This is a genomic window from Acidiluteibacter sp., from assembly GCF_055129545.1.
Genome location: NZ_JBSRUB010000035.1, coordinates 1 through 57,671, shown reverse-complemented (window position 1 = coordinate 57,671; position 57,671 = coordinate 1). Strand labels below are relative to the sequence as shown.

The 57,671-nt window shown below is 36.1% G+C and carries 34 protein-coding genes and 1 pseudogene (1 of these 35 running past the window's edge); 26 read left to right on the top strand and 9 right to left on the bottom strand.

Features of this window, described 5'->3' with window-relative positions; all coding sequences use genetic code 11:
- Nucleotides 1-9,208, top strand: the 3' portion of a protein-coding gene (locus ACTB0X_RS16725) for an RHS repeat domain-containing protein (RefSeq protein WP_463026181.1). 404 nt of this gene lie to the left of the window's left edge; only the last 9,208 of its 9,612 coding nucleotides appear in the window; the start codon falls outside the window, past its left edge; its stop codon occupies nucleotides 9,206-9,208.
- Between the two features lie 9 nt (nucleotides 9,209-9,217).
- Nucleotides 9,218-9,709, top strand: a complete 492-nt coding sequence (locus tag ACTB0X_RS16720; RefSeq protein ID WP_463026180.1) for a hypothetical protein — start codon at nucleotides 9,218-9,220, stop codon at nucleotides 9,707-9,709.
- Nucleotides 9,710-9,800: 91 nt separating this feature from the next.
- Here ACTB0X_RS16720 and ACTB0X_RS16715 read toward each other — a convergent pair whose 3' ends face one another.
- Nucleotides 9,801-10,028: a hypothetical protein gene (locus tag ACTB0X_RS16715; protein ID WP_463026179.1), complete on the bottom strand. Its 228-nt coding sequence runs from the start codon at nucleotides 10,026-10,028 to the stop codon at nucleotides 9,801-9,803.
- Between the two features lie 951 nt (nucleotides 10,029-10,979).
- Between ACTB0X_RS16715 and ACTB0X_RS16710 the strand changes: the two genes are divergently transcribed.
- From ACTB0X_RS16710 to ACTB0X_RS16695, 4 genes are all read left to right on the top strand, one after another.
- The gene (locus tag ACTB0X_RS16710) at nucleotides 10,980-13,154 is read left to right on the top strand and encodes a hypothetical protein (protein ID WP_463026178.1); all 2,175 of its coding nucleotides are present in this window, start codon (nucleotides 10,980-10,982) and stop codon (nucleotides 13,152-13,154) included.
- A gap of 59 nt (nucleotides 13,155-13,213) precedes the next feature.
- Nucleotides 13,214-14,185 carry a tyrosine-type recombinase/integrase gene (locus ACTB0X_RS16705; RefSeq protein WP_463026177.1) on the top strand — a complete coding sequence of 324 codons (972 nt, stop codon included), beginning with the start codon at nucleotides 13,214-13,216 and terminating at the stop codon, nucleotides 14,183-14,185.
- A 1-nt stretch (nucleotide 14,186) separates the two neighbouring features.
- Entirely contained in the window at nucleotides 14,187-15,095 is a 909-nt protein-coding gene (locus ACTB0X_RS16700) for a tyrosine-type recombinase/integrase (protein WP_463026176.1), read from the top strand.
- 72 nt (nucleotides 15,096-15,167) lie between these two features.
- Nucleotides 15,168-16,133: an RHS repeat-associated core domain-containing protein gene (locus ACTB0X_RS16695; protein ID WP_463026175.1), complete on the top strand. Its 966-nt coding sequence runs from the start codon at nucleotides 15,168-15,170 to the stop codon at nucleotides 16,131-16,133.
- Nucleotides 16,134-16,141: 8 nt separating this feature from the next.
- Here the strand turns inward: ACTB0X_RS16695 and ACTB0X_RS16690 are convergent, their stop codons facing one another.
- Together ACTB0X_RS16690 and ACTB0X_RS16685 are read right to left on the bottom strand one after the other, a co-directional pair.
- On the bottom strand, nucleotides 16,142-16,681 hold the full coding sequence (locus tag ACTB0X_RS16690; RefSeq protein WP_463026174.1) for a hypothetical protein: 540 nt from the start codon (nucleotides 16,679-16,681) through the stop codon (nucleotides 16,142-16,144).
- A gap of 307 nt (nucleotides 16,682-16,988) precedes the next feature.
- Entirely contained in the window at nucleotides 16,989-17,321 is a 333-nt protein-coding gene (locus tag ACTB0X_RS16685) for a helix-turn-helix domain-containing protein (protein ID WP_463026173.1), read from the bottom strand.
- 148 nt (nucleotides 17,322-17,469) lie between these two features.
- On the opposite strand from ACTB0X_RS16685, the gene ACTB0X_RS16680 reads away from it, so the two are divergent.
- From ACTB0X_RS16680 to ACTB0X_RS16645, 8 genes are all read left to right on the top strand, one after another.
- On the top strand, nucleotides 17,470-19,083 hold the full coding sequence (locus tag ACTB0X_RS16680; protein WP_463026172.1) for a hypothetical protein: 1,614 nt from the start codon (nucleotides 17,470-17,472) through the stop codon (nucleotides 19,081-19,083).
- Nucleotides 19,084-19,113: 30 nt separating this feature from the next.
- On the top strand, nucleotides 19,114-20,058 hold the full coding sequence (locus ACTB0X_RS16675; protein WP_463026171.1) for a tyrosine-type recombinase/integrase: 945 nt from the start codon (nucleotides 19,114-19,116) through the stop codon (nucleotides 20,056-20,058).
- On the top strand, nucleotides 20,042-20,980 hold the full coding sequence (locus ACTB0X_RS16670; protein WP_463026170.1) for a tyrosine-type recombinase/integrase: 939 nt from the start codon (nucleotides 20,042-20,044) through the stop codon (nucleotides 20,978-20,980). Before ACTB0X_RS16675 ends, ACTB0X_RS16670 begins: the two co-directional genes overlap by 17 nt.
- A 93-nt stretch (nucleotides 20,981-21,073) precedes the next feature.
- Nucleotides 21,074-21,325: a type II toxin-antitoxin system Phd/YefM family antitoxin gene (locus ACTB0X_RS16665; protein ID WP_463026169.1), complete on the top strand. Its 252-nt coding sequence runs from the start codon at nucleotides 21,074-21,076 to the stop codon at nucleotides 21,323-21,325.
- Entirely contained in the window at nucleotides 21,325-21,579 is a 255-nt protein-coding gene (locus ACTB0X_RS16660; RefSeq protein WP_463026168.1) for a Txe/YoeB family addiction module toxin, read from the top strand. The genes ACTB0X_RS16665 and ACTB0X_RS16660 overlap by 1 nt, the downstream gene beginning before the upstream one ends.
- Before the next feature lie 1,011 nt (nucleotides 21,580-22,590).
- Nucleotides 22,591-23,499 carry an RHS repeat-associated core domain-containing protein gene (locus tag ACTB0X_RS16655; protein ID WP_463026167.1) on the top strand — a complete coding sequence of 303 codons (909 nt, stop codon included), beginning with the start codon at nucleotides 22,591-22,593 and terminating at the stop codon, nucleotides 23,497-23,499.
- A 4-nt stretch (nucleotides 23,500-23,503) separates the two neighbouring features.
- Nucleotides 23,504-24,361, top strand: a complete 858-nt coding sequence (locus ACTB0X_RS16650; protein WP_463026166.1) for a toxin-antitoxin system YwqK family antitoxin — start codon at nucleotides 23,504-23,506, stop codon at nucleotides 24,359-24,361.
- A 222-nt stretch (nucleotides 24,362-24,583) separates the two neighbouring features.
- Nucleotides 24,584-24,847: a hypothetical protein gene (locus tag ACTB0X_RS16645; RefSeq protein WP_463026165.1), complete on the top strand. Its 264-nt coding sequence runs from the start codon at nucleotides 24,584-24,586 to the stop codon at nucleotides 24,845-24,847.
- A gap of 344 nt (nucleotides 24,848-25,191) precedes the next feature.
- On the opposite strand, the gene ACTB0X_RS16640 is transcribed toward ACTB0X_RS16645, so the two are convergent.
- The gene (locus ACTB0X_RS16640) at nucleotides 25,192-26,958 is read right to left on the bottom strand and encodes a T9SS type A sorting domain-containing protein (RefSeq protein WP_463026164.1); all 1,767 of its coding nucleotides are present in this window, start codon (nucleotides 26,956-26,958) and stop codon (nucleotides 25,192-25,194) included.
- A 51-nt stretch (nucleotides 26,959-27,009) separates the two neighbouring features.
- Here ACTB0X_RS16640 and ACTB0X_RS16635 point away from each other — a divergent pair, with 51 nt between their 5' ends.
- Nucleotides 27,010-28,113: a serine hydrolase domain-containing protein gene (locus ACTB0X_RS16635; RefSeq protein WP_463026163.1), complete on the top strand. Its 1,104-nt coding sequence runs from the start codon at nucleotides 27,010-27,012 to the stop codon at nucleotides 28,111-28,113.
- A 35-nt stretch (nucleotides 28,114-28,148) separates the two neighbouring features.
- On the opposite strand, the gene ACTB0X_RS16630 is transcribed toward ACTB0X_RS16635, so the two are convergent.
- The gene (locus ACTB0X_RS16630; RefSeq protein WP_463026162.1) at nucleotides 28,149-28,703 is read right to left on the bottom strand and encodes a hypothetical protein; all 555 of its coding nucleotides are present in this window, start codon (nucleotides 28,701-28,703) and stop codon (nucleotides 28,149-28,151) included.
- Between the two features lie 399 nt (nucleotides 28,704-29,102).
- Here ACTB0X_RS16630 and ACTB0X_RS16625 point away from each other — a divergent pair, with 399 nt between their 5' ends.
- The 4 genes from ACTB0X_RS16625 (at nucleotide 29,103) to lhgO (ending at nucleotide 34,926) form a co-directional block, all read left to right on the top strand.
- Nucleotides 29,103-30,326, top strand: coding sequence for a T9SS type A sorting domain-containing protein (locus ACTB0X_RS16625; RefSeq protein ID WP_463026161.1), 1,224 nt, complete (start codon nucleotides 29,103-29,105; stop codon nucleotides 30,324-30,326).
- A 146-nt stretch (nucleotides 30,327-30,472) separates the two neighbouring features.
- Complete coding sequence (locus ACTB0X_RS16620; RefSeq protein ID WP_463026160.1) at nucleotides 30,473-32,296, top strand: DNA polymerase III subunit gamma/tau; 1,824 nt, start codon at nucleotides 30,473-30,475, stop codon at nucleotides 32,294-32,296.
- Between the two features lie 59 nt (nucleotides 32,297-32,355).
- The gene (locus ACTB0X_RS16615) at nucleotides 32,356-33,654 is read left to right on the top strand and encodes an MFS transporter (RefSeq protein WP_463026159.1); all 1,299 of its coding nucleotides are present in this window, start codon (nucleotides 32,356-32,358) and stop codon (nucleotides 33,652-33,654) included.
- 45 nt (nucleotides 33,655-33,699) lie between these two features.
- Nucleotides 33,700-34,926 (top strand): L-2-hydroxyglutarate oxidase, encoded by a 1,227-nt coding sequence (gene lhgO, locus ACTB0X_RS16610; protein WP_463026158.1) that lies wholly within the window; start codon nucleotides 33,700-33,702, stop codon nucleotides 34,924-34,926.
- A 43-nt stretch (nucleotides 34,927-34,969) separates the two neighbouring features.
- Here the strand turns inward: lhgO and ACTB0X_RS16605 are convergent, their stop codons facing one another.
- The 4 genes from ACTB0X_RS16605 to ACTB0X_RS16590 are packed head-to-tail and all read right to left on the bottom strand — an operon-like array spanning nucleotide 34,970 to nucleotide 41,538.
- On the bottom strand, nucleotides 34,970-35,683 hold the full coding sequence (locus tag ACTB0X_RS16605) for a metallophosphoesterase family protein (protein ID WP_463026157.1): 714 nt from the start codon (nucleotides 35,681-35,683) through the stop codon (nucleotides 34,970-34,972).
- A gap of 11 nt (nucleotides 35,684-35,694) precedes the next feature.
- Nucleotides 35,695-38,460: a S8 family serine peptidase gene (locus ACTB0X_RS16600; RefSeq protein WP_463026156.1), complete on the bottom strand. Its 2,766-nt coding sequence runs from the start codon at nucleotides 38,458-38,460 to the stop codon at nucleotides 35,695-35,697.
- Nucleotides 38,461-41,055 carry a S8 family peptidase gene (locus ACTB0X_RS16595; protein ID WP_463026155.1) on the bottom strand — a complete coding sequence of 865 codons (2,595 nt, stop codon included), beginning with the start codon at nucleotides 41,053-41,055 and terminating at the stop codon, nucleotides 38,461-38,463.
- A 21-nt stretch (nucleotides 41,056-41,076) separates the two neighbouring features.
- Nucleotides 41,077-41,538 (bottom strand): type I restriction enzyme HsdR N-terminal domain-containing protein, encoded by a 462-nt coding sequence (locus ACTB0X_RS16590; protein ID WP_463026154.1) that lies wholly within the window; start codon nucleotides 41,536-41,538, stop codon nucleotides 41,077-41,079.
- A 32-nt stretch (nucleotides 41,539-41,570) separates the two neighbouring features.
- On the opposite strand from ACTB0X_RS16590, the gene holA reads away from it, so the two are divergent.
- The 7 genes and pseudogenes from holA to ACTB0X_RS16555 form a co-directional block, all read left to right on the top strand.
- Entirely contained in the window at nucleotides 41,571-42,569 is a 999-nt protein-coding gene (gene holA, locus ACTB0X_RS16585; RefSeq protein ID WP_463026153.1) for a DNA polymerase III subunit delta, read from the top strand.
- 90 nt (nucleotides 42,570-42,659) lie between these two features.
- On the top strand, nucleotides 42,660-45,008 hold the full coding sequence (locus tag ACTB0X_RS16580) for a TonB-dependent receptor (RefSeq protein WP_463026152.1): 2,349 nt from the start codon (nucleotides 42,660-42,662) through the stop codon (nucleotides 45,006-45,008).
- Between the two features lie 101 nt (nucleotides 45,009-45,109).
- Nucleotides 45,110-46,720 carry a CTP synthase gene (locus ACTB0X_RS16575; RefSeq protein ID WP_463026151.1) on the top strand — a complete coding sequence of 537 codons (1,611 nt, stop codon included), beginning with the start codon at nucleotides 45,110-45,112 and terminating at the stop codon, nucleotides 46,718-46,720.
- Nucleotides 46,721-46,727: 7 nt separating this feature from the next.
- Entirely contained in the window at nucleotides 46,728-48,647 is a 1,920-nt protein-coding gene (gene yidC, locus ACTB0X_RS16570) for a membrane protein insertase YidC (RefSeq protein WP_463026150.1), read from the top strand.
- 73 nt (nucleotides 48,648-48,720) lie between these two features.
- Nucleotides 48,721-49,314, top strand: a complete 594-nt coding sequence (locus ACTB0X_RS16565) for a DUF6438 domain-containing protein (RefSeq protein WP_463026149.1) — start codon at nucleotides 48,721-48,723, stop codon at nucleotides 49,312-49,314.
- A gap of 152 nt (nucleotides 49,315-49,466) precedes the next feature.
- On the top strand, nucleotides 49,467-52,265 hold the full coding sequence (locus ACTB0X_RS16560; RefSeq protein WP_463026148.1) for a T9SS type A sorting domain-containing protein: 2,799 nt from the start codon (nucleotides 49,467-49,469) through the stop codon (nucleotides 52,263-52,265).
- A 221-nt stretch (nucleotides 52,266-52,486) separates the two neighbouring features.
- A pseudogene (locus tag ACTB0X_RS16555) lies at nucleotides 52,487-57,671 on the top strand (hypothetical protein); the annotation flags it as partial.

Below are 57,671 nucleotides of genomic sequence, written 5' to 3'. Positions count from 1 at the left end.
TGAAGCGACCTATTTTTATTCTACTAAAGCATCAGCAGATAAAATTTTTGAATTTGTGAGTTTGGCGGAATTAAAGATTAATGTATCAGACTTTGCTCATCTAGATGATGAGATAGTAAAAGCTTTAAAAGTAGAGCTTTATGTTGAGGTAGGTAGGTATTCCTATGAATTGCCCAATTCTAACGGAGTCATTCCACCTCCTGAAATAATAATCTTTGATCATTCCCAAACTGGCAGTGAGTTAAAGGATAATCAGATTGCTGTTACTTGGACAAATAAACGAAATCCTATTTCCTACGAGTTGGAATGGTTGTATATAGAGAAAGCGAAACAAGATGGTAGTCTCGATTATGATTTTTCTAAGCAAGCGGTAAGGGTTTTAACAACAAATAATTTTTATACTTTAAACAATATATACGAGTCCGGATATTTAGTTTTTAGGGTACGGACTGTTAAACCTCAAATACATTCAGATAGTAATGCATTGGCAGAGCGAAAAATATATGGTCAATGGAGTTTGCCTATCCGATCAAGTGTACAAATTCCTGCTTCCTATATTTATGCATTGGGAAATGATTTATTGTTAGAAAAATTGAATTGGCAATATTCTCGTAGTTTTTCCTCAGAAGGAAAAAATAAAGAAGTAGCAAAGTTTTATGACGGGAGTAATAAAGAGAGGCAAGCCATTACTGTTTTAAACAATGGTAAGGAGGAAACCTTGTTGGATGGAAACAATTATAAAAAAGTAGCCAATAAAACGAGTTTAATTGCCCAAGAAACGTATTACGATTTCAGTGGGAAGCCGGTTATTCAAATGCTGCCAGCACCAATTTTTGGAAACGCAAAGAATTCTTTCCAATCAAATTTAAACTTTACAAATAATGGCGTTAAGCTATTGAAGGACAGTTATGACGATGAGGATTTTGTGACAGCGGATTTGATGGAATTTGACAATCAAACCTCAGGGTCTTCTAAATACTATTCTAGCTTTAGTGATTTGTTAGGTGTTAAAGGAGAAATTCCTGATGCCGAAAAATATCCTTACAGCTTTACTCAGTATAATGTTGATGGATCAGGGCGAGTTACGGCAAATTTTTCTCCTGGAAAAGAATTCATAACAAACAAAAAGAACAATACCAAGTATGTATATGTAAAGCCCTTTCCATCTGACTTAGAAAAATTGTTTGGGACAGATGTTGGGGAATATACTTTTTACAAAAAGAATTTTGCTGTAGATCCTAATGGTCAGGTTTCAGTTTCATACCAAGATATAAAAGATAGAACTGTAGCAACGTCCATTGCAGGAAAGCCTAGGGATGAGGCGAAAATGGATACCATGACGACTACCCCAGTTTATTTTACCGATGACTTAATGAATGGAAACGCTGACTATTTTTTTGAGGCGGGTAACAGTTGGATAATGAGTTTCCCATTTTTTGTTGCACAAGGAACTACTTATAAATTTGCTTATAGCTTTAATTCAAATCCATTCGAGGCCAATTGTGTGAGTAATTTACAAATATGCTACGATTGCAGATACGATTTCATTTTTCAATTGACAGATGAGGATAAAAATACAATCATCCGAATAGAAAAGAAGGGAATTTCTTTTTCCGAGGTTTGTTCATCTAATGGATATTTTGATTTTTCAAATACGGGGACTAACGATATTCTAACTAAATCTGGTGTTACTGCCAATGTGGTGAATGATACGTTGGAGGTAGGTTTATATTCCCAAACTAGTTACACCATCCAAAAAATATTGAAGTTAAATACAGATGAGGTAATTATTGATGCTATTGATGCATTTGAAACTTTAAATTGTTCAACGCCTTACGTTCAATTTGAACAAGAGGAGTTAAATCGGAACGCTTATAATGAGTGTACAACAGACTTCTCAGATAAAGATATGTGTGGTGATATGTTAAATGAAATGATTTCTGATTTTTCTCGGGGGGGGTATTTTATCAAAAAAGGAGCTCATAATCCAACCAATAATGTGAAGATTCTGGGCATTATAAACCCAATATTACAAAATGCGGCCTTTAATTCTCCTTATCTATTACATAGAATTTACTACAGGCTAGCATCGACCTACGGGGCTAAGATTTTTACAGATGAATACAGTACGTTTAATCAATTTAACCGTGCATTTATGAATGAATTTGGGATTGCCTCAAGTCCATTGGTGTCTGATTTTGAGCCTCGATTTGCTGAGTTTTTTGTAAAATTCCACCCTAACTATTGCTCTTATTTGACCTGTCAAGAACTGAATACATACAAAAGTAAAAAGTTCATGGCCATATTAGATCAAAGTGAAACAGTTGAAGATTTTAATAGTGCAATCCAATTGATGGGCGGTATTAGTGGGCATGAAATTGTATTGACTACGACAGATATCACGACAACCAAAGCAATTAATAATGGAGTGTTTGACAATACAGATGATGCAAGTATTATGATGCCTTTTGATCCGATTATTTCGAAAGTTTTTGAAGGACAAACATTATATAATCATGGTAATTATTCTGTAGTATTGAGAGACCAATCCTTGGATTGTTTTAGTAATACTCAATTTCCTTTACCTGCAGTAGGTTCTGCAAATGGCTTGCAAGAATGGTTGTTGGATCAAAAGAAGTTGTATTTCTCTAGAATGTATGATTGTAGCAGTAGTGATACCCTTAAGCCATATGGAATTAAACAATTTGCTTTAACTTTTCATCTATCTGGTAGAAAAGAAATTTGGCAGCAATTTAAAGCACGGTATAAAACGCAGCGAGCCCGATATATCGACGAGATATTAGCAACGAATGCTTGTGAAAAATTATTTTTATCAGATTCAGAGCCTTACACTGTTTCGCAAACCATTGAAACCAATACCAGCGGTGGGCCTGTTACATTTACAGAAACATACTATCTACCATTTTACAATACATTATACAATCCTTATGTGAATAAGGATAACTATCACTCGTTGCCATTTTATAAATATAAAAGACTTAGGAAAAATGCTAAAGTTCCAAATATTGGTAATCAAATAACTAATAAACAAGACTCAGCAAGAGACTTTTCTTCATCTGCTAAGGCTGTTGCTTATTTATTATACAATAGAGGGCTTATTGGACACTTAGATACTGCTAATATTGCTATATTCTTGTCTGATACTATTAATTTTAAACTTTTTGCTTGTGATCCCACTTATCTTGTTGGGCAAGCTGGATTAAGCGCTACAGATATATTCAAAGTTAATTACTCCCCAATTCTTACATCGTTCAGGAAGTATTATACTACAACTCAAAATAGTTCTTACTTTAACTGTGGTTTGACTTTGCAGACAGACTTCAATTGTTTTGATTTTAATCAAGCGATTTTAGATTTTATCAACGCTGGTTTTTCTTCAATCCCATCGTTAAGCTCAACTTCAGATGTTGATATCGACAATGCTTCTCAGGCAATTTTTGCAAACTATTTGAATTACAAATTGGGTTTGAATATTGGATTTTTAGACTATTTTAATTTTTCATTGTCATGTAATTATAACGGATCCAATGTTTTTGGTGCTAATGTGCTTACAAATCCAGCTTTTAGTTCTAAAATAACAGATATCCAAAATAGTATGAGAACATTGATTGACCAAAATGGAGTGTATGTCAATCAAATGGATGAGGCCACTATGGCTTCTACGATTAATGGAAACATGACTAACGGGACAGCTATCAATTTAGCTTCAGATATGATAGGTGTCGGATTTAATGGAATGGAGGGGAAGCAATTAAAGGTCTATTTTTCTGAAAATAGAACAGGAATGAATCTTTTGAGAGATAGTTTAGAGCTTGTTTTTCAAACGATATTGCAGGATTTGAATAATTTGCCTGATTTTGAAACTTCAAACCATGCAGGAGTAAAACAGATCGGTACTGTTGGTCAATCGATACCCGGTTGGAGTGATATCTACATTGATCGGGCATATCGATATTCAAATGGTACGATTTGGGTGCGTTTGGTTCATTTGGATCAATCCTTTTATAATGATTACTATTTTGATTATGAGCCCTATAATTATGCTTATGAATTGAACCAAGTAACCGGAATTGAAACTATAAAGCCAGTTTTTTACTCTGATCGTTTGGATCACTTTACTGCTAATGTATTAATTAATGGCAGCGGTTCCTCTATGAAAATGAGAGTAAGAACAGCAAAGTCTATCGGTACAGTTTATGATTTAGGAATGGCAGCAATAGCTGATATTACTAATAATGGATTAATTCCTCAACCATCTACCTGTGAAGATTTAAAATACGAACGAGCCATTATTAATGCCAAGTATAGGTATAAATTGTATCGAGAAGAATTCATTAAACAATTCAAAAATGAATATGCTACTTTTTGTTTGAATAGGACCAATGGAACAGTTAAAGGGTTTTACAACCAATCGTTAAAGGTGAGGTATCCCAATTCGGAGCATCAGTTTACACTCTATTATTATGACCAAGCCGATAACCTTATCAAAACAGTGCCACCTAAAGGAGTTGCTACTTTAAATTTAAATGCTACTAATAAACAGGGAATTATTGACTACAGGTCAGGTAGTAATACAGCCCCCGTTCGCCCTACTCATTTATTGTATACGACTTATAAATACAATGCAGACAACCAAATTATACAGCAAGTAACACCCAATGGCGGAACCTCCTACTTTTGGTATGATAAGGTTGGCCGTTTAGTGCTAAGTCAGAATGAAGAGCAGCGAAAAACGCATGAATTTTCATATACGTTATATGATCAATTGTCTCGTATCATGGAAACTGGGGTAACAGTAATAACACAAATAGCTGGAGTCAATTCTTTTTGGGACAGTGGACATGGATTTGTTTTTCAGCATCCCATTCCTAATTCGGGTGCTCACCACGTCATAGAGACTACTTATGACGATGGTCCATCGATTTTTGATGTGCCTACTACTTTCAACCCAGAAAATTTACGCTCGAGAGTGGCTACTCAAGCTTTTTATTACAATAGATCTGACTCGAAGTGGTCATATGCCACACATTACAGTTATGATCCAGTTGGGAATGTGAAAACGGTGTTACACGATTATGGGCAGAATGGAAAAATTACAGATGAGGAAGATCGGTTCAAGCGTTTGGATTATTACTACGATAATATTAGCGGTAATGTAATTCGAGTCTATTATCAATTGAGCAAAGAAGATCAATTCGTGCATGAATATGAATATGATGCAGAAAATAGAATTACTAACGTTAAAACTTCTGAAGATGGCATAATTTGGGATAATGATGCTAGATATGAGTATTTTCTTCATGGCCCACTTTCAAGGACCGAGCTTGGGGAACATCGAGTGCAAGGAATAGATTACGCCTATACCCTGCAAGGTTGGTTAAAGATGATAAACAGTGCACATATTGGAGCCGATTTAGGCAATGACATCGCTTCAGGTGGAATTTCAGCAAAAGATGAGTTTGGATTTGCATTGAATTATTTTGATGGGGATTATAAACCAATTTCATCTGCTATCAGTAGTAATTTGTTTGCATCGGTAGACCGACCAATTTCTAGTCAGTTATACAATGGAAATATAAGCTCGATAGAACTTTTTAATGGAGACTTGAATATTGGTAAACATTATAATTATGATCAGCTCAATAGAATTACCCAATCCAAAGAGTTTGACTTAGATTTTAATGCCATTAATGGGGGACCAAATCAAAATTATATCTACCAAACCAGTTTAACCAATAATACAACACAGTATTCTTATGATCGGAATGGAAACATAACTGATCTCAAACGCATGGATGGCGAGTCTAACCAAATGATGGATGATCTTGATTATTCCTACAAATTGGGAACTGACCAACTGGACTATGTAAAAGATTTTGTGTCGAATAATAACTTGTTTCCGAATGATGTTGATAACCAGTCTGTAGGGAATTACGAATACGATGACATTGGAAATCTAACAAAAGATGTTGCCGAAGGTATTAGCAATATTACTTGGACTCCTTCTGGCAAAGTAGCCAGCATAGTACGTGGAAATTATCCTTCAAAAGCGCGTCCGAACCTCTCTTTTGAGTACGATGCCATGGGGAATAGAGTGAAAAAAACAGTAGAATTTGTGGAAGGCGGTCGAAACTTCTTTAAGACGACCTATTACGTACGAGATGCTCAAGGCAATTTAATGGCCACTTATGATGAAAGAGACTGCAATTCAAATAGCGACGAAGACAATTACTATCGTTATTCACTATCGTTTGGAAGTTACTCGAATCAAGCTCGTTTGAATGGTCTTTATATCCCTAATTTATTAAACTATTTAATAAGTACAGATTTTGATCGAAGTACAGATTTATTAAACAGCGCGGCTAATTGTTTATTAAATTCTCCTACTATTCGCTCCACTATTTTTCAGCAAATGGTATTGAGTGATTATTTTGCGATGCAGCCGCTCGCATATCAAAGAGTGCTTAACTATTCACCATACTTTTATGCCAATGATGCATTTGTAAATTCTCATACTGCATTTTACAATGCGGTTAATGACAAACACGAAGTTTGGCTTCAATATTTGAAGCAGAATACAAACTTGATTCCATCTTTTTATAATAGTTTAGAAAGTAGTTTCAATAATTTAAGTGCTCAAGACAGGAATAATTATGTGTGGGATATTTATAACCAACATAAAGTTATTCTCAATGAATTATTAGATTCTGACCCTAATCTATTTATAGATCTGCTTCAAATAGATCCTTCGGAACTGCAAACAATGGTAGATGCAAAAAATGATATGAATACTGCTCAAAATATTTTGAGTGACTTATTGGGTGATTTGTTAAACAACCATTTTGACCCGCAGGTGGATGATGTTGATTTAGAAACAAAGTTGAAAAAGCTGAATGCCTTGCTTTATGTTGCAAATTTAAATGCCAATGAATTGTGGCAAGTGTTTGACCCATATGTATCATTACTGCAGCTAATGGAAGACAGTTATCAATCAGGATGGATTGCAAACCCTTCGGTTTCTTATGATTTGTTAAGCGTCATTTTGAGGCATCTCGAAACCTACGATTTTGGAGTCGTTAATTTAAATAATATACCTGACTATAATCCAATGTATGCAGTGAAATGGAATGAAGATGTGAATGGTCAATTTCTAACCTACTTTATTGTTACGGATATTGCAGCAGAAAGTGTTTCTGCAGCATCAGCGAGTTACTTCTTTGGATTTAATAGTAATGTGTACACACTTTATTTTGCTCAGTCGTCAACTGTTAGAAGCTATGTGCTAGATGCCATTAATAGAAATTGGAATAGTGCGGTGTTTAAAAATACAGTGTTAGCTCATGTAAATGATACCAAAACGAATTTGGAACAAACAGAAACGACAGCTCAATTACTCAACTATTTCAAAATCAAGTTTCCATTTATGCTGTTAAGTCAAAATTCGTCAGATGCGTTAAATTGTGCATTTATGGGATTGGAAAATTACTCTCCATTTGAATACGTAGCAGACCTGAATGCTAAGTTTGGCTTGAATATAATACCTCCTTGCCCTACTAGCGATGTGTATCTCACACCTGTTTCTTATGATGTGTATGGAAGTTCTAGGTTAGGTACAATAGATGCCAAGATTAGACGAAAGGACAACTCGAATACCTTTTCGAGAAAACTTAGGGCAAAGACCTATGAACTAACCGACCATTTAGGAAACGTAATGGTGACCATTTCTGATAAAAAATTGCACCCACTAGAATATCAAGATTCCTCTAGTAATTATGCCAGTTATTACAACGAAGGATTTAAAGCTGACGTAACAGGACGATATGACAGGTATCCGTTTGGGATGGAAATTGCCTCTCGTTCAGGTGATTTTAGGTTAGAAGATTACACCAAGGATAGATACAAAACCATATTCTATGGCTTGTTAAACGATTGTGACGATTATAGCTATCACTCATTCTTAGCGGAAGCATATGAAACCTGTGAAACAGCGTTGAATCCATTTAACCAACCGGTAGTATCAGGGTACACCATCGAATGTGATCAACAATTTTATATCAATTTAAGTATGTCGTTGAGCGAAATAATTCCTAATTTAGATGCCAATGCACTCTATGAATTTACGATTATGGTGACGCAAAACGCAGGACGAGTAATAACAGCAGTAATGGATACCGCCCAAATGACAGTGACAGCGCCTGGGGCTTCTACTGTAGCTGCCGTGAATGCTTCTGCCACCAAATACGTGAAGTTTTATTACCTAGGCAGCCACCTCACCACACTAGCAGGTAGTAACAATAGAGTAGATTTAAGAATTAATGTAGCCGCTGGCTCAGGTTTTTCAACCTCTACAGCCACCATTTCTGATATTAGTATCAACGAAGTAACGTTTGGAGCAAATGCTCCAATAGCCCTGAGAAATGGTGCGGCGTATCGCTATTCTTGGAATACTCAAGAACGCATGGACGAGGTGGCAGGCTCGGGAAATCACTTAACTGCACCATTTTGGGAATATGATACAAGAACAGTTCACAGATGGAATTTAGACCCCCGTCCTGTAACTTCAATGAGTCCGTATGTAATCAATCAAGGAAACCCGATTTGGTTTAGCGACCCTTTCGGAGATACTGTAAGAGTTGAGGGATTTAAGGAAAGAAAAATAGAAAGAGACCTTAAAAAAGGATTAGATGTAAAGAAAAAGGAAAATCCATTTAGTTTTAGTGAAGAAGGAGATTTAACTATGGATCAAACCAAATACGACGCACTATCAAAAGACCAAAAAGGGATAGCCGATAACATTAATGAAACTATTAATAGTGACATTACTTTTACCATAAAGAAAGGGAGCAATGACCAAGTAATAGGACAAGATGCAAACGGAAATAATGTAGACTTATGGAGCGTAGGAGGTTTTGCAACGGTTGGATATGCTAACGACCCTAAAAATGTTACGATTTGGAGTAATAATACTCAGCTTACGGGAATAAACAGAGCTACTGATAAAAATGGAACATATCTTAAGCAGCCAACTTGGCTTTCTTTATTCCATGAATTAGGAGGGCATGGATATAATAGATATGTTAATAAAGACCCAAAGCAATCAGGTAAATCAATTGACTATGAAAATAGGGTAAGGGCTTTGCATGGTTTAGGAGTGAGAGATTATGACCAAGAACACCCAAAACCATAATTTAGAAAAATGAATAGGAAATTAATCTTTTTAATAGGAATTCTTCTTTTATGTTTTCAATATGGGAACAGTCAATCAACAACATCTATTATAGTTGATATAGAAAAAATTGATAATAATGTTTATAGTGCAGCATTATTTAACAAAGGCGATAGTGTTTTATGTCTTTTGCTTTCTCCCTTTTATTCGATGAAGAATGATAGTATTCCCACTTCACTTGTTCCATACAACGAAAAGGGAGAAAAAACAATTTACAATATCTTCTATTCAAAGGAATACTCAATGATTGATGGTGCAATCGGAGCTTATCAAGGAGTATGTATTTTACCTTATCAAGCAGTCATTCTGAATTTCGAGATTGAACCAACTGAAAAATCAAAAAAACTAAGGATTGATTATTTCCTAAAAGAAGACTACTGTCATAGTAAATTCAAGAAAGAAATAAAAAAGAGAGGTTGGTATAATAGGTATAACCTAAGAAAGCAATATGTAGAATTTTGATAATTAAAGCCCAAGTTTACCGCTTGGGCTTCTTTTTTGTCCTGTTCGCTCCGCTCAAAGCTGCTGAAACAGAAAACTTATTAACAAAACTCTAAATCTTCCGCCTTCCCTTTGCTGCTCTGCTTTTCCGTGTGTTTTTCCTTCCTGTCCTTTCCTTCCCCAATTCGCTTGGGTTTAGGCGTGTTTTAAGGGTGTTTTTTTGCTGTTTTTGGTTTAGTTTTTTAGGGTTTTGGTTTTGTGGTTTATCGGCTTGGTTTCTGTTCTTGTTTTTTCTCTTTTTGGGGCTTTTTCTTTTAAATTCTTCTCTTTTTCTTGCCATCGGCAAGAGAGGACTTTTTTTGGTTTTTAATTGCTCTAATCATCTGTTTTAGTCGCTAAATTTTTGGGCTTTTTTCTTAGTCGCTTTTTGAGTTCTTCCGTTTTGCGGAATTACATTTTTTTGGGGCTTTTTTTCTTCTCTTTTTGCTCTGCTTCGCAGGGCATTTTTTGGGGCTTTTTTGGCGGTTATTCCGCCATTTGACTTTTTACTTTTAAAAACTATTTTTGGACGGTTTCAGCTTCGATTTAATCATTTTTTAGCTTCTAATTTTAAGCTGACTAAATTTTATCTTTTCGGCTCGGTTTGACTTGTTCTTGAACGCTTTTACTTGATTCACTTATTAACAATTCCGCCATTCTGTCGGCTTTTTGATTTGGTTGTTTTGGTCGGCTTTTGACGGCTTAATTTTGGCGATTATTTGCCTTAATTCATCATTTTGTTAGTCCAATATTGGACTAATTTTTTTGAGGCTTTTTTAATTCCGACTTGTCGGAATTTGGGATTTTTTTTAGTTCGTTTATAAGTCTGACTTTCAGACTGATTTTTGGGGCTTTTTTTCTTTTCTTTTGCCTTGCTTCGCAGGGCATTTTTTTGGGCTTTTTTTCGGACTTCCGTCCGTTCGATTTTTATTTTTAGAAGTGTTGTTTTCGCTTTTTGGTCGGCTCGGTTTCAGTTCTCCGTTTTTGGACTTTTAAAGTCAATTTGGGGGCTTTTTTTGATTTTTGGGAGTTTTGTTTTTAATGGTTTATTTTCGGGCTTATTTTCTCTCTTTTTTTCTTTTTGGGGCTTTTATTTTCTCTTTTTTTGGGGCTTTTTTCTCCACCCTTAAAACACGCCTAAACCCAAGCGAATTGGGGATTTCCTCTTTTTCTCCCTGTTGATTTCTTTATTTGTTTTCTTCCTCTGTTCCTTCGTTTTTTTATGCTTTAAAGTAGCACTAAAGCAATAAAAATGATGAAGGATTTACAAATTTTGAACCCTCGATTTATTACCTATTCAGATAAGATTTTGACCGTTGACCTTTTGGGCGGAGTGGACACACAGCAAATTGAAAGAATGATTTGCACTTTAAGAATAAGTTTTGAGAATTACCCACCATTTAGAACTACGCTTGATTTATACAACGACCATCAAACCGATAAACTAATCAGAACCCTTTGCGATAAATGGAATTTGCAACTTACCGACTGTTCAGGCTCGGTTCATTCGATGATAACACAGCTTGAAAGCTACAAATTAGAAAAACTTAAATATCCACAACGAAAAGAAGCAGCCCAATTTGAACAAAGCGAAGAAGAAGAACAAGAAGCCAAAAAGTATTTGGCTCATAAAAACTTAGTTCAGAACCTACAAAGCGACCTTGAAAAAATTGGAATACTCGGAGAAGATGAAAACGCTTTAATTCTCTTTTTGTCGATGGCTTCCCATAAGTTCAGTAATCCGTTTTCTGTTCTCTGTTTGGCAAAAGGTGGAATTGGTAAAAGCTACCTCATTAAAAAGCTCTCGGAATGTATGCCAAAAAACCAAATTAGCTACCACACTCAAATAAGTAAAAACGCTCTTTTTTACTTCGATAGCCATCAAATTGACGGTAAAGTAATGTTTATTGAAGATTTAGAATGGACACACCAAATGTTAAACCCTTTAGCCACTTTACAAACTCAACAACAATTGATAAAAACAAGAGCCACCAAAGACAAAGACGGAATGTTACACACCACCTCTTTTGAAATTATTGGAAAACTCTGTTTAATTGCTTGTGCCTACACCGAAAAGAATTACGACCAATTAAGTCTGCCTTTTTTGTGCTTGCATCTGAACCACAGCCAAGCCCAAGATCAAAATATAATGAACTACCAAAAACGAATAAGAGCAGGATTAATAAACCCTTTAGACATCTCACAAACTCAACGAAAATTAAAATGTGTATTGGCAAACCTTCACAATGTTAGCATTATCAACTCTTTTGCTATGCTTATTGAATTGCCTGACGATTTACCACACCCAAGAAAAACCTTTTTATTGTTGCTCAACTTTATTGATGTTATTACTTACTTCTTCCAATATCAACGAGAAACAGTAACAGACGAAAGCACAGGAGAAATTTTTATTAAAACTCATCCTGATGATATAGCTTTAGCCTTCTCTTTGCTTAAAAATTGCCTGTTCCGTAGAGCGGATGAACTCTCTACTACCTCAAGGGGATTTTACAATTGGCTGCAAAAGTTCTTAACCGATGCAAAAGCCAATGAATTTACCGCTTTAGACATTAGAAAAGTCAAGCGAATACATCCCCGAACCTTAAACCGCTATTTACAGGAACTAACCACCTACCACTATTTACAAATTGTTGGGGGCAACAAGCATCGAGAAGGTTATCGCTATAAAATCTCAAACCTAAATGAACTTAACGAACTACAAAGCGGAATAGAAACAAGCCTAAAAAATACCCTTGAAAAAATACAGTCTGAACACCAAAAGCAAACCAAAATAAAAGAAGAACCAAAACAGGAAACTGCGAAAGCTGAACCGAAGGAAGAACCAAAAAGGGAAGAGAAAAAAGAACCAAAACAAAAGCCCAAATCAAAGCGAGTAAGAATAACAGACAACTACAAACACACTTTAAAACTACTCTTAGAACTTGAAGCTAAAGAACCAAAAAGGGAATATCAACCCAACGATTTTACAGAGTTAACAGGCAGAAGCTACGGACTTGAAGCCGTTTATTTAAAAACCTTGTGGGAAAAGAAAATATTAGAACGTGAAATGATAGATAGCCAATACATCTACCGACTTGCAGAAAACTATGAGCAGAGCAAAACCGACCCTGACAAAATCAAAAAAGCACCTGAACGAATTAAGAAAGTAAATCGCATTGATGAAAAGGAAAAACACACCTTAAAACTACTCTTAGAACTCGAAACCAAAGAACCAAAAAGAGAATATCAACCGCACCACTTTACAACGATTACAGGCAGAAGCAAATGCACCGAAGCAAGGCACTTAAAAACCTTATGGGAACAAGGAACGCTAAACCGAAAAAAGAGAAACCGACAACTTTATTACACACTCAAAAATGATAGTAAGACAGTAGGACAAAACCCCTTGTCCAACTCTCAAACCTAAGCCACCACAAAGAAAAACAGTAGGACGACAACAAAATAAATCATTAAAAGCCTAAAAAGATGAAATTTAAAACAACTATGAGCGAAAGCGAACTAAAAGCCTTTACTGAATATCTGCAAAAGAAAAACCTTGCAATAAGTTCAATCATTCGCTACCGAACCGATGTAGAAAAGTTCTTTCTGCGAATCAAAAAAGAAGCTATCCAAATAACCAAAGCCGATATATTAAACCATTTAGAATACTTGAAAAAGAGAAAGAAACAGCAAAACACAACCCGAAAAATGCACTTAATCTCTTTAAATCATTACTTCACTTTTTTATATGAAAGAGAAGAAATAACGGAAAACCCTTGCTTGTTTTTAAAAATGAGAGGAACGAAAAAAAAGACACTTCATAGAACCTTTAACGCTGAACAGCTCGAACAGCTTTACGATAACTATTACCACATTTTTGTAAAGAACTTTGATAATAGCCACTTACCCAAGAATCAACGAAAACGAACAGCATTAAGCAAAGAACGGAACACAGCAATTTTAAGCCTTTTACTGAATCAAGGAACGACCACCAAAGAAATTGACGGCATTTTATTACAAGATATTGACCTACAAAAAGCAACAGTAAAAATAAGAGGTGGAAGAAAAAGCAATGACAGAAATCTACCATTAAAAGCCGAGCAAATAGGCTTATTGATACACTACCAAAACGAAATAAGACCTCAAATTTTAGAACACTTTACAGACGAAACCGAAAAACTGTTTTTACCGCTTCCCGATTACAGCAAGCAGAAAACCAATAATAACAGCTTAATGAATGTATTTAAACCATTGACCAAGCAAGTAAAGAGCATAGAACCAACCTTTTTAAACTTCAAACAAACAAGAGCTTCGGTAATTACAATTTGGCTTAAAACGGTTGGACTTAGAAAAACTCAATACTTCGCAGGGCATAGATATATAAGCAGTACAGAAAATTATTTATCGAATAATGTAGAAGGCTTAACTAATGATATTGCTAAACTTCATCCGTATTAAAATGAATGAAAATTACAGGGAAATTATTAGAGCGTATCAAAATTGGTTAGATACTTTAGGCTTCTCCGATGGAGTTGTAAACGAATACCCGAATCGAATTAGAGATTTTATAGAATGGCTCTTAACTCAAAATATTAACCGAATAACCGACCTAAACCGAAGCCACATAAAAACCTATTTTGCTCATTTAGAACACCGACCAAACAAAAGAAAAAAGGGGCTGATTGGAGTAGCCCACATGAACCACAATTTTATTGCAGTCGACAAGCTGTTGGAGTTCTTACACCAAAACGGAATGAAAACCGCACCAATCCCAACCCATCACAGAATAACACCCGATAAGCAACAAAGAATTGATGATATTGAAATACTGACCCAAGAAGAAGTAAAAGAACTTTACAACGATATAGAAAACACTTACCCAAACTTAAAATTTACGCAAAGGGAAATTATACACTATCAATTGAAATTAGTCTTTGCCATTTATTACGCTTGTGGACTTAGACGAAGCGAAGGACACCGACTAAAATTAGATGATATAAACTTCGATAACAGAACCGTTTTTGTAGAAAAAGGAAAGAACTACAAAGACAGAATAATCCCAATGAGCGAAGGAGTTTACAAAGATTTACAAGATTATATTTACAACTTCCGAAACCGCTTAAAAACACCTCATAAACGCTTATTTATCTATCGGGCAGGCTCATTACTTAGAAACTTCAACTACTTGCAGAACCAAAGCGAAAACGAACAAATAAGAGCCAAAAAAATAACCTTGCACAGCTTACGCCACTCCATCGCAACGCATCTACTTCAAAACGGTATGGAAATGGAAAATATAAAACTGTTTTTAGGTCATAGCAGCTTAGAGAGCACTCAAATTTATACCCACATCGTAGAGCGGAACTAAGCCCAAAACTGCAAAAATCTCATTACATCTTACTGAACAATATTTAATATTAAGTATCTTGCAACCTACAAAATGGGAGCATTAAAACTATCATATTATAACTATGACCAAGAAACTGAACGCTATGAGTTCAGCAAATACCCCAATGTAAATAAACTGACCTTAATAAATACCACTCAAAAAGCACAAGGGGAATACCTTTATGGCTTTAACGGTATGGAAAGGGATGATGAAGTGAGTGGAAGTGGAAACTCTTACACAACGACCTTTAGGCAGTACGACCCAAGGTTAGGACGTTGGCTCAGCGTTGATCCTAAAACTAAAGCCCTTCCATGGCAGAGTCCTTATCTGTCTATGAATAATAATCCCGTTTTATTAAATGATCCAGACGGCGATTGCCCTCCTGATACCCCTTGTGATGATCCTGATGTAATTGATAAATCTCTACAGACTCTAGATGATGTTGTAGCAGGGGCAATTGAAGTATATGATGATGTTTCAAATTATATATCATCATTCAATCCAACCGTTAAATTTAATGCAAAAATAACGGCAGGAAGTCAATTGAAGGCAAGTGCAAAGTTTGCAGGAGGTAAAATTGGATATGAAAGTGGAACTGATGTAGAAACTGTGGCAGAATTTAATGTTGAGGCTCAATATACGGGAGAAGACTTTTCTGAAAGTAACCCCACAGGTCCAACACGACTTAATTTTAGTCCTTATGCTGCGAGTAAAGACAAAACTGTTTCTAAATTAAGTTCTACGGAGTCTCTCTCTTTATTTGTTGGAGGTACAGAAAGTGTTTCATATGAAAGAAATAAAGCAACTAACCAAAAAAGTAAGATTCAAGTTCAAAGATCGAGTCATATTCTTGCAACTACTTACACAGAAACTACAAGTATGGGAGATAATGGGACGCCGACTTCAAGCGATGGGTATTATTGGAGTTTTGGATTTAGTGGTGCTTTTGGATTAGGTATATCCGTAAGTCTTGATATAGGTTTTGACCAGAGCTATATCGAAGATACGGGGCATTAATTAATGTTTTAATTTATTATTAAGCTATTGCTTACTTGTTTAAATAGGTTCGCATATTTTGGGAATGAACTAGATACTGATATGCAGGTTATGGAGTAGTTTGATAAATTGGAAAGATAATTTACTGATGTTCCATGTAAAGCGACTTCTTTGACCTTCATCTTGTAGGAAATAGATACCTTATTACCATTTATTCCTGTTGTGATTACTTCTAAATCTTTGTATCTAGAATTTAAACTATTTAATAATGACTCCTGAAATTGTTCAGGAGTTATTTCGGGGAGAGGTGTTTTGATTACAGTTATATTAGGATTGAATTGTGCTTTTGTTTTTTCATTAGAAATAGCAATAACTCCTCTTTCTTTCTTTTCTCTTATTATATTCCATTCAATAGGCAGTTGGACTTCAAATGAGTTAATAGTATCTGTGTAATTATACAGAGTGTTATCTAATAAATTACTTGATTTACCTCCTTGTGCGCTATGGTTGCTCATACTTATCGTACTAGTGAATAATGTAATGAGAGTTATTAGTGTTCCTGTTTTCATGCTAAGTTGTAATGATGCCTAGAATTATAAATAGATATGCTAAAGTTAGTGTTCTGTTGATGCTTTTACGCAAGTTAATATATACTTCTGTTTTCGCTTCTGGGAGCAGAGCAAATAGACAAGCTTTTATGTAGGACTTAATAAAAACATGAAACTTGTGTTCTCCTACATTTAAATTAGTAGATATTTTATAATAGAATGTTATTTGTAAACCTACTTTTAAACAAAAGGTCAAGATTGATAATAGGAAGAAAAAATATGATGTGGTGAATATCAAAATAAAGCTCTAGCGTTTTTTATTTAGTTTTTAAGATATGTAAGCTAATTTAGCCTTATAATCTCTAACTAAAGCATCCATTACTTTAAAAATTTGTGATTGTTCTTCAGGAGGTAGTTGAGTCACTTCTCTTATTCTGCTTAAAGTGCTTTCATTTAATTCAATTGAAGTTTTGCCTGCCAAGTAATCCAAAGAAACTTCAAAGGCCTCAGCCATCTTCCCAGCGGCTTCAATAGAAGGGCTAGCCTCATTGCGTTCGTACTTCCCAATCATTACTCTAGAAATACCACTTTTATCAGCCAAATCGGTCTGCGACCAATTCTTCTGTTTTCTTAAGTCTGTAATAATACTTCCTGTTTCCATATATCTAAAAGGCGATTAAAAGTCACTAAAATGTAATGATAAAGCGAATTTACGTAATTATTGGAGATAATTAAATCCAATAGGAGTTGCGTAAATGAAAATAATCAGATAGATTTGTATCTAATAGTTACAGAATCTTTTTTTCAACATGGCAGCAAAAAACTTCAACTACACGAATCCAGAATCACTGATTTACCAAAATGATCTTTTAAAACTAACCGTTTTGGGCGGAATAAAATTAGATGGCTTGGACAGAATGCGAACGACATTGAAAATTGAGCTGAACGGAAGTGCTGTTCCACCAGTTCGCCACAATTTGGATTTATACAATGATTTAGCCTGTGAGAAACTAATCAGAAGAACCGCTGAAAAGTTGGAGATTGGAACGAGTGTAATCGCTGCAAGTATTGCCGAACTAACCGGAACATTAGAAGAATACAGAATCAACCAAATAAAGCAGGCAGAGAATAAACAATACGAAAGTCCAAAACTAACAGCAGATCAGCAGCGAGTTGCTGCAGACTTTTTAAAGCAACCTAATCTACTTGAAAAGACCAATGAAATGATTGGAAAAGCAGGAATGATCGGCGAAGAAAACAACAGGCTGATGATGTACTTGATTTTTACCAGTAGAAAACAGAATCAACCGCTACACATTGTAAGCCTTGGAGCAAGTGGCACAGGAAAAACCCATTTACAAGAAAAAGTAAGCGAGTTGATACCAGAAGAAGATAAAATAGAAATTACCACCTTATCCGAAAACGCCTTTTACTATTTTGGACAACGAGAGTTAAAAAACAAACTCATACTCATAGAAGATCTCGACGGAGCAGAAAACTCTTTTTATCCACTGAGAGAATTACAGAGTAAAAAACGCATCTCCAAAACCATTGCACATAAAAACACCAAAGGAGAAACCAAAACCATTCATTTGGTGGTAGAAGGTCCAGTAAGTGTGAGTGGCTGCACCACCAAAGAGCAGATTTATGAAGACAATTCCAATCGGTCTTTTTTGATTTACTTGGATGAATCAGAAGAACAAGATCAGCGAATCATGGATTATCAACGTGCCGAGTCGGCGGGACAAATTAATCATGTGCAGCAAGAAGAAGCTGCTGATTTACTGCGCAACTGTCAGCGCATTTTATCGCCTATAAAAGTGATTAATCCGTTTGCTCAATTATTAAAAATCCCGAAAGAAGTATTTAAACCTAGAAGAACGAACAATCACTATTTGCAATTCATTGAAGCCATCACTTTTTACCACCAACACCAGAGAGAACAAAAAGTAGATGAAGAAACAGGAGAACTTTATATAGAAACAACACTGGAAGACATAGAAGCAGCCAACCAATTGTTAAAGGAAACCCTGCTCCGCAAATCAGACGAATTAAATGGAGCTTGCCGAAACTACCTGGAACAAATCAAAGCTTATTTAGAAGTAGAAAACAAGAGATCCTTTAGCAATATAGAAATCAGAAAGAAGCTGAGAATTAACCAGAGCAATCAAAAAAGATGGACAATCAATTTAGTCAGTAATTACTTTTTGAAACGAGTAAAGGGAAACAAAAATCAAGGTTATCAATACGAAATAACGAGTTACGAAGAATACCGACAATTAAAAGAAAAAGTCAATAATGCCTTAGAAGAGAGCTTGGAAAAGTTGAAAAATCTGCTTCAAGAAAAGACTGAACGTTCAAAAGCGGTTCAAAGCAAGAATGAACCATCTAAAGCAAAGAAAATCAAAGCGGTAAAAGAGTAGTTCAAGAAGTTCACCAAAAGGTATATGACCATGAAATTTTTAGTCCTAAAAAGTGCGAGCTACGAACATTTACAAATTGCTTTTAAAGAGTGGTTGGACATTCTGGGGTATAATCCAATGACGGTTTACAACATGCCGCACAACATTAGAGAATTCTTGTATTTTCTAGAGCAGCAGGGCTGCAATCAGATTAACCAAATCCAAACCCAAGACTATAAAAATTACTTCAATCACATCAGTTCGAGACCCAATCAACGAAGAGGCGGAGGACTTGGAAATGTGTATATCAATCAGCAAATACAAGCCATCCAAAAGTTCTACGAATTTTTGATTCACAAAGGAACACGAGGAATACCACCCGTAACATTAAAGCAACTAAAACTAGACAGAGGAAACATTACCGTATTAACACAAGAAGAAATCAAACAGCTTTTTGAAGTGACCAACCAAGAAACTTTGCACCCCAAACAAGAAGCGTTTAATGCTAGAGATAAAGCGATGTTGGTAGTTTTTTACGCTTGTGGTCTTAGAAGAAGAGAAGGGGCAAGTTTAGCCTTAGATGACATCAATTTTGATCGAAGAATTTTGCATGTACGAAAAGGGAAGAATTACAAAGAACGGTTAGTTCCATTTAGCAAATCGAGTTCTAAAATCTTACAAGAATATGTCTATGATCACCGACCAAGTTTGATAAAAACCAATAAAAGCAGTTCATTATTTATTGGAATGTTTGGCAAAGTAATGACGGGCGGCAGCTTGTATGGTAGGTTAAAAAAGTTGGTTGTATTGGTTGAAAATACAGGATTGCAGCAAAAAGAGGTTGGATTACACACGTTAAGACATTCCATTGCTACACACCTTTTACAGAATGGAATGGATCTGCACAAAATTCAACGCTTCTTAGGTCATGCAACATTGGAATCAACTCAAATATATACTCATCTAATTGAAACCCAAAATGGCGCGGAGCTTTAAAGAACACTTGCAAAGTCATGGGAAAAGTAAGTCAACAGTAGATCATTACAATACGTATGCACTGGACTTTTTAGCTTGGTTGGATGAAGATGGAACTGCAATCGAAACCGCCACAGCAAAAGAGGTTTTAAGTTATTTAAGCCACTTGCAAAAAAGAGGTCAGGAGAATAAAACGAGAAGTATTCGATTGAATGTAATCAAGCAGTTTTTTAACTATCAAATAGACGATGGCCATCGAACAGAAAATCCCATACAGCACTTAAAAATAAGAGGCACGAAATCTAGAAAGCTCTATCCAATTTTAGACAAACAACAATTGGATAAACTTTACAACGATTATAAAATTCCTGATGAAAAAGATGAACGAGCTAATCGAAATTGGTTTAAAAGTTATCGACTAAGTAAAGCTAGAAATAAAGCCATTTTGAGCTTGATGATCAATCAAGGATTAACCACTCCAGAAGTAAATAATTTGCAACTAAATGATTTGAAACTGAAGGAAGGAAAAGTATTTATTGGTGGAGGAAGAAAGAGCAACGAACGGACTTTAGAGCTGAAATCAAACCAGATTATTGAGTTGATGGAATACCAATATACCACCAGAAAAGAGCTGTTAAAGTTTTGCAACACGGACAATAAAAACTTATTTATCAGTACACCACCAATTGGAAAAGCTGAAAATACAAGAACAAATTGCAAAGAGATTTGGAAACGATTGAGTCAAGAAATTAAAGAGCAAAACAAAGAATTCATCAACTTTAAACAAGTTCGGACTTCTGTGATTACGCATTGGTTGAAGCAGTTTAATTTAAGACAAGTTCAATACATGGCAGGACACCGATTTGTAAGTTCAACCGAAGGATATTTAGTAAATCACACAGAAGATTTACAGAAAGATATTGATGAGTTTTATCCGTTTTGATAAAAAGGCAGAAAAATATAAAACTCAAAAACGTACAGGTATCTGTACATTTATGCTTACCTTTGCAAGAACCGAGTTTTTAGGATTTTAATTATGGAAATAACAACACTAACCGACTTTAGGCAAAATATGAAAGCCTACTTTGAGCAAGTATTTAGTATGAGAAAACCTTTATTTATCAAAAGACCAAAAGGAAACGATATGGTATTGATAAGTAAAAGTGAATACAATAGCATGCAAGAAACCTTTCATTTATTGAGTAGTCCAAAAAATGCAGAACGCTTATTAAAAGCCATAGAAATGGATAAAGCAGGCAAAGGAGAGGTCAAAGACTTATTAAATTAATGGAAGTAGTATTTTTAGATCAAGCATGGGATGATTATTTATATTGGCAAAGTCACGACAAGAAAATTTTAAAGAAGATTAATGGTTTGTTGAAAGACATTGATCGCGACCCTTTCAAGGGAACAGGTTCTCCAGAACCACTGAAACACCAATTATCAGGTTATTGGTCAAGAAGAATTACATTAGAACACCGTTTAGTTTATCGAATGGAAGAGGGGCAAATAAGGGTTCTTCAATGCAGATATCATTATTAAATAGAACAGGAAAAGCGGTGTTCCGCCTTCAATCGTCAGCAAACAATCTCGCCAAGCCAGTACAGCACATTTTTTAGGAATGATGATTTTTAAAGGATAAAAAAAGAGCTGTTCTGCCCTTCGGGTGTTCCGCTAAAGCTCCACAGCTTGTCATGCTTGTTGCGTTCCTCAATCAGTCTTCACAGCAGGCTACTTTGTCTTGTCTTGCCGCTTCTCTCCACTTCGCTAAAGCTCCGTTTTGTTCAGCCGCAAGAACAATCCACCGCCTGCAATTATTTTGCTCGCCTGCGGGTCACTACAGGCTGCGGCTTGACCTTATTGATTAGCCTACCGGCAGTAAGGTAAGCCTTGTCCGGGTCTTTAAAAAGCCTCGACCCTCATGTTTATTTTTTAAAGGTGTCTCCGTTTTTTAAAGTCCCTACATAGCGGCAAGTCGCATTCGTTCCTCATGCTTTTACTTGCCCCACCTTTGTTCCACTCGCAGAGCGGCTCGCGAAGCTTGGTCAAAGTCCGCAATCCGTTCGTTCCTCTCTCATTGCAGCCTTTGCCCAGCCGTTTAGCTCAAGGCTGTTTTTCCTGTGTTTACCCACAATCCAACCCACAGTTAACAATGAAAACCCCAGTTAAAAAAAGAAAAGGGAAAGTTGGTGCTAACCTTCCGCGTGCGATTAAGTGAAGGGCTTTTATCCAAGTTAGTGCCGCACTTGGATACTCAATTTTAAAGAAGAAGTCGCACAAAATCCCACCGCACAAACCAAAACTTCTTCATTAAAAAAGAGTCCAATCCCTAGCACCGAAAAAAAAGTTTACTCGACTTTAAAACAAACGCTTCTTAAATGATATAACTTCTATGAAACAACATAGAAAAAACAAAAATGGAGCTTGGAAAGAGTATTTAGAAATCATTGTATTAATACTTGAAATAGTGGCACAGCTGCTTGTGCTACTTAACTAAAAACCCAGTCCAAAAAACTGAAAAAGAGACATAAATAAGTATCTTGCAAAACGCAAATGGGCTGTCTAAAACTTACATACTACGACCAAGGAAATGCTCTAGAAGTGAACTCCAATTTTTTTGGGGAAGCTCTAGAAAAGAAAGGGTACAGCGATTTTTTTCGCCTAAAGGCTTACACCTATGGGTTTAACGGACAAGAAAGAGACGATGAAGTGAAAGGAAGTGGTAATAGTTTAAATTTTACATTCAGAATGTATGATCCAAGATTAGGAAGGTTCTTTGCTGTTGATCCTTTGACACATTCTTACCCTTGGTATACTCCTTACCAATTTGCAGGAAATACTCCAATCCAAGCAATAGATTTAGAAGGTTTAGAAGAATTAAAAGTTACGGATTATTATAATAATGGAGATTTATATAAAACAGAGATAACAATAATGGCAGACTATCAGATAGGAAATAGGACAGAGAACGCACAATATTTAGTACATCGTAGTAATGTAGACATTGATAAGGATGGTAATATTAATGTTTCTTATGTTGGTACAGATAGAAATGCTTTATCTGATAGGGAACGGGAAAAATTTATTGGACTGGAAACTGAAAATTCGACTTTCTACGTAGAAGATGGAAATTCTCATTATAGTAATAATGATGGAAGTGAAAATGATCAGGTTATTAAAAAAGGATCTACACGCATTTATACTTGGGATAAGAGTAAAATACCTGAAGATGATCCTGAAGAACTTGATAATATTCCTCAAGATAAAAGAGATAGACATACAACTGATGGCCAGTATGCGCCCGATAAACAAGGATCTTTTATGGGTAATTCAGGTTTGAAAACTGGCGTTATCGGTGCTCAGAAGCCAGTAATTAAAGTAAGTGGCACTACTGAAGGAAGAATTAAAACAGAAGATGGTAGAACGATTTCACATGAACCTATAATAGAAGGTCCTAGATAATATTATGAGAAACAAAATTATAATTTTACATTTTTTTTATTTTTTCCAAACTTTTGTCTTTGGACAAGTTTTTCTAAATAAAACTGATGGATTGTATTATGAAGACAATTCTTATAAAACTCTCGCTAATGGAGTCATTGGTTATGTTCCAAAAATATACTTTGAAGACTCTACAGGATATGAAATTTTAGATTCTGTTAATGTTGAATTTGAAAATGGCAATTTGTTGTGGAAATCTGGATTTGCTAAATTAGGAGGCTATCAATTATATAAGTTGAAGTTTGACAATAATAAGATTTTTGATAGTGTTTATAACTTCACAAGAAGAGAAAGCTATGATGATGAGTATGTTGAGATTGTTGAAAGAGTAATTTTTTTTAATGGTAAAAGAAATGGTTCTTATTTTAAGTATTATACAAATGATCCAAGTCAAAAGGTGGAGATAGGTTCATATAAAGATGGTTTATTACATGGATTAATTACAGAGTTTAAATTTAATGGCTATCCACTAAAAGAGACTGTTTATAAGGAGGGTAAGATCAGTGGGTTTGATAGAAATTATTTTTTTGAGACAAACCATCTTAAATATGAAGCTCAATACGAAAATGGACTTGCTCAAGGTAGGCTAATTACTTGGTGGGAAAATGGTAATATCCGAAGTACGACCGATTATGTAAATAATAAAGCAATGGGCAAAAATATTGCTTATCTCGAGAATGGAGACTTAGCTGTTATTCAGGTTGTCGAAAACGGTATAGCATTAAGGACAGAGCAGTACGTTAAAGATATTGATATCTTAAAATACTTGCAACTTCTGTTTCCTAGTAAAGATAATTCTCAGAAGGTAATTAAGAAATGGTAATCTGCTACTCAGCTCCGTATTCTAAGATAAAACCAAATATTTAGATACCGGCTCCGCAGGATGTTCTAAAAAGCAGGATGTGCTCCGCAGTGGTTTCCTCCTAGCGGCGGACAGGTTCAATCCTGCGGCAAAACAAAGAAAAGAGAAAACCAACTTTAGTGTTGGTTTTTTTATGCAATGGAGTAAAACATAAGCCCTGAAGATTTTAACGTGGGTATAAATATGCGCCTATCAGAAATAATTCCTAATTTGGATCAAACGGCTATTTACTCGTTTGAAGTACGAATTGAAGGAAGCAGTGGAAGGGCTATAACCGCCGCTATGGATACTGCAACTTTGGTGATAGCTGACCAAAATGGAAATCAAACGCCTGCCACAGTGAAAGCTGCAGCAGTAAAAATTATAACCTTTAATATGACAGGAGCAGCATTACAAGCATTGGCCGTAAATGGCAAAGCTACTCCTGCTCCGCAGGATGTTCATTAAAACTAAGAAGCTCCGCAGGCATTTGCAATCCTGCGACAAAATAAAGAAAAGGAAAAGCCAACTTTAGGGTTGGTTTTTTTTATTTTTTTTCAGAAATGAAAACTTGAAATTTTAGGTTGTGAGGACTTTGGTTAAAGTTCTCAGATTTAGTGTCTACTCCAGCACCGGCTTTAAAAACACTTGCAAGTTTCAGCTCCGAAGGATGTTCTGAAAAAGCAGGATGTGCTCCGCAGTGGTTTCCTCCGAAAAGGCGGACAAGTTCAACCCTGCGGCAAAAAAAGTGCAAGCCTGCGATAAAATAAAGAAGGGAGAAATCCAACTTTGTTTTTTATGCACAGCGAATCTTAATTCCGAACTACTTTTAATATGCGAACAAAGTCTTTATTCTGAACTGTAATGACATAAACGCCTACAGGATTATCTGATAAATCAATCCTAGTTCTATTGGAATTTACATTCAGTAGTTGTTCAACCAACTTTCCACTTATGCTACTCACCTTAATATCAACGTTGAGATTATTGGTGCCAAAATCTATATTGATAACCCCATTGGTCGGATTAGGAGAAATTTTAATATTGTCCAAATAGTTTTCATTCAAGCCTACTGTATTTACATACTCACAATTGGACATTACTGTACATCCAAGATCCGTAACTTGAACTGCATAATATCCAGGTGCTGTAGGGGTAAATTGTTGGTTGGTGGCTCCAGGTATTGCAGTTAAGTTATTGTTGCAATCCATCCATTGATAAGTTCCGGAAAAAGAACTTGCTGCCAATGAAGTTCCAAAGTTGAGAATCCCATCATTGATTTTTCTGAGGGTTACATTAAACCTTATCATACTATCACACCCCTTCGAATTGGGTATGGTGTCCAAATAGCTACCTGAATTGCTCCATGTTAAACCACTTGGTGAGGTAAATCGATTACATGTTCGAATGGATACGGTGTCCAATGTGTTACAAAATGAGTATGCCATTACTTTTCCTGAACCAACTGAAACTGTAGTATCATAAGGATTTCCAATAGCAATATTATTGACATCGGGCATACTGATAGAATATCCAAAACTGTCATAATATCCATTTCCATATATAGTTTTGCTATTTTGAATCCAAGCATTGCCATTCCACTTATACAGTCTTACGGTCCCCGGAATGGTATTGTATATATTAACTGCTGCTACAGCAAGTGTGTTTGGATCTGGCATCACAACAGATGAGCCAAATTGGTGGTTTATTCCTTTTCCATCAATATCGATCCCTTTTGGGGCCCATGAAAGGCCATTCCATACATAAACTCTAGCATGACCTGCGTTTGATCCATTTCCATCGTTGTATGGCCCCCCAATAGCTATCGTATTGGTGTCTGGCATTGAAATAGCGCTTCCAAACTTATCACCTAGGGCTTCACCCGTAATTTTTAGACCTTTTGGAGTCCAGTCTGTCCCATTCCAAGTATAAATTCGAGCACTGCCATAAGCGCCAGTAGCACCTATACCTATAGTGTTTGGATCGGGCATGCTAACAGAAGTTCCTGATTGTAGCTCAGGATATACACCTAGTATATCATTTCCTTTCTGTTCCCACGAAACACTATTCCACTTGTATATTCGAGTATTTCCAGGTAATAAATTGTCAGGAGATGGAGCTCCTATTGCTATTGTGTTGGAATCAGGCATGTGTATAGATCTTCCTATCCTGGTATGAAATCCTGCACTGTTTATAGTAATGCCTTTCTGTACCCATGCCGCACCGCTCCATTTATAAACTTGAACTATGCCTGAAACTGCTGCTCCAATTGCAATAGTGTTAGTGTCAGGCATGAAAATGGATGTGCCGAAATGCTGACTAAGGGGGCTTCCATAGATATTATTGCCTTTTTGTACCCACCCTGTGCGTTTTAGTTGATAAATTTGAACAAATCCTTTCCATACACTAAGACTAGGAGATGCAATTGCAAGTGTCCTGTCATCAGGCATTGATACGCTATTTCCTAAATATTGTCGTATACTATCTCCAACAATACTTGATCCAATTTGAACTTGTGAAAATGAGTTTGTTAAGTAGGTCGTTAGAATTAAAAAGAATATAATTTTTAGCTTTTTCATCAAGGTAGGTTTTAAAAATAAAGTTACAGATTTATTTCCTAATTTTTCCTTATGAAAAGAATCGCTCCCATTGTCCTTGTTTTTGTGTTTATTCAATTGTTCTCGGCCTGTAAAGTTGGCCGTTTTATCATCTATAATTTCGCAGATATAGACGATTACAAAAAGTTTGAAAATCGACCGCTAGAAGCTAGTTCAACTCCCTACCAATTTGCAGTAGCTGAAAATGGAGTCACTCCGAAATCGGTAACGGTAGAAGATAAGAAAATTACCTTCGAGGAGTTTTTAGCCGACAAAAAAACGGTGGCTTTCATGATTATCCGAAACGATACCATTCATTATGAAAAATACATGAATGGATACGAATTGGAGTCGATCACCACTTCGTTTTCTATGGCAAAGTCCATTACTTCTTTATTGATTGGTTGCGCCATCGACGATGGATTGATCCAAAATGTATCAGAACCAATCACCAATTACATTCCTGAATTAAAAGACAATGGTTTTGAAAAAGTGACCATAGAGCATTTGTTGCAAATGACCTCTGGTTTGAAATACAACGAAAGTTATGTGAATCCGTTTGGCGATGCGGCTACCTATTATTATGGTACCAATCTCAGAAAAGCGTTGAAGAAGGTAAAGTTAGACACTGAGCCCGGAACAGAATTTAAATACTCCAGTGGTACGACTCAATTGTTAGGATTGGTGTTGGAGCGAGCCATCAAAACTGAAACCATTACGCAGTATTTGCAAGAAAAAATTTGGACCCCATTGCAGATGGAGTATGATGCTAGTTGGAGTTTAGACCGAGAAAAAGACGGCTTGGAAAAAACCTATTGCTGCATCAATGCACGGGCAAGGGATTTTGCTAAAATAGGCCGATTGATGCTCAATAAAGGAGAGTGGAATGGAAAGCAGATTGTTTCCAAGGTATGGATCGAGAATTCAACAAAAGTGGATACCTCTCAAGGCAGCTCAGCTCGTTATCAATACCAATGGTGGTTAATGGGCAATGAAGGAGAGTTTGTAGCGCAAGGAATTTTGGGTCAGTTTATATATGTCAATCTTACTAAAAACTTAATCATTGTGCGAATGGGTAAGAACTATGGTAATGTCAATTGGAGGGACTTATTTAAAAGCCTGAGCAAATTGTATTAGCATCCCTCTGCGAACAGAAGGATGCTAATAATTTATTAGAAATTCTCTATTCTTCCTGTAAAGGTATAGTTCATACTATCGGTGCTGCTGTATAAATCCAATTGATTGAAAGTTGCCACCCACTTACTAGTATCTGCAGCGTATTTGGTGATGGATACTGTTCCTGCTGTTCCTACATAATTTTTGAAGTTATATTGAGAAATGGAGAGATTGACTTCGTTCGGTCCTAAATTCTGAGAATTCTTCTGCACAATAGTAAAGTTACCAACACCAAAAGTAGAAGTATTGAAGTAAAAAGCTATGTTAGGTCGGAACGTTTCATTGTAGCATTTTTCAGTATTGATGTTTAGTAAGCTAAGCGTGGTGTTGAAATTTAAGGTGTACGGGGTACACTTTACAGATCCATCACCAATCCAAAATTGAGTTCCCACTGGTGCAGTAGTTGTGTCGGTTTTAGTAGTGTCTTTTGGGGTAACAACCGGTGGTGTTACTGGTTGAGTTTCTTCCTCTTTGTCACACGAGATAAATCCGATGGCTAAACAGCTAAAGAATAGGGTAATTCGAAATGTCCTTTTAATTGAATTTTTCATAGTAGTTGATTTTAAAATGAAGTTTAAAGTGCGCCATTTAAAACCCCGGATGCAATACGTGAATGGTCGTAATTAAATTGATCCAAATTATTAAGATTACAATAGATTTTAAATAATCTATGTTTTCAATAAAGTAGAATGAGAGGGAACTACTCCATAGTTGAGGTGTTCTTTGAGTCAGACGTTGTTAATTGGGAGGAGGATCATTAAATCATCAAATGTGGGAACAAATTGTATTCTTTTAGGTTTAATAAATAAGTCGTCTATGTGTTATTGTGCTAATAAGCAAATCACTGATTGAAATTATCCCTAATTTCGTAAGTAAATTGCCTAGTGTTGTTATTTAATCTTTGTTGTCATTTTTTACGTAGATGCAATTGAACACCTAAATTCTTAAAAATGAAAATTTTTGTACAGCTATTTTTGCTGTTTATTGCAATAGAAAGTGTAAACGCTCAGACGACGGTTACAACCGCAGCTGGCGCTTGGAACACTGGAGGGAATTGGAATAATGGTGTGCCGGCTGACGGAGGTACTGCGACCATTAATCGCAACATGATTTTGAATAAAAATTTGAATATCAATAATGGGAATTATTCCGTAACCGATGCGGGAAAGATTACCGATCCTGCCGGAGGAACCGATTACAATATTGATGTTCGAGGGACTGGAATATTTACCGTTTCAGGAAATGTAGTGATTGGTGGAGATTTAGAAATTAGAAATTTTGGAGTTTTTACATTAAAAGGATGTGATACAATGATTGTGAATGGAGACGTCCGCTTTTCTAATTTTGCAGAAGTAACCATTGAGAGTTGTGCCGTTTTGTTCATTAACGGGGATTTAGAAATTAGAAATGATAACACCACTCAACTGGACGGAAATGTCGTTGTAGCAGGCGATTTAACTTCAAGAAATTCAGCTGTTATTACTGGGACAGGAAATCTACAAACCAATGGAGAGGTAGATATTCGAAATTCATCCTCAATCTTTGGGTCGACATCTCCTTGTTCTCCTGGGCCTTGTGAATATGGGACTGGAAGTGGGTTGCCGATAAAATTGTTGGATTTTTCAGTAAGTCGTATTGCATGTAAGAACATTGAGTTGAAATGGGCAACTGGAAGTGAAATCAATAATGATTACTTCACATTAGAGTATTCATTAGACGGTCGAGTCTTCTCAGAGATAACTAAAGTGAAAGGTGCAGGCAATTCATCAAATATTAAGCATTACAATTACTCCTATTCTTTAGAAGAGGTAAATAGAACCATGTATTTCAGACTTACCCAAACGGATTATAATGGATCGAAAGAAGTATTTGATATAGTAGCGCTCAATTCTGATAATGATTTGAAGTGTAATCAATTATTAAAAGCGAATATTTATCCGAATCCCGGAAATGGATCAGACCTGACGCTTGCGGTTGATGGATTAGTTGAAGGGAAAGCGACTTTAATGATTCATAGTTTAAATGGAACTTTGCTCCATGAAGAAATGCTAAACGGGAATGAAGCAATGGAAATGAAGTTGGAAAAGATAGAAAGTCTTCAGCCGGGTGTTTATTTCATCACATTGATTAGTGGAGGGAATAAAACTTCTGTTAAATACATAGTCGTTGGTTAAGAAATTCTTTTTGTGAAGATTGAATCGAAAACTTCCTTTTTCAGTGTAGACTTATTCTTATTAAAACCCATATAACTTTTCAACAACCCATTTACCGAAAAAGATAAATGATATATTTGTTTTCGCAAATAAAGGAGAAGGATTGAATGGAGAATTTTGTTGTTTCAGCACGTAAATATAGACCAGCTACTTTTGATACTGTAGTTGGACAACAGTCCATTACGAGTACTTTAAAGAATGCCATAAAGACTGGTCATTTGGCGCAAGCCTTTTTGTTTTGCGGTCCGAGAGGAGTTGGAAAAACGACTTGTGCTCGAATTTTAGCCAAAACCATCAACTGTTTTAATCGAACAGAGACCATAGAGGCCTGCGACAAATGCGAATCTTGTAATTCGTTTAACGAAGGACAATCGCTAAATGTGCATGAGCTTGATGCAGCCTCCAACAACTCCGTTGATGATATTCGAAACTTAGTAGATCAAGTTCGATTTGCTCCTCAGTTAGGATCTCACAAGGTTTACATCATTGATGAGGTTCACATGCTGTCTAATGCAGCTTTTAATGCTTTTCTGAAAACACTAGAGGAGCCACCCAAACACGCTATATTTATCTTGGCAACTACAGAAAAGCACAAGATTATACCAACCATACTTTCTCGTTGTCAGATTTTTGATTTCAATCGGATTCAAATTGAAGACATAGCACACCACCTAGGTGGAATTGCAGAGAAAGAAAAAATTAAGGCAGAGGAAGATGCATTGCACATTATCGCTCAAAAGGCAGATGGAGCCTTGCGTGATGCGCTTTCTATGTTTGATCAGATTGTTTCTTTTTCAGGAAATAATATGACTTATGAGCATGTTATTGAAAACCTCAACATATTAGATTACGATTACTATTTCAAGGTAACTGACTTGTTGATTACCAATAAAATTCCCGAGACATTAATGGTCTATAATGAAATCCTAAACAAAGGATTCGATGGACATAATTTTATTGTAGGATTGGGAGAACACTTGAGAAACCTATTGGTGAGTAAAGATGAAATCACCATCAAATTGTTAGAAGTAGGAGCGAATATTAAAGAAAAGTACCTGACACAATCGAAGGCTGCTGATGGTCAATTTTTATTAAAAGCATTAAGCTTGTGCAACCAAGCCGATTTGCAGTTTAAGGGGGCCAAGAATCAACGGCTACTCATTGAGCTCTGTCTCATGCAATTGTGTTCGATTACAAACGGTGGTTTAGGTACTACGGTTGAAAAAAAAAATGACGGATTTAAGGTAGAAGCCAATATAAAGCCTGGTAGCAAGAAGGTTGAAGTTATTGAAGGTCAAATAGAAAAGTCAAAAAAAGTCGTTGAAGAGCCAAAAGCTGCTGAAAGTGCAAACCCAACTACAGCATCAACTCCTCCACAAGAAAAACAGGCTCCTCAAGCTCCACCACCACAGGTAACATCTCAACCACGAACCACAGCCTCTGGAAAGAGAAGAATACCAAGTGTCTCTGCTTCTTTGGGCGATATGCTCAATGAAAAACCAATAGCTGAGGTAAATAACGAATCAGAGGATTCCGCTAATGCTATTCCTTTGATGTCGGAGGTATATTCCAATGAAGACCTCATGAAGGCTTGGAAAGAATTGATGGATCAATTCGAAAAGGAAGGAAAAGAAGGAAGTTCTCTAGTAACTTCTGCTATGCGAGAGCGGGCTCCTGTTCGAGAAGGGAACCAAGTGAATATGTTGGTGGAAAATAAAAGTCAAGAACAGGAGGTGCTCGTTTTTCGACCGGATATGCACGATATTTTGAGATCAAAATTGAAAAACTCAGCCATAACAATTGAAGTAACCATCAATCGGGACATGACGGAACGAAAAGCTTATACAGATGCAGAGAAATTTCAAAAAATGATTGAACGAAATCCTAGCTTATTGACCTTGAAGCAAAAGTTAGATTTAGATTTTATATAAATTGTCATTCTATTTTCAGACAGAATTGCTAATTTGCTGCCTGAAATTAATTCAACTCAATGGAAAAAGGGAATAAGAAAACCATTAATGCCTGGACGTTTTATGATTGGGCAAACTCTGCATATCCATTGGTGATTACCACGGCCATTTTCCCCATGTTTTATGAGGCTGTTACCACCACGACTTCTACAACAGGAGAAACAAGCGATTTAGTAACCTTTTTTGGTCATCAATTTAAAAATACGGAGTTATACTCATACGTTATATCGCTGTCATTTTTAATTGTTGCATTTATTTCTCCTATTTTATCAGGGATAGCTGACTACATTGATAACAAATTATTTTTCTTAAAATTTTTCTGCTACTTGGGTGCCATCTCATGTGCATCCTTGTTTTATTTTGATGTAATCGCTCTCGAGTGGAGTATGATTCCTGTAATGACAGCAAGCGTTGGCTTTTGGGGAAGTATAGTATTCTACAATTCATATTTGCCCATCATTGCTGAACCAAAAGACCACGACCGAATTTCAGCTAAAGGGTATTCATTGGGATATTTAGGAAGTTCTATTTTATTAATTGGGAATTTGGTTGGAATCATGGCTTTTGGAATGCCTGCAAAGTTCGCTTTCTTATCTGTCGCGCTTTGGTGGGTTGGTTTTAGCCAAATTACATATGCTCGATTGCCGAAAAGGATCGGAAACCCACCAGAGAAGGATGATCACATTCTTTGGCGAGGTTGGAGAGAGTTGAAAAAAGTAGGTGCCGAAATAAGAGGGTTAAAACGAATTAAAACCTATTTGACGGCTTTCTTTGTTTATAGTATGGGGGTTCAAACCGTGATGCTGATGGCCACTTTGTTTGCTGCAAAAGAAATTAATTGGGGAGCTGATGGAGCTGCCAAAACTGGGTTGATTGTTTCCGTATTAATCATTCAATTTATAGCGATAGCCGGATCTTACTTTTTCTCTTGGTTGTCTAAACGAACCGGAAATGTCACCTCATTATCCGTTTCTTTAGTAATCTGGGTAGGCGTGTGTATTGGAGCTTATTTTATTCATGAACCTGTTGAATTTTATATTATTGCAGCAATAGTTGGTTTTGTAATGGGTGGGGTTCAGTCGCTTTCTCGTTCCACTTATTCTAAATTATTGCCCGAAACGAAAGATCATGCTTCTTACTTTAGTTTTTATGATGTGTTGGAGAAATTAGGAATCGTAATCGGGACATTCTCGTTTGGTTTTATTGAAGGAGTGACAGGAGGAATGCGAAATTCTATTTTTGCTTTAGGCATCTTTTTTATCGTTGGATTGTTATTGTTGTGGAGAGTCCCAAAACAAAAAGTAATCGAAGGAGTTTAGTATTAAAAATCGTAGTCCTAATTTTGGGCTTCAAAACAGATCACATTGGATACAAATCAGATTTACGATATCACCATAGTTGGTGGAGGAATAGTAGGAGCAGCGACTTTATATAAACTGCAAAATAAATTTCCTAACCTTAAAATATTACTACTAGAAAAAGAGGAAGTGTTGGCGGGTCATCAAACTGGGCATAATTCTGGAGTAATTCATTCAGGACTATACTATAAGCCTGGTTCTAAAAAAGCAATTAACTGTGTAAAGGGGCGTCATGAATTGGTTCAGTTTTCAAAGGATTACAAAGTCAATCATGATGTATGTGGGAAAGTGGTAGTCGCCACAGATAAATCTGAGTTGCCATTTTTGGACAAAATTTTCAATAATGGTATTGCTAATAATACAGAAGGAATAGAGAAAATTGATGGCAAACAAGTGAAAGATATTGAACCATTTTGTGAAGGCATAGCAGGAATCTGGGTGCCATGTACAGGAATTATTGATTTTGTAGGAGCAACCAATCGCTTTGCTGAGGTAGCAATAGGAAAGCAGCCATTGTCAAAAGTGAGTTTAGGCGAAGAATTTAAGTCGATTATTCATCACGATGGGCAAGCCACTATAAAGACCAATAAAGGAGAATACGAAACCAAGCACGTTATTTTCTGTGGTGGATTGCAGTCTGATCGTTTAGCGAAGAAGGATAATGTAGACATTGATTTAAAAATCGTTGGATTTAGAGGCGATTATTACGACTTGTCGGAGCAAGGAATGCACAAAGTGAAGAACTTAATTTATCCAGTTCCAAATCCAGCCTTTCCATTTTTAGGCGTTCATTTTACTAGAATGGTAGAAGGTGGAGTAGAGTGTGGACCCAATGCTGTATTCACTTTCAAACGCGAAGGTTACAAAAAGACAGATTTTAGTTTAGCAGATACTGCCGATGCATTGAGCTACGGTGGTACTTGGAAATTATTCGCCAAGCATTGGAAGTTTGGGTTAGATGAATACCGCAGAGCATTTTCGAAACCTCTATTTTTAAAGACACTTCAAAAACTGATTCCTAGCTTAAAAATGGAAGATTTACAGCCAGGCAGAGCGGGCGTGCGAGCAATGGCTTTAGGAGAAGATGGAGAAATGATTGAGGATTTCAAAATTGAATTCAAGGATAATTGTATTCATGTTTTGAATGCGCCATCACCCGCAGCCACCGCATGTTTAGCTATCGGAGAGGACATTACTGAAATGGCGGAGAAGCAGTTTGGTTTAAAGAATTAACTTGTGGGTCAATTCAATTTTTAATGGATTTTAAAAAGTTGCGTTACTCTTTCGGTTCTTTTATAGGCTCTATGTTTCTTTGACTGAGAATTTCTAATGTGTCTAAATTTAGGCACACCAAATTTCCCTGTCCCCTGATCTTTTTTGCACTACATCCATTATCGATGGGCAACAGCATTTTATTCTCAGATGCTTGATTTTCTATATAATCTAGTGAATGCCTGAAATGTCCGTGTACTATTTTTTTATGCTTTATCTTTTCGTAATCAGGGGTATATTTTCTGATTGAAAGCATTTTTGAAAATGATTTTAATGGTTTTTCAGATTTGAAATCAAATCCAGCATGAACCAAATAGTAATCGTCTAATTCAATATAATACAAGCATTCTTGCAAGAAATCAAATACTTTAGATCGCAATCTGCCTTCCTTATTCAATAAATCAGCCGAGCCATATTTTTTTAAAAACGCTTTTAATTGAAGCGGCCATCGTCTCAATACATCCAATATCATTTGTTCGTGATTTCCACGCAAACAGTAGATCTGATAACCTTCATCCTGAAGAGTCAGAATGGTTTTAATCACTTTTAAGCTTTCATTGCCTCTATTTACAAAGTCGCCCAACAGAAACAATTGGTCGGTGGGCTTTAGTTCAATTTTAGAAAGTAGCGCATTGAAAGTAGCATTACAACCGTGAATATCACTAATCGCAAATCGTCTGCTATCTGCCTGAACTGGAACAAAGAGATGTTTGGGCATTGAATTTTTTATTAATTGAGCACAATTTTATGAAGTTTCTGCTTACCATCAGCTTTTATGGTTAAAAAATATACACCATGTCCAAATTCAATGGCATTAAAAGTAACGGCATTGTAATCATAAAAACCATATTGAGTCTGGCTAAAAACTTCTTGTCCTAGTGCATTGTGTAATTTGATTTCAACTATCCCGTCTTTTTCAAGTGTGAAATCAATTGTAATGATTCCATTTCCTGGATTTGGATAAACGTTAGAATTGAAAGTATATGTTTTTGGTGGTGTACGTTTCACTGTAAATTTGTCCAGTTGATCAGTGATGTATAAATTTTTAGCAACGCTTCCTAAACTTTGCAATTCAGATAAGCTATCAGCGGCCGAAAGGGAAAAGGCCACAACTATACTGCTATCTTTTGAAATGGAAAAGGGACCATAACTTAATACAGATAAGATATCATTTCCATTCGCACCAATATTTCCGGCAGTCGGATTGTAGGTAGAAATGACATTGAATTTTTCTGTTTTGCTGAAACCGTTGCTTACATCGATTGCACCTGATCCGCCGCCACTAACGTTGTCTATTGCAAATGGGATTGCTGTGTTATGTGAGAGCAACTGAATGCCAAAATAAGGAGAATTAGTTTCTGTAGAATAGCTGTAAGCTAGATTATTGGATGCATCATATTCGCATTTATTTTTACTGTAATCCATAATATCCCAGTCAACTAATGCACTAGCATAAAAATCATTTAAATCAGCTTTTGCAATTATTTTATAAGCGTGTATTACAAAGTTTTGATCCGCATTTTGAGAGTAGAAATAGCTTTTATGCTGCACCTCAAAGTCAGCATTATTTGATGCACTAAAAATACCTTGAAACTCATGATTCGCTTTCTGAGGTATGACTTGTTTAACCGTTTCTTCCACTTTAAAATCAGCGGAAGTTTGTTGGTTTTCACCACGAAATCCATCAGAAACAGTGTTGGAATTCCCAATCAGGAAGCTGCCTTCATATAATGCAGCAAAATTATCTTTGTAAATAAATCCTCGACCCTCACCGGCATTTAAATTACTAAATCCAATCCTGCCATTACTTGTTAAAGTAGTCGAAATGTCATTGTTCTTAAAGTTGATGAAATCAACGTTAATGGTAGTTTCAAACCAATTGTCTCTAGTATAGTTATTTTCACGAATGGTCACTTTTAGGTCGATTCGTTCCTTACTCACACCTCGATTATTTATGATGATTAAAAAGGGTGTACTTTGATTGTTTTTTTCTTCCAAAGTACTTAGTGAGCCAATAGTATGAGCCCCCTTGAGTATCCGAACGGATTGGCTTGTAGTGGAGAGTTGAGCAGTGAAGTTAGTGCCTGGTGCCAAGTAATTGATGAAATTTAGTGAAAGTCTCAGTGTGTCTCCCGTCACAAATGCGCTGTCGTTTCCATCGACGATTGAAAGTAACGTTGCCCGCACTCCGGGTTTAAGGGGATTGTTGACTGCTGCAAACATATTCAGTCGTCCGCCGCCTATTTTACCTGTATATTGATTGGGTTGTTTTACTGATATGTCTTCAGCTGTATTTCTTAGGTGCTCGGAAATTTGAATTGGTTTAAAATTAGGGTAACGAGATTTTACCAATGCTGCCGCTCCAGAAACCAAAGGGCTTGCCATGCTTGTGCCACCGTTATAACTGTATTGCCCATTTCGAGCTGTAGTTATCATTCCTTGTCCAACTGCCAGGATATCGATGTGGTTACCGTAGTTGGAATTGTTTCGGATTATATCAAAACTATCAGTCATCCCAATAGCCATTGCATTTTCGTATGCAGAAGGGTAAAATTTAGCATCTCTTCCATCATTTCCTGCACCACAAATAACCAAGCTGCCTTTATTTGTAGCATAATTGATAATGTCATTTCCAAAGTTACTTGCAGAATAACTACCCCATGAGCAATTAATTATATCCACACCTTGATCTGCGGCATAAACTATCCCTTGGTAGGCACCCGATAACTGTCCTGTAGTGTCTTCAATTTTTATTGGTAAAAACCGACAAAGAAACCCAGTACCCGCTACTCCAATACCATTGTTTGTTTCAGCTGCAGCCAATCCTGCTACATTATCGCCATGGCTTGAAGTAAGCGCTGACGATGGGTTGTTGTCATTATCACCGGTATCCCAACCAAAATAATTATCGATGTATCCATCTCCATCATCATCAATTCCATTAATTGGGTCATCGTAATTGTAAGCTATTTTGTTGGTGAGGTCCGGGTGATATAGATCAGCTCCAGTATCCGTAATTCCGATGACAACATTACTATCGCCTTTTTCGATGTCCCAAGCTTGAAATGCTTTTATGATTTCTAACTGATATTGTTCGCTCAGCCGAGTATCCGAAGGCATAAAACACAATTTAGGAATGATCATTGGCTCAGCGTATTCTACTTGAGAAAAGTTACTTATTTGTTTACTTAACGTAAGTGGGTCAATTTTATAAGGGTAATCTATGCGGTAAATATTAGATAAATTAATCGAATTTCCTTCTGTTTTATTCGAATTCTGATTGGGGAATAATTGATTCAATGTTCCACTTGTCTGACTCAAAAAATCATTTAATTCTGGATTTGCAATAGCTCCATTTTTATCGATACCAAAGTTTCCTTTGATAATTATAGAAGTAGTAGAAATCTCGTCTGGATAAAATACAGATTGGAATTTTTGCCCTGAGACCTCAAATTGCAGAATAAATCCTAAGAAAATGACTAATAAAAATCGCATCTATTGAATAATAATTTTAGTGTTGAAAACTCCATCGGTTGTTTCGATACTGAGGATGTACACTCCATTTTTAATAGAAGACGTATTTAAAGTGGTTTTGTTGTTCGATGAATTTATATTTAATAGAAAGTGTTGTCCCGTTGGGTTGTACAAATTAATGGCAGTTGTATTTTGAGGTATGTTTTCTATGATTAGAAATTCTTTTGCAGGATTTGGATAGATTTTAATCCGAGAAATATTTTCCTCCAATGCTTTTAAGTCAGTGATGGAATAATAGATTGAATCAGAATTTTTTCCGCAAGATGTTTGAAGGTTTATCAATCTATTCCAATAGTTTCCATTCTGATTCACTACTAAAAAGGAGTCGATGGCACCATTTATTTTAAAACCATCTTTATACCAATTGTAGTGGCCAGATGTGATTGATAGCAGGGTGTCATTGTGTTGAATTAATTTTGGTTTTTGAGGAGAGGGTTTGAAAGCCAATAAAATGCTATCAGAAGTTGATTTACAGCCTTGAATATTTTCAACATCAACATAATATTTGCCTGAATTGAAAGCATTAGAGTAGCTTGTGGTGTCGGAATTACTCCAAAGGTATTTTGAATAATTTGTTGAGTTCAAAAATAATATAGCAGTATCACCCATGCATAAATTTTGTAAAGTAATGGGCGAAATTTGTGGTTTTTGAATGGAATTAATAAGCACATTATATCCGTCTACTTTTCCAAAACCATATTTATAGTTTGGAACCACACCTGTAAATGCATCACTTTTGGCCTGATTGAGAATGGCTTGATTGATCTCTGCGTATGAGGCATTGGGGCATTTTTGCAGGTATAAAGCTACGATTCCTGCCACTACGGGGCTTGCCATAGAAGTTCCTCCGTTTCTCATGTGCATGGAATCCGCTGATATTTTTGTAGGGTCAGCGCTAATAGAAGCTTGCATAGTTGCTATTCTGCCCGCAGACAACATATAATCGCCAGAAGCGGAAATGTCAGGTTTAGTTACTCCCAAACGATTTGGACCCAAACTAGATTTTGTAGAAATGCGACCTGGTGTTCCAGGCATTGTTTGGATGACATTATTAACTGCTCTGTATTTCTTTCTATTTTGATAATTTCCTACACTGATTACACTTGGCAAGCACGTGAAGCTGCTCACCATTGTCTGCAAAGTGTCAGGTCGTTTATAATTTGCAATTGCAGGAAACTGTACTATGGTTGGTAGGTTGGAGTAAACCATATCTGAAGAGGGCATCAAGCTATTGGATGACCAACAATCAAACTTTCCAGAACCTGTAGCTTCAAATCGGTAATTGTAAGTCAATGAGTCCGGTCGATTCATAAAAACCTCCAACATGTATACGCCATCTACCTTCTCGGCATAGGTTCTAATTTCAGTAATCACAGCATTATTCGAAGGACTGAAAATAGTGTCATACAAATAAGTGTTCAAGTTTCCTTGGATACTTCGAAAAGGGATGCGACCCCTAAATGTTGGATTTGGAACCATTTTATCTGCTCCAATGCTGTAATTTACATTTACAAAATCAGCTGAATCTGCATATAATCTGAAATGTAAGTATGGATTAAAAACATTGCTAACAGGTTTAAACCAAGTAAAGTTGGTGTCAGCATTCACTTGATATCCCAAATGAAAATTTTGGTCACCAGCATTTCCATTGGCGGCTACAAAAGCACGTCCTCTTTTTGCTTTAATTAATCCATCTATGATTTGGGCAGCAACATCCTTACCATCGTGCGACCCAACATAAGTTCCAAGGCTCGCATTAATCACACAAGGTTTTCCCAGGCTATCAGCTATTCTGTAAATAAAGTCCGTTGCATCAGCTATGGAAGCTAAAAAGTTGGAGGAACCAAAATTACTCGCTACTACTACGATATTTGCATTTGGGGCCACACCCTTAAAGTTACCTGTCGCTAATCCATTCGATGCCGCAGCTCCTGATACCATACTTCCATGTCCAAATTGGTTAGAAGGGTCATCGTGTGGACAGTTGTTGGAATTAATAGCTGCGCTGTCAAAAGCTTGACCGTAGCCATATCTCGATGGTGTATTCGCGTTTGTAGTTAAATTCTGATCCCAGATTGCCAACACTCTTGTGTTTCCTAGACTGTCTTTAAAATCTGGATGATTAAAGTCGATTCCGCTGTCGATAATTCCTATAATGGTTCCCTCACCATCAAATTTTTGCTTCAGGGGTGGAAAAGATTGATGTATTTTAACCACATTATTGTTGATCAACATAGTGTCATTCATCAAATGTGCTTGTGCTAATGAAAAGTCGATTTGTAAAAGAGATTTTGAAAGAGCCAATTGCCGCACATGTTCAGCCGAAATACTAATGGAATAATTTAAACCGGATTTTACTTTAATTTTCCCATCAAGTTCATGGATTTGATCTTCTATCTCAGTATTCTTTGCCTTTAATAATAAGTGAACCGTTGAGTTCTTTGATACCGTTTTTAAGTATTCATCCAATTGAATATTGATCAATGTCTTTTCATTTTGAGCAAATGAACTCATCGAGGCAACAAAAATGAATAGAATAGTAAGGTATAATTTCATAGAAATTGAATAAACGTAAAGTTAATCAATTTGTAAGAGTTGTATGTAATCTGGAACTTCTTCCAAGAAACTATATGCTTGCGTTTCAAAATTAATCTGACAAACATAGTGTTGCAATCCATTGCTCACTAATAAATAAGGAACTTTGTAGTGGATGTTATATCTGCTAATTTGATCAAAGGTAGCCTGAGAAATAGACACTTCTGGCGCCTTACATTCTACGAGTAATAAAGCACGTTGATTCCGGTCGTACAAGATAATATCAGACCTTCTTTTTAATCCATTTTGAGTTAAACTCTTTTCTACACCAATTAAACCAGCTGGATAATTCTTTTCGTGAATGAGGTATTGAATGAGGTTTTGTCTGACCCATTCTTCAGGTGTTAATACAAGGTATTTTCTTCGAATGCTATCGAAAATTTTAGTTTTTTTGTCTTCGGTTTTTAGTCGAAAATTATAATCCGGAAGATTTAATTTTTTCATCATTCTATCAGCAAAAGTAAACAGATTCTTCTATGACATTCACTCAAATTATTGCAGATATTAAACGAAAAGTATATTACCCCATTTACTTTTTACATGGAGAAGAAGAATATTACATTGATTTAATTTCTGATTTGCTTGAATCGAGTGTTTTAGATGAAAATGAGAAGGAGTTTAATCAAACCGTTTTGTATGGATTGGAAACAGATGATGCTACAATTGTTGCCGAATCCAGGCGATACCCTATGATGGCCAATCACAATGTAGTGATCGTGAAAGAAGCTCAAAATATTAAGGCATTTGATTTTTTGGAAGAATACCTTGCTCAGCCATTGGAGTCTACTATTTTGGTTTTGTGCGTAAAACACAAAAAGTTTGACAGTAGAAAAAAGGTCTTTAAGGCCGCTGCAAAAATAGGGGTCACTTTTGAATCCAAGCCCATTTATGACAATCAAGTTGGACAATGGATTCAAGACTATTTAAAATCGAAGGGCTATTTTATCACTGAAAAGGCCAAATTTTTAGTCGCAGAATCCATTGGAACCAATTTGTCAAGGTTGGAAAATGAACTGGATAAATTGATCATTTCTGAACAAAAAGGAGCAACAATAAATGAAGATAGTGTAGAGAAATGCATTGGGATAAGTAAGGATTTTAATGTATTTGAATTAAACAATGCCATTGGGAATAGGGATATTGCACGTTGTAATTTAATTATAAGTCATTTTGCTGCAAATGAAAAGGCATTTCCACTCCCCATGATTATTCCGTCTATTTACAAGTACTTCTCACAGCTTATCAAATATTTATACTTGACAGATAAATCTTCTAGAAATGCAGCTGCTGAATTGAAAATAAATCCATTTTTCGTGAAAGATTACGTGTTGGCCTCAAAAAATTATGATATCAGACGAGCTGTAGCGGCTGTGAATCATATATATGAAGCCGATTTGCGTTCAAAAGGAATCGGAGCTTCTAATATGAGAAATGGAGAAGTACTGAAAGAAATGCTATTTAAAATACTGCATTAGGCAACATTTTTTTACAACTTGTGTCTAGTGCACGAAATTACCTTTCAATTCTCTTATATTTGACTTCTTAAAAAAAATACCACCATTTCAATGCGAAATATATTTTCATTTTTTGTCATCAGCTTTTTATTTTTTAGTTCTTCTCTGTTTGCCCAAGATGGTAACATTCGCGGATTTGTATATGATAAAGCAACTGGTGAGCCTATCATTTTTACCAATGTAGTTTTAAAAGGTACCACATACGGAGCGCCAACTGATCAGAATGGATACTTCAGTATTACAAATCTTCCTGCAGGAACCTATACAGTTATAGCAACATCTTTAGGTTATGAAACTTCTACTGCGGTGGTAGAGTTGAAGGAGAATGGCATTGAAAATAGGAAATTCTATATTGCTGAATCAAGTGTAAACTTAGATGACGTTATTATTTCTGCTGATAAAATTGAGTCGCAGAATACAGTAAAAATGTCTGTCACTAAATTGACCCCTAAAGAAATAAAGAAAATGCCTTCCATTGGTGGAGAGCCTGATTTAGCGCAATACTTACAAGTGTTGCCTGGAGTAGTTTTTACTGGAGATCAAGGAGGACAATTGTATATACGAGGAGGTTCGCCTGTTCAGAATAAGGTGTTGTTGGATGGAATGATTATATACAACCCTTTTCATTCCATTGGGTTATTCTCTGTTTTTGACACAGATATTATGCGAAATGCTGATGTTTATACCGGAGGCTATGGTGCTGAATACGGTGGTCGTATTTCTTCAATTATGGACATTACTACACGAGATGGAAATAAAAAACGATTGGCGGGAAAAGTATCGGCTACTACTTTTGGAGCAAAGGCTTTGATCGAAGGACCGTTAAAAAAGCAATCGGAAACCGGAGGAGGAAGTAGTTCTTTTCTTATTTCTGCGAAAAGTTCATACATCGATAAATCTTCAGAATTGCTATACAATAACTTAGATTCTGATGGATTACCATATACATTTACCGATTTATATGGAAAGGTTTCATTGAATGCAGATAATGGTTCTAAGATTAACTTATTTGGGTTTAACTTTAAAGATCAAGTAGATTATCCAAGTTTAGCAAAAATTGATTGGAATTCAGTTGGACTGGGAGCTAACTTTGTATTAATTCCTGCTCGTTCACAAGTGTTAATGGAAGGGGTTTTCGCATACTCCAAATATGAAACAGGTATTGATGAAAATAATTTTGAAGGTGGTTTGACTGACCGAAGTAGTTTAATTAAAGGATTTAATATGGGTATGAATTTTACCTCCTTTAGTGGGTCGAATGAATCTAAGTATGGTTTTGAAATCAATGGATTTAACACTGATTTTTCTTTTGTCAACCAAAGTAATATTAAAGTTAGTCAAGCAGAGAATACAACTGAGATAGCAGGTTACTTTACCTATACGATTAATAAGGGTCGATTTGTAATAGAGCCAGGTTTGAGGTTGCATTACTTTGCTTCGTTAAGCGAATTGTCTCCTGAACCACGATTGGGGCTTAAGTATAATGCAACAGATAAATTGAGATTTAAGTTTGCAAGTGGATTGTATGCACAGAATTTAATGTCCGCTAGTTCAGATCGAGATATTGTAAATTTATTTTACGGATTCCTTTCAGGTCCTCAGGATTTGCAAGACAATTTAGTGACTCAAGATGGCGACATAAAAAAGATCAATAGCAGTCTTCAGAAAGCCCAACATTTCATACTTGGATTTGAGTATGATATTACGCGTAATTTGAATGTAAATGTAGAAGGGTATTTAAAGCGATTCACCCAATTGACTAATCTGAATAGAAATCAAGTGAGAGAAGATATAGCTCCTTATAACCAAATAGGTGATGAAAAATATGTAGATGAAGTTTTTCGATCGAAATATATAGTGGAAACTGGAGATGCATATGGAGTGGATATTGTTTTTAAGTATGAAAAGAAACAGATAAGTTTATGGGCTGTCTATTCATTAGGAAAAGTAACCAGGTGGGATGGGATTCAGGAGTACGCTCCTGTATTTGATAGAAGACATAATGTGAATTTAGTGGGTAGTTATGCTTTTGGAGAGGATAGAGATTGGTCGTTTGATGCAAGATGGAATTTAGGTTCTGGATTTCCATTTACCCAAACTTCAGCATTTTATGAGCAAAATACCTTCGCAAATGGGATTAGTACAGATTATGTCAATCAAAATGGTGAGCTGGGTATTCAGTACGGTCAATTAAGTGGTGGCCGATTGCCATATTACCATAGATTGGATATTAGTTTGAAGAAAAAGTTCGTCATCTCTAAAAATTCTATTCTTGAAGCTACTGCAAGTGTGACCAACGTATACGACAGAAAGAATATTTTTTATGTCAATCGAGTGACTTCAGCGAGAAAGGATCAATTGCCAATTTTACCTAGTGTCGGTGTTAGTTTGACCTTCTAATAAAAAGGATAGATTTTCGTTCTTTTTAGTTTCAAAGGCGCTTTAATTATCGTAATTTTGCCCACAGTTTTTTCATATTTAAACTGTAAATCATTTGCTCTATGGCATCGTCCACTAAGTATGTCTTCGTTACCGGAGGCGTTACATCTTCCTTAGGAAAAGGTATTATTTCTGCCTCATTGGCAAAGTTGCTTCAAGCGAGAGGTTATTCTGTTACCATCCAAAAATTAGATCCATATATTAATGTAGATCCAGGTACGCTAAATCCATACGAGCATGGTGAATGCTTTGTCACTGAGGATGGTGCCGAAACGGATCTGGATTTAGGACACTATGAAAGATATTTGAATGTACCTACTTCTCAAGGGAATAATGTGACTACTGGTCGTATTTACCAATCCGTTATCAATAAGGAACGAGCAGGTGAATTCTTAGGAAAAACAGTTCAGGTAATTCCGCACATTACGGATGAAATCAAACGTAGAATTCAAATTTTAGGACAAGACAATAAGCACGATATTGTAATCACAGAAATTGGTGGTACCGTAGGTGATATTGAATCCTTGCCATACATAGAGGCTGTTAGACAATTGAAATGGGACCCGGAAGTAGATTGTATCGTTATACATTTAACTTTGGTGCCATATTTGGCATCTTCAGGTGAATTAAAAACAAAGCCTACTCAGCATTCAGTGAAACAACTATTGGAGAGTGGAGTGCAAGCAGATGTGTTGGTTTTGAGAACAGAACATCATTTAACTGCTGACATCAAACACAAAGTGGCTTTATTTTGCAACATCTCAAAAGAGGCAGTAATTGAATCTATAAACGTAGATACTATTTACGAGGTTCCATTAAGAATGCAAGCTGAAGAACTGGACATAGTGGTACTTGATAAATTAAAGATGCCACATGGAAATACTCCAAAACTTGAAAAATGGAGGGCATTTCTAACTGACCTAAAAAACCCTGAACAAACTGTAACCGTTGGATTAATTGGAAAATACATCGAATTGAAAGATTCATACATTTCGATTAATGAGTCTTTGATTCACTCAGGTGTTAGTAATAAGACGAAAGTCGAAGTGAAGTGGATTCATTCAGAGTCGATTACGGAAGAAAATTGCGAGTCGATTTTAAGTAAATTAGACGGAGTAATAGTAGCTCCCGGGTTTGGAGAAAGAGGAATTGAAGGAAAAATAACTGCCGTAAAATACGCTAGAGAAAATAAGATCCCGTTTTTAGGAATTTGCCTAGGAATGCAATGTGCTGTAATTGAATTTGGACGAAATGTAGTTGGTCTGAAGGATGCTCATTCCACTGAAATGGCTCCACAAACGAAAGATCCTGTCATTTACTTAATGAAAGATCAAGAGCACGTCTCAAATAAAGGAGGCACGATGCGTTTAGGCGCTTATCCTTGTGCTGTAACCAAAGGTTCACATGCATACAAGGCATACAACTCTGAATTAATTTCTGAGCGTCATCGCCATAGATACGAGTTTAACAACAAGTATATGGCAGATTATGAGAAGAGTGGAATGATAGCTAGTGGAATTAATCCCAATGGAGGTTTAGTAGAAATTGTAGAAGTAGCTGATCATCCTTGGTTTGTAGGAGTTCAATTTCACCCTGAATATAAAAGTACAGTAGTAAACCCTCATCCTCTCTTCGTGGATTTTGTTGAAGCTACATTGAAAAATAAGAAATAAGAATAGAATGGATAAGAATTCAATAATTGGATTGTTTATAATCGGAGCCATTATTATTGGCTTTGGTGTTTATAATCAACCATCTCAAGAACAGATAGACGCGGCAAGAAGCTACAATGATTCAATTGCTTTAGTGCAAAAAGAAAATGCAGCGGCTGAATTGAGTAATGAGAAAAATGTGGCCACTGAAATTAAAGAAGAAGCCACAGAAATAATAGACCCAATGGCTATTTTAACTGCTGATTCAATGAAGCAAGTTGAAATGTCTCAAACGTATGGCGTTTTTACTGATGCTGCGATTTCAGAGGGTAAAGATATTACCGTCGAAACCGATTTGCTTAGGTTGGTTTTTTCCTCAAAAGGTGGTCGAATAAAAACAGCTGAATTAAAAGGCTACCAAACGTATGACTCCTTGCCATTGATTTTAATGGATGGATCTTCTCGTTTTGGGTTGAACTTCTTTACTAGAAACAATAAGAATATTGTTACAGAAGAATTGAACTTTGAGGCTAATAGCGATGGATTTACACTTTCTGGTGATCAAGAAAAGTCGATTTCTTTTAGACTGAATGCTGGCTCAGGAAAGTATTTAGAGTATGTCTACACTCTAAAGGGGGATGATTATATGATTGATTTGGACTTAAACATGGTAGGTCTGAATGATGTAATGGCACCTCGTACTTCGGAATTATTATTGGATTGGAAAGTGAATACCCCAATACTAGAGAAAAGTAGAGTAGACCAAGTGAATAAATCTACTTTATACTACAAATTCTCTGATCAAGATGTCGATTATATTTCTGAGCGCAGTGATGAAAAAGAGAATTTTGAAGCTGACATTAAATGGGTTTCTTTGAAACAGCAGTTCTTTAACACTACTTTAATTGCCAAAAGCGCATTTTCAAAATACAATGCATATGGAGAAACTGAAACTCGACCAGATACTTCAAAGTATATCAAGACTATGTCTACGAGCTTAAGTGTTCCTTTTGGTGGTAGTGATATAGAGACTTTTGGGATGTCTTTATTCCTAGGGCCAAATAAGCATGATTTGTTAGAAACTTATGGAATCGAACTCGAACAAATTATAGATTTAGGTTGGGGCATTTTAGGTTGGATCAATGAATATGCAGTAATACCTGTGTTTAATGCTTTAGATAGTACCTCCTTAAGCTATGGGATAATTATTTTAATACTTACTATACTTTTAAAGTTGGTATTATTCCCCATTACCTATAAAACATATATGTCTGGGGCTAAGATGAGAGTATTAAAGCCTGAAATTGCAGAAATTAATGCCAAACATGGTGATGATGCTATGAAAAAGCAGCAGGCTACAATGGCACTTTACCGTCAAACTGGAGTGAATCCATTAGCTGGTTGTATACCAATGCTGATTCAGATGCCTATTCTGATTGCGATGTTTAAGTTTTTTCCAGCTTCTATTGAATTGAGACAGGAAGGGTTTTTATGGGCAACAGATTTATCAACTTATGACTCTATTTTTAACCTAGGTTTTGAAATTCCTTTCTATGGGGATCACGTTAGTTTATTTACTATTTTAATGGCCATTTCGCTAGCATTCTATACCAAGTTTAATAGTCAAATGGGTGGTATGGGAGCTGCATCAGATGGACCTATGGCTGCTCAGATGAAAATAATGATGTATTTAATGCCAGTGATGATGTTGTTTTTCTTCAACAGTTATCCTGCAGGTTTGAGTTATTATTATTTCTTGGCCAACGTAATCTCATTACTTCAAACGCTTATCATCCAGAAAGTATTTATAAATGAGGATGCCATAAGAGCTAAATTGGAGGCCAATAAAAAGCGTCCAAAAGCGAATAAGAAATCTAAGTTTCAGCAGAAGTTAGAGGACATGGCAAAACAACAACAGCAAATAAAAGGAAATTCAAAGAAGAAATAAGTCAATCTTTTTATAGTTGATTTAAACGTTTGTTACTTATATTGTAAATTGAACAAAATTTATAGCGATTATTATGGAAGGAAAAACATGGATCAAAACGTTATTTATTCTATTCACTTGCACCGTATTATTTGCCTGTAAAAATTCAAAGAAATCTACAGATAAAAAAGTAGCGACTGTCGAAGAAGAAGTTGTAGCGGAAGATGCAAATGTTGCAAAGAATGATTCTACTCAGTTTCCTCAAGAAAGTTTAGAACAGCAAAATAGAACTGTAAAAGGTCTAGTTGATTCATTGTTATTTAGAATTGAACGAACTTCTTGCTTTGGTAGATGCCCTACGTATTCTATTACCGTATATGAAAGCGGTTATGTGGAGTATCATGGTAAAAGAAATGTCGAAAAAATTGGATTTTATTCAGCTAGAGTTTCATTGGAGCAAAAGGAATTGATCATCCAGAAATGCAAAGAAATTAATTTTTTCAAATTGAATGATCGATATGATGCGAACATGACCGATGTTCCTTCTACAATATTGGCTTTTCAATACGAAGACAATCGAAAAGTTGTAGTAGATAGGGCTGATGCACCTCCCGGTTTGCATATTTTTGAGAAAGAAATGGATGCCTTATTGTTTAGTCTCGATTTTAATTCTATAGAGAAATATTAATATTTTACTCTTTCTATTTAAGGTGCTATAAGTAAGTGTATTTTTTTTGCAAAATATGTTTATTGAGATAAATTAAGTAATTTTTCGGTGTAGAAAGCAGTGTAAGCTGCCTACTTCTCTCCTTAATTTTAATAATTTAAACCTTTTTAGACATGAATACAACTACTTCTTTTAAATGGAGAGCCGTGAGTTATGCTGTTCTTCTAATCATTCTTCCTTTTTTAGGATTTTCACAAACAAATCATGCTTTAACCGCTACATCTAGTCATTCAGGTGGTGGAGCCGTATCAAGTACAGGGAATTATAGTGCGGCTAATTATAACGATGGGGTAATTGCTGTTTTTGGTCAAACTCCTTGGGGGTGGGTAAGTTCTAATGGATCTATTGAATACACATGGACGAGTTCAGTATCAATTAATAGTTTGGTCTTTCACAAAGCAACTAGGATGTTTACCTCACTTAATGTTGAATATTGGGACGGCTCCCAATATGTATTAATAATGCCTTTTACGGGTACGGCTGCAAATAAGGACTCAATAAATTTCCCAACAGTTTCAACTACTAAGTTAAGAATGAGTAGTATCTCAGGTGCTAATCCAGCATTTAGGGAGATTCAGGCGTATTATATACCAAGTGCACCAATTGATGCAGCAGTATTGTCTGTAGATTCTCCATCTGTTTTTTGTGCGGGTATGCAATCAGTTTATGCAACAATTGCAAATAGAGGTACATCTCAATTAAGTTCTGTAACTGTAAATTGGGAAGTAAATGGAATTCTTCAAACTCCATTGGTTTATACTCAATTGTTGGATACATTAAACGGGATCGGAAATAATGAAGTTCAAGTTTTACTTGGAACTGCAATGTTTAATTCAGGGTCAACGAATTTGAAAGTATATACCTCAGCTCCGAACAATGTAGCTGATACAGTAAATTCCAATGATACCATAATTGCAAGTCCTACCACGGCATCACCGCCAACTACAGTTAGTTTTACAAACATTACTTTAAGTTCTGCAGATGTAGCTGTTGCCGGTGGTTCAGGAAATGTTGATTATGAGTATGGAGTAACTGGGTATGTGCAGTCAACAGGGATTGTTGGTTCTACAACGAATTCTATGTTTACCTTATCAACTCTAAATTCAGGAACCAGATACGATGTTTATGTGCGCTCAAATTGTGGTTCAAATGATACTTCTCCATGGGTTGGTCCATTTAGTTTCGGAACCTCTAATAGTGTGCCTTTTCATGAAGATTTTGAAACATTTACAGCTGGTCAATTGGGTACATCTTTTACCAATGGTTGGTCAAGTACAGGTACTACAAACCCTAGATGGGAAAGTGAAGTGTCCACTGGTGCAAATTCAAACTCTGCATTAACAGGGCCTTTTTTCGATGCTACAATGCCTACAACCGCAGGTGGTAACTATATGTATTTAGAAACGTCCTCCCCTTCATCATTAGGACAGAAAAATACGCTATCCTCACCACCTATTTTTATTCCCACTACTGGAAATACTCTAGTGTTAGAATATTCGTATCATATGTTTGGTTCTACTATGGGAAACCTTTATGTTGCAATTGATACTAATAATGTGCTAGATACAATTGCAACCCTAATAGGTGCTCAACAAGCTGCACAAGCTGATTCTTTTAAAGACACTATGTTGTTGTTAAATGGATATTCTGGAAAATCGATTATTATAAGATTTATTGGGGAAGCTGGGTCTAGCTTTTATAGTGACATGGCCATAGATGAAGTGCATTTATTTGATACAGTTGGTGTAAATCTAGCACTTGATTCTATTATTTCTCCTGTTTCAGACTGTGGATTGTCAACAACTTCTAATGTTACAGTAAATATTAAAAATGTTGGTTTATCCCCAATTTCTAATTTCCCAATCTCATATATTCTTAATGGAGCAGCCGCTGTTACTGAAACAGTGACATCTACAATATTACCTGGTTCTAGTTTGAATTATACTTTTTCTTCAACAGTTAATCTGCAAACAGTTGGAAGCTATGATTTGGAAGTCTATTTTGCTGTTCCCGGAGATGGAAATTTGTTGAATGATACACTTCGTTCTATTATTAATAGTGGATTTGCACAAGCATTAAATCAGTCTGCTACATTTTATTATAATGATTTTGAAGGAGCCACAAATAATTGGATTACTTATGGAACCAACAACTCTTGGGAAATAGGCACACCAAGTACGTTTTTCATCAACAAGCCAGCGGGAGGGATGAATGCTTATGTAACATCAGCAGCTGGAAATCACAATGCCAATGAATTGTCCTACATTGAAACGCCCTGTTTTGATTTGTCAATCTTCCAGGCAACTGATAATTTTGATATGACTTTTGAGACTTTATTTAAAACTCAATCTGATTCAGATCAAGTATGGATGGAATTGTCAGTAAATAATGGATTGACATGGACAAAAGTATTGAAATCTTCTTTTTCAGTCAATTTTTACAATAATACATCCAGTAATGCTTGGGATGGGTTTTCAAGTGGTGGTGTAGGTAATTACATTCCTGTCTTAAACACGATTACTGGAATTGGAGGAATAAGTCAAGTAAAATTTAGGTTTGTATTTAAGTCTAATGGAACGAATCAAAATGATGGATTTGCAATTGATAATTTTAGAATTAATTCTCCTTTATTTACTAGTATTGAAAATCATAGTAAAAAGATAGCAAGCTTTGAATTATTTCCAAACCCTGCAAATAGTAGTGTAACCGTTTCATTTAAAAATGAGGAAGCTGACAATATGGAATTAACAATTATTGATCTAAAAGGTCAGAAAGTGTTGACTGAAATAGTAACTATAAAAAATGGGATTTCAACAAGAGTATTAGATCTTTCGCAGTTTGAGAAAGGCGTTTACTTTGTGAGGTTAGCAAATGGGAATTCAATTGAAACAAAAAAGTTAATCGTGAACTAAGGAAGTTTATTTAATTATACGATTCCAAGAGGCCTCAAGATTAATATTTTGAGGCCTCTTTTTTTGTTTTTTATAGCCGTATTGTACTGTTTGTTAATTTTTTGTAGAGGATTTTTTTATTTTCATTAAAAATAAAATAAGTGTTTGTACATAGAAAATTAAAACAATGGTTAAATTTACAATACATTTTTAACTAATTATTTCTAATTTAAACTAACAATATGAATAAGACAACTGTTTTCAAAGGATTAAAATCCTCAATTCTAGCAATGTTGTTTGGCATTTCCTCCTTTGGATATGCTCAATTTCAATTAAATACAGTTCCACCTTTAAACGGTGGTAATGGTTCTCAAGGTATAACATTTGGTCTGACTTCGAACCAAACAATCATTCTTGATACTATTTTTAACTCATTTAGTTCTGCTGGTTTAACTGATATTTGGTACTCTACAACAGATGTAACAGGTTCTCCAAATATTAGTGCTACAACTGGCTGGACTCAAATCGGGCAAGCCACAGTTCCTGTAGCAAGTGGAACAGGGTCAATTGTACCAATTCCATTAAACATTGGATTAACAATCCTGCCTGGTGTTAATTATCGGTTCTTTGTTAATGGAAATATAGGAGCAGCAGCCGTGTATAGTAATTCAGGGAGTACACCTATTCCGCCACCGCTTGGTACATTTACTGATGGAATTATTACCATTGAAACGGGAGACTTGGTTGGATATGGTGGAGCTGCGCCTGTGCCGGGGAATCATCCAAGACAATTTAATGGTGGCGTTAAGTATACATTGATAGGTGGTGGTAATGACGCTTCTGTTCTTTCAGTAGATTCACCCACCGTTCTTTGCTCTGGCTCTCAGCCCGTATATGCAACGATTGCTAACTTTGGAAGTAATCAAATTAATTCTGTAACTGTGAACTGGGAAGTGAATGGAGTTGCACAAACTCCTTTGTCATATACCCAGTTGTTAGATACTTTAAATGGAGTAAATCCAAATTTTGCACAAGTAATGTTAGGTTCTGCAAACTTTATTGCTGGTACTAATACTGTTAAGGTATATACTTCTATGCCTAATGGTGTTGCAGATACAACTAATGTAAATGATACAGTTGCTGTGAATATTACAACTGCAACTCCACCAACATCTGTAAATGTTTTAAGCGCGACGTTAAACTCTGCAACGATAGACGCAGTAGGTGGGGCAGGTACTGTTGAATACGAATTTGGTCAATTAGGATTTGCACAAAGTACAGGTACATTAGGCTCTTCACCAACATCCTTATTTACCATTACTGGTTTGTCAGCAAGTACAACTTATGATGTTTACGCTCGATCCAACTGTGGATCAGGAGATGTTTCAGCTTGGGTAGGACCTGTTACTTTTAATACAGCCTATGGAGTTCCTTATTTTGAAGATTTTGAAACGTTTACAGCTGGAATTGGTGGTAATCCTTGGCCTAAAGGTTGGTCTTCATCGACCTCATCAGGATTGAGATGGGAGTCTGAGGATGCAACTGGAGCTAATGAGAATTCAACTGCTACCGGTCCTTTTTATGACAATACGACCCCTTCAACTAGCGGTGGAATGTATCTTTATTTAGAGACCTCTTCTGGAAGTCTTGGAGATAGTGTGGATATGGTAAGTCCACCAATCTATATCGATTCTGCGTTTACTAATGTTCTATTAGAATTCTACTACCACATGTATGGAGCAACGATGGGAGACCTTAAGGTTTATGCAGACACCAATGGAGTGTCTGATTTGTTAATTTCATACTCAGGTCAGCAACAGTCGGCAGGTAGTGATCCTTGGAGATTGGCTAGCTTGAACCTGGTAGGTTATCAAGGTAAATCAGTAGTACTTCGTTTTACTGGGATAAGAGGAAGTTCTTACACTAGTGATATGTCCATTGATGACATTCGATTGAGTATTGTAGCTCCTTTAAATGCAGGTGTAGTTGAAGTTCAAAGTCCTTCTGGAGCTTTGTGTGCGGGTACTGTTGCACCGATTGTTGGAGTTAAGAATTTTGGCTCGAATGTGTTGAACAATGTAAAAGTAATGTGGGAAGTGAATGGAGTTTTAGATTCAGTGCTTTATAACACTGCTATTCAACCAGGAGATACTGCATCCGTAACATTGGGTTCAGTAACCTTTAATTCTACTTCTTCTTATGACATTAAGTTTTATACTAAAGAACCGAATGGAATGGTAGATCCAATTAATGTTGATGATACATTAGCATTTAATGGATTACGAACAGGGTTAGCAGGAACTTATACAGTGGATCCTAATTTGGCTCCAAGTGCAAGTAACTTTACTTCCTTCTCCTTATTGTCTCAACAGTTGTCTAATTATGGATTGTGTGGCCCAACAACAGTAAATGTTGCAGCAGGAGTATACACCGACGCATTAGAACTTACGAATATTGATGGGTCTAATGCAATTAACACGTTGACCATTGATGGAGGTGATTCTTCTACGACAATCATTTCGGCTACTGGTATTGATTTTGCTGCCTTGACATTGTCAAGAGTGGATTATGTAACGGTTAAGAACATGACATTAGAATATGTTGGAACGGCAGGTTCAGGAGTAATTGTTGCAAATGCAAACCACAACACGGTTTCTAATTGTATTATCAATGTAGATGCCACAACAACTTTAAGTGGAATCTATGCCATTTCAGTTTCGGGAGCATCTTCAAGTCACTCAACAGGAGCGATCGCCAATTACAACACATTTTCGAACAATGTAGTTGTCGGTGGATATTATGGGATTAGAGCTTATGGTTCAACAGCTACCCCTGTAGTAGGAACAGTAGTGATGAACAATGAATTTAGAGATCAATACTATTATGGTGCTTATTTTTATTACAACGATTCAGTAGAATTTATCGGTAATGAAGTAGATATGATTGCCAGAGGAAATGTAAATGCCGATGGTGCTTATGTTTATTATACTCCAAACTTTAAGTTTAATGAGAATAAGATTTCAGTGTTAGATTATGGTGTATATTTCTATGATTTTAGTCATTACTTTCCACAAACTAGAAAGAATGAAGTCATCAACAACATGATTTATTCAGCCAATGATTACGGATTGTATATGTATTACATTGATAGTACCAATATCTATCACAATACTGTGGTATCGAACAGTACCACGGTTCCTGCAGTTCAGATCTATTCAAATACAGCAACAGCGATTGCCAATTATGATATGCGAAACAACATATTGTATTCAGGCGGTTCATTTGCTTTAAGAACAAATATTGCAGATGGATTTTTGAATCAGATGGACAATAATGTGTACAGTACTACTGGAACTTCATTGTTATCAATGAATAGCACTACTTACGCAGATTTGAATGCATATGTAACTGCAAACCCTAGTTTTAATACCAATTCATTTGAAGCAGTACCTCAATTCGTAAACTTTCCGACAGATCTTCATGTGATTAGTGGAGCTGCAAGTGATGCTGGAGACAATACAGTAGGTATATTGACTGACATTGATGGTGATGTTCGTCCTGCAACTGGTGCTACAACTGTAGATATAGGAGCAGATGAATTTACTTCACCAACTTTTGAGTTGGGCTTAACAGCATTAACTTCTCCTACATCAGGATGTGGGTTAACAAATGCAGAAGCAGTAACAATTGACATCTTAAATTCTGGACAACAGGCAGCATCAAACTTTACAGTAGGATTCTCTGTAGATGGCGGCACATTTGTAATTGAGAATATAGCCGGTCCATTGGCTGTGTCTGCAACACAAACATATACGTTTACTGCTACAGCTGATTTATCAGTTTTAGGTCCTCATACAATTGATGTTTTTGTGAACATAGCAGGAGATAACGTACCAACAAATGATACAATCTTTAGAAATCTTGTAAATATTCCTGTAATATCTGGATTTCCATACACTCAAAGTTTTGAAACCGGAGCTGGTGGATGGACAGTCGATGGAGGAACATCTAGTTTTGCTTTAGGAACTCCTGCGGGATCTGTAATTAATTCAGCATCTAATGGAACTCAAGCATGGGTAACTAACTTAACAGGAAATTACTTAGCTAATGAAGAAGGGTATGTTAAATCACCATGTTTAGATTTTACCACTTTAGTTGCACCAATAATATCTATGGATGTTTACTGGAATTCTGAATTCTCTTGGGATGGAGCTGTACTTCAATCCTCAATTGATGGCGGAACCACTTGGCAAAAAATTGGTGCAATTGGCGATCCAAACAACTGGTACAATGATAATTCTATTAACGGATTAAATTCAGGAACTACAATACTAGAGCCATCAGGCGAAGGTTGGACAGGTAGAACTTCCACAACTAATGGTAGTAATGGTTGGGTAAATGCAACTCATGCATTAACTGGATTAGGAGGTCAATCTGGAGTAATCTTTAGAATAGCTTTCGGATCAGACGGTTCGGTTATGGATGAAGGGTTTGCATTTGATAATGTACAAATTTATGAGTCACCGGCTATTGATGTAAAAGCAATGGAAGTGACTCGTCCTCTAGTAGGATGTGGTTTATCTGCAACTGAAGTAATCGCAGGAAGATTTGAAAATTTAGGTACTGATACCTTAACTAATTTCCCTGTAGCATACAGTGTGAATGGGGTAGCAATTACTCCAGAAACATTTACAGATACCTTGTTTCCTGGAGATAAAAAGTTGTACGAATATACTACAGTTGCTAATTTATTAAATACAGTTCAGTATGATATTAAAGTTTGGTCTGCAGTAGTAGGTGATGCTTTACCATTTAATGACACTGCAGCTGTAACTTTTACAAATATTGCAGCAAGCACAAATCCGTACCTACAGACATTTGATTTATTGCCTGATGGCGCATTCGGTAACTATTCTACAATAAAATGGACTCCGATAGATGCAGGAGCATTCAGATGGCAAGCAGAAACGTCAACAACTTCTTCTACTTCGACAGGACCGACAGCTGATCATACCGGTAGTGGTTCTTATGTTTATTCTGAAGCCTCTTCAGGAACAGTAGGAGATACCATTTATTTAGAGTCTACTTGTATTGACATCACTCCAGTAAATGGAGCGAATAGCTCAACACGACTTGATTATTGGTACCACATGTATGGAGCAGATATAGTTGCTTTAGGTCTAGAGATAGACTCAGCAGGAAGATGGATTCAAATTGACACCATCATCGGTCAACAACAATCAACCAATGCAGATACCTTTAGATTGAGAAGTCTGGATTTAAGTGCCTACCAAGGAATGGGTGTCACTTCATTCAGATTCTGGACCATAAAAGGAGCTTCTTTTAATGGAGATGTTGCTATTGATGACTTTAGAGTATACGATACCGTTGGTGTGAATGCACAAATGGATTCAATTATCTCTCCAA

Excerpts from the sequence above, each read along its gene's own strand:
- ACTB0X_RS16595 (WP_463026155.1), bottom strand. The coding sequence starts at position 41,055 with ATGAAATTATACCTTACTATTCTATTCATTTTTGTTGCCTCGATGAGT.
- ACTB0X_RS16665 (WP_463026169.1), top strand. The coding sequence starts at position 21,074 with ATGGAAATAACAACACTAACCGACTTTAGGCAAAATATGAAAGCCTAC.
- ACTB0X_RS16625 (WP_463026161.1), top strand. The coding sequence starts at position 29,103 with ATGAAAATTTTTGTACAGCTATTTTTGCTGTTTATTGCAATAGAAAGT.
- ACTB0X_RS16680 (WP_463026172.1), top strand. The coding sequence starts at position 17,470 with ATGGCAGCAAAAAACTTCAACTACACGAATCCAGAATCACTGATTTAC.
- ACTB0X_RS16710 (WP_463026178.1), top strand. The coding sequence starts at position 10,980 with ATGATGAAGGATTTACAAATTTTGAACCCTCGATTTATTACCTATTCA.
- ACTB0X_RS16620 (WP_463026160.1), top strand. The coding sequence starts at position 30,473 with ATGGAGAATTTTGTTGTTTCAGCACGTAAATATAGACCAGCTACTTTT.
- ACTB0X_RS16650 (WP_463026166.1), top strand. The coding sequence starts at position 23,504 with ATGAGAAACAAAATTATAATTTTACATTTTTTTTATTTTTTCCAAACT.
- ACTB0X_RS16590 (WP_463026154.1), bottom strand. The coding sequence starts at position 41,538 with ATGAAAAAATTAAATCTTCCGGATTATAATTTTCGACTAAAAACCGAA.
- ACTB0X_RS16700 (WP_463026176.1), top strand. The coding sequence starts at position 14,187 with ATGAATGAAAATTACAGGGAAATTATTAGAGCGTATCAAAATTGGTTA.
- ACTB0X_RS16685 (WP_463026173.1), bottom strand. The coding sequence starts at position 17,321 with ATGGAAACAGGAAGTATTATTACAGACTTAAGAAAACAGAAGAATTGG.
- ACTB0X_RS16695 (WP_463026175.1), top strand. The coding sequence starts at position 15,168 with ATGGGAGCATTAAAACTATCATATTATAACTATGACCAAGAAACTGAA.
- ACTB0X_RS16705 (WP_463026177.1), top strand. The coding sequence starts at position 13,214 with ATGAAATTTAAAACAACTATGAGCGAAAGCGAACTAAAAGCCTTTACT.
- yidC (WP_463026150.1), top strand. The coding sequence starts at position 46,728 with ATGGATAAGAATTCAATAATTGGATTGTTTATAATCGGAGCCATTATT.
- ACTB0X_RS16670 (WP_463026170.1), top strand. The coding sequence starts at position 20,042 with ATGGCGCGGAGCTTTAAAGAACACTTGCAAAGTCATGGGAAAAGTAAG.
- ACTB0X_RS16580 (WP_463026152.1), top strand. The coding sequence starts at position 42,660 with ATGCGAAATATATTTTCATTTTTTGTCATCAGCTTTTTATTTTTTAGT.
- ACTB0X_RS16630 (WP_463026162.1), bottom strand. The coding sequence starts at position 28,703 with ATGAAAAATTCAATTAAAAGGACATTTCGAATTACCCTATTCTTTAGC.
- holA (WP_463026153.1), top strand. The coding sequence starts at position 41,571 with ATGACATTCACTCAAATTATTGCAGATATTAAACGAAAAGTATATTAC.
- ACTB0X_RS16615 (WP_463026159.1), top strand. The coding sequence starts at position 32,356 with ATGGAAAAAGGGAATAAGAAAACCATTAATGCCTGGACGTTTTATGAT.
- ACTB0X_RS16640 (WP_463026164.1), bottom strand. The coding sequence starts at position 26,958 with ATGAAAAAGCTAAAAATTATATTCTTTTTAATTCTAACGACCTACTTA.
- ACTB0X_RS16560 (WP_463026148.1), top strand. The coding sequence starts at position 49,467 with ATGAATACAACTACTTCTTTTAAATGGAGAGCCGTGAGTTATGCTGTT.
- ACTB0X_RS16635 (WP_463026163.1), top strand. The coding sequence starts at position 27,010 with ATGAAAAGAATCGCTCCCATTGTCCTTGTTTTTGTGTTTATTCAATTG.
- ACTB0X_RS16715 (WP_463026179.1), bottom strand. The coding sequence starts at position 10,028 with ATGGCAAGAAAAAGAGAAGAATTTAAAAGAAAAAGCCCCAAAAAGAGA.
- ACTB0X_RS16645 (WP_463026165.1), top strand. The coding sequence starts at position 24,584 with ATGCGCCTATCAGAAATAATTCCTAATTTGGATCAAACGGCTATTTAC.
- ACTB0X_RS16565 (WP_463026149.1), top strand. The coding sequence starts at position 48,721 with ATGGAAGGAAAAACATGGATCAAAACGTTATTTATTCTATTCACTTGC.
- ACTB0X_RS16600 (WP_463026156.1), bottom strand. The coding sequence starts at position 38,460 with ATGCGATTTTTATTAGTCATTTTCTTAGGATTTATTCTGCAATTTGAG.
- ACTB0X_RS16660 (WP_463026168.1), top strand. The coding sequence starts at position 21,325 with ATGGAAGTAGTATTTTTAGATCAAGCATGGGATGATTATTTATATTGG.
- ACTB0X_RS16690 (WP_463026174.1), bottom strand. The coding sequence starts at position 16,681 with ATGAAAACAGGAACACTAATAACTCTCATTACATTATTCACTAGTACG.
- ACTB0X_RS16720 (WP_463026180.1), top strand. The coding sequence starts at position 9,218 with ATGAATAGGAAATTAATCTTTTTAATAGGAATTCTTCTTTTATGTTTT.
- ACTB0X_RS16655 (WP_463026167.1), top strand. The coding sequence starts at position 22,591 with ATGGGCTGTCTAAAACTTACATACTACGACCAAGGAAATGCTCTAGAA.
- ACTB0X_RS16575 (WP_463026151.1), top strand. The coding sequence starts at position 45,110 with ATGGCATCGTCCACTAAGTATGTCTTCGTTACCGGAGGCGTTACATCT.
- ACTB0X_RS16675 (WP_463026171.1), top strand. The coding sequence starts at position 19,114 with ATGAAATTTTTAGTCCTAAAAAGTGCGAGCTACGAACATTTACAAATT.
- ACTB0X_RS16605 (WP_463026157.1), bottom strand. The coding sequence starts at position 35,683 with ATGCCCAAACATCTCTTTGTTCCAGTTCAGGCAGATAGCAGACGATTT.